This window comes from Piscinibacter gummiphilus, from assembly GCF_032681285.1.
Lineage (GTDB): Bacteria > Pseudomonadota > Gammaproteobacteria > Burkholderiales > Burkholderiaceae_C > Rhizobacter > Rhizobacter gummiphilus_A.
Map to the genome: position 1 here is coordinate 4,247,458 of NZ_CP136336.1, position 54,670 is coordinate 4,302,127.

The following is a 54,670-nucleotide window of genomic DNA, read 5'->3' on the forward strand; positions in this document are numbered from 1 at the left end:
CGACGACACCTGGCGCTCGCGGCTGAAGCTCGTGGCCGACAAGTTCCAGCTGCTCGGGCGCGTCGACTTGAAGGTCGTCACGAGCGGCGAGGCCAACGTCGCCATCGACGGCGAGTCGGTGAAGGGCGATGGCCGCTTCACCGTCGACGAAGGCCTCATCGACTTCACCCGCCTGAGTTCGCCCGGCCTCGGCGACGACGTGATCGTCACCGGCCGCGCCAACGATCCGCGCGAAGCCGCACCGACCACGCCCAACGTGCCCAGCGGCAACCGCATCTCGCTCGACCTGCTCGTGAACCTCGGCGACAACCTGCGCATGCGCGGCCTGGGCATCGACACCAAGCTGCGCGGCGAGCTGCGCGTGTCGCGCCCGGCCGGCAAGTGGGCACTGGTGGGCCGCGTGAGCGCCGTCGACGGCACCTTCGCCAACTACGGGCAGAAGCTCGAGATCGACCGCGGCGACATCGTCTTCAACGGCGCCCCGAGCGACATGCGGCTCGACATCGAGGCCACGCGCCCCAACCTCGACGTGCGCGTGGGCGTGCAGGTCACCGGCCCGCTGCAGAACCTGCGCGTGAAGCTCTTCTCCAGCCCCGACATGACCAACAACGAGAAACTCTCGTGGCTCATGCTCGGCCGCGCGAGCGACGGCCTCGGCAAGACCGACACCGCCCTCGTGCAACGCGCCGCCTTCGCCCTGCTGGCCGGTGAAGGCGACGGCGGCCCCGGCGCCATCACCAAGGCCTTCGGCATCGACGACGTGGGCCTGCGCCAGGCCGAAGGCGACACCCGCGAGACGGTGGTGTCGGTGGGCAAGCAGTTGTCGAAGCGCGTGTACGTGGCCTACGAGCAGAACCTCGCGACGAGCGCGGGCAGTTTCCAGGTCACCTACCGCATCGCACAACGGTTCGTGATGCGGCTGCAATCGGGGCTCGACCGATCCATCGACCTGATCGGCACCTGGCGTTGGGAATGATGCAGTCCCCGTGTCGCTGCGCGACATGGGGACTGCATAATTCGCCGCCTCTCTCGCCGTAGTTCAATGGATAGAACGGCCGCCTCCTAAGCGGCAAATATGGGTTCGATTCCCGTCGGCGGGACCAGCTCTGATTTCGCGCAAAGTGTGCTGCGTCCGCAGGACCTAAGGTGGTGGCACCGATCCATCCGAGGACTCCACCATGCGCACCTTCCCACTTCTCATCGGGCTCGCCAGCCTGATCGTTTCGTCGTCTGCCGCCATGGCGCAGCCAGGGCCCGGCGCCGGGCGCCCGTGCGTGGCCGCTTCTTCCGCCAGCGGCGCGGGCGTCGCCAACTGCACGGGCCCGCGCGAGGGCATGCGCGGCGGCATGGCCCCCCGCGCGCGCTGGGGCCGCGACTTCACGCCCGGCTGGGGAATGATGTCGCGCGAAGAGCAGCAGCAGCACCGCGACAAGATGCTGTCGTTCAGCGATTACGAGCAGTGCCGCACCTACATGGAGCAGCACCACGGGCAGATGGCCGACCGTGCGAAAGAGCGGGGCCGCACCATGCCCGACACGCCGCGGCGCGATGCCTGCGCGGGGCTGAAGACGCCCGCGCCGAAGGCGAAGTAACAGTCTGAAAAATCACCTCGCGGCAAGACCTTCCGCGAGGCTACGGTACTCGGGGCATTTGCTGGTGCTCACCTCCGGCTCTGGGTAGATTCGTCCACTTGCGCTCGCGCGCAATTCCTTTCATCCAAGCCGTACCGGAGGAATGCGAATGGCCCGCCACAAGGCCCCGCCCAAGACCAGGCGCCTGGTCTGGCGAATCTCTGACCACGCGCCGCTGGGCGAGTGGGTCGACCCGAACCTGCCGCCCCCACCCAAGCCCGAACACACCGACGGCATCGACGAGGTGCCCGGGGGCTGGCGCCGCTCGACCTACGACCTGCTCGCCGGCGTGGAGATCGACGACAACCCCAACACCGTGCCCGACGACCTGTTCGACGAGCTGTTCGGCCCGACCAAGAGCGAACCGAAAAGCCCGCGCAAGTAGGGCCGGGTCACTTCACTTCGCCACGCCCGCGCCCAGGTCGATCATCAGGCGCGAGGCCAGGTACAGGCGCGGCACGATCGAGTCGATCTCGATGTACTCGTCGCGCGCGTGGTAGCCGAAGCCCGCGAGGCCGAGGCTTTCCAGCACCACCGCTTTGCCCGAGCGCGCCGCGAAGGCGGCGTCGGTGCCACCGCCGGTCATCGGCACCAGCGAGAGCGCTCGACCGTCGAGCTCGGCGTAGATCTTCTGCGCATGCAGCGCCAGCGCGCGGCCCCGGTCACCTGCGTTGAACGCGGGGCGGTTCACCTGCATCTTGATGGTGGTGGTGGTCTCGGGCACGAGGCGGTTGCCGTCGACCTTCTCCTGCAGCGCGGCGCGCAGTTTCTCGGCGCCATCGCCCACCTGCAGGCGCACGTCGCCATGCGCGGTGGCCTTCTCGGGGATCTGGTTGCCCACCGAGCCGGCCGAGGCGAGCGTCCAGTTGAGCTGCGTGCCGGGGATGGTCTTGGCCACGTCCTTCGTCTGCACGATCTGGTGCGAGAGCTCCACCAGCGCGTTGCGGCCGGCATCGGGCGCGGCACCGGCGTGTGACGAGCGGCCCTGCACCTCCATCGTCGCAAAGGCGATGCCCGAGGTGCCGAGCAGCACGCCTTCGGTCTTGGCCACCGCCTTGGCGGCCGTTGGCTCGAAGGAGAGCACCGCATCGTGCTCGCTGCCGAGCGTGGCGATCAACTCGCTCGACCCGCCGGAGCCGCCTTCCTCGTCGGGGTTGAAGAGCACGGTGAGCTGCGCATAGTTCTTCCAGCCGGCGTCGTTGAGCAGCTTGAGCGAATGCAGGATGACGGCGATGCCACCCTTGTCGTCGGCGATGCCTGGGCCGTAGAGCCGGTTGCCGTCGCGCTTGTAGGGCTGGGTGGCGAGCGTGTTGGCGGGGTAGACGGTGTCCATGTGCGCGATCAGCAGGATGCGCTGCGTGCCGGTGCCGCTGAAGCTGCCCTTCACGATGCTGCCGTGGCCCTTGGTGGCCTTGATGCGCTCGGTCTTCGCGCCGAGCGCCTTCAGGCGACCCTCGCAGTACTCCGCGATCTTCGCGATGCCTTCCACGTTGGCGGTGCCCGACTCGATGTGCACCAGCTCGCGCAAGGTCTCGATCACCTCGGGCTCCGCCTTCTGGCTGGCGGCCAGCAGCCGCGCATCGGGGGCAGCCGTGGCGGCGAACGACGCGGCGAGGCTCGCGCACAAGGAGAGAAGGCGAAGGTGTCGAAGCATGAGAGGCATGAGAGGCATGGTGTGCGCCAGGAAATGAACGTGAAAAAAGTCTAGGCGCGCAGGCCGAAAATGCAGCGAGCCGATTCCGCCATTTGAGTTGCCGATTTCGCCATGCGCCTCTCCCACGTCGCCGCAGACACCACCGCCGAGCCCACCCGCCGCACCCCCTTGCACGTGCGCCTGCTGTGGCTGCCGCAGGCACTGCCCGGCACACTCTTCGCGGCGCTCGACGTGCTGCGCGTGGCCGCGCAGGTGGCGGCGCTGCAGCGGCCCGGGTCGCCGCGCGAGCTGAGCTGGAAGATCGTGTCGGCCAGTGGCCGCACGATGCCGTCGCCGTTTTCGCCGCCCCGCAGTACCAAGCCCGAGAGCCGCCGTGCGCCGCGGCGCCCACCCGCGCAGAGCCTGCTGCTCATCCCTGCACTCGCAGCCGACAACGCACCGCACCTGGGCGAGACGGTCGCGCGTGCCACCACGGCGCTGCGCCTCGTCGAGCGCCATGCGCAGGCCGGCGGTTGGGTGGCGGCCTGTGGTGGTGGCATCGCCGTGCCCGCCGAGCTGGGCCTGCTCGATGGTCACCGAGTCGCCGCCCCGTGGGTCTACCAGAGCTGGATGGGGCGCCGCTACCCACGCTGCGACTTCAGCGCCGACGACAGCATGGGCATGGCCGGGCGTGTCTTCACCTGCGTCGCACCCGCCTCGATGACCGAGTTCATGCTGCGCGTGCTCGGCCACCTGCACGACCCCGACCTTGCCCAGGCCTGCTCGCAGGTGCTGCTGCACCAGCCGCTGCGCCAGCAGCTCACCCCCACGCTGGTGGCGAGCCAGTGGATCACCAAGACCTCCGACAGCCCGGTCTACCGCGCGATGCAGTGGCTGCAAGCGAACGTCGACAAGCCGTATCGCCTGGCGCCGGTGGCCGCCGCCGCGGCCGCAAGCGAGCGCACCCTGCTGCGCCACTTCCGCCAGGTCACCGGCATGACGCCGCTCGACTACCTGCACCACCTGCGCATCGAGCGCGCCAAGATGCTGCTGGAGGTGACGCTCCACGGCGTGCACGGCATCGCCGAAGCCTGCGGCTACAGCGACACCGCGTCGTTTAGGCGGCTCTTCCAGCGCAAGACGGGCATGTCGCTGTCGGAGTACCGCAGCCGCTACACGCTGCGGGCGCGGCGGCCGCACTGGCGGGTGGAGCGGCAGGCGCCGCCGGCGTGACTCAGGCGGCGCGCCGCAAGGGCACCGCCGGGAAATCCACCGGCACCGCGAAGGCCACGTTCACGTAGTTGGTGAAGAGATTCAGCGCCACGTGGGCGAGGATCTCCACGATGTCGGGATCGTTGAAGCCGGCCGCGCGCACGGCCTGCACGTCGGCGTCGGCGATCTGTCCGCGCGCATCGATGAGCCTGAGCGCAAACCGCAGCGCCGCCGCCGTGCGCGGGTCGCTCGCCTCGCCCATCTGCGCCGCGGCCATCTCGTCGGCGCTCGCACCGGCCTTGCGGCCCAGCGCCATGTGTGCGGCGAGGCAGTATTCACAGGCGTTGCGCTGTGCCACGGCCACGGCGATCTTCTCGGTGAGCTTCTGTTCGAGCACGCCCTGGCCGAACGCGGCGAACGAGCCCCACATGCTCTTCAGCGCGGCCGGCGAGTGCGCCACGGCCTTGAACATGTTGGGCGTGGCGCCGAAGGCACCGTGGATCTGGCTGAGCAGCGCCTTGCTGTCGGGCGAAGCGGTGTGGGCATCGAGCAGGGGAACGCGGGGCATGTGGATTCCTTTCTTCATTGGCACTGGCAAGTTCCAGTGCGGCCAGTGTGTCGGGGCCAGCTGTACCATCGGTGTCGTTTGATCCACAAGACATACCAATTCGTCCACGCCATGAGCCAGAGTGTTGATCGGCTGTCGTCCCTGCTGGAGCGCTTTCGCGTGCGTGCCCACCTGTTCCACCACGGGCCCTTGTGCGGGGTGACGCACTACGCCGCCGAGCCGGGGCGCGGCTTCCTGCATGTGATGCGCAACGGCGAGATGACCCTGACGCACCGCGCGCGCAGCGGTGCGCCGAAGAAGCTGCGCATCACCGAACCCACCCTGCTCTTCTACCCACGCCCGCTCGCGCACGACTTCCACAATGCGCCGGCCGAAGGCTGCGATTTCACCTGCGCGGCGGTCGAGTTCGAAGGCGGCGACGAGCACCCGCTCGCGCGCGCCCTGCCCCCCGTCGTGGTGCTGCCGCTGGCGCAGCTGCCCACCCTCGAACACACCCTCACGCTGCTCTTTGCCGAGACGGAGCAGGTGCGCTGCGGCCACCGCCTGCTGGCCAACCGGCTCTTCGAGGTGCTGCTGTTGCAGCTGCTGCGCTGGCTGCTCGACCATCCCGAGGAAAGCGGCGTTCCCGCGGGGCTCTTGAACGGGCTCTCCCACCCGCAACTGGCCAAGGCGCTGGTCGCGCTGCACGAAGCGCCCGGGGATGGGTGGACGCTGCCGCGCATGGCCGAACGGGCAGGCATGTCGCGCAGCGCCTTCGCCGCGGCCTTCAAGTCGCACGTGGGCGAAGGCCCGGCCGAGTACCTGGCGCAGTGGCGGCTGTCGATCGCGCAGACGCGGCTGCGCCTGGGCGCACCGCTCAAGACCATCGCCGAAGAGCTGGGCTACAGCAGTGCTTCGGCGCTGTCGCGCGTGTTCGCGCAGAAGGTCGGTCGCTCGCCGCGCGACTGGCTTCGCCATGACACGCTCCTGCCATAACGCCCCAGCGGCACGAAGAGCAGCGAAGATCACGCCCCTCACTCCAGGAGCAACGCCCATGTACGGACTCATCGGCCAGTTCAGATCGCACCCCGGGCAGCGTGACGCGCTCGTCGCCATCCTGATGGAAAACGTCGAAGGCATGCCGGGCTGCATCAGCTACGTCGTCGCGCTCGACCCGAAGGACGCCGAGGCCATCTGGATCACCGAGGTGTGGAAAGACGAAGCGAGTCACAAGGCCTCGCTCTCCCTGCCCTCGGTGAAAGACGCGATCGCGCGCGCGATGCCACTGATCGCCGGCTTCGGCATGCACCAGTCCACGCTGCCGGTGGGCGGCACCGGGTTGCCCGGCCGTTGAGATTTTTTTGCAGGGCGCTGAATCCTTTTGGCCCAGGCGGCCCTCCTTGCCTTCGATGCCCACCATCCGGGCAGCACGAGGTGAAGAGATGTTCTATCGCAAGAACGTGGGTTCGAAGGAATGCGTCGCGCGGGTATTGGGTGGTCTGCTGATCGTGGCGTGTTCGCTGACGCAGATCGGCACCACGCCGCTCGGCCTGGTGCTCGCGGCGAGCGGCGTTGTCACGGCGTTGACCGGCCTCCTGGGCTACTGCCCCGCCTGCGCGCTATCCGGCCGCAGGCCGGTGGAGCCCCGTTCCTGATGCGGCTCGACGGTGCGCTCTTCGCCGCAGCCCAGGCCGGCAACCCCGCGGCGCTGGAGCGCATGCTGCGCGACCTGCAGCCCGACATCCGGCGTTACGCACGACGGCAATGCCACCGCAGCTCATCGGTCGAAGACGTGGTGCAGGAAGCGTTGATCGTGCTCTACCGTCGCGTGGGCGCGGTGCGCGATCCGCTCGCGCTCGCCGGCTGGGTGCTGCGGGTCGTGACGCGGCTTTGCATGCTGCCGGTGCTTGGACTCATGCGCGGCGCGGAGAGCCTGAGCGAGCGCGACGAAGCCGCGCACTTCGCCGCCATGCCAGCCGACGAGCTGCGGCACGACCTGGTGAGCGCACTCGAATCGTTGCCCGCGCCCTACCGCGAGATCGTGCTGCTGCGTGACATGGAACAGCTCACCATCGGCGAAGCCGCAGAACGCCTGGGCATCACCCGCGAGGCGACCAAGAGCCGGCTGCACCGCGCCCGGGCCCTGCTGCGCGAGTATCTGCAGGCCGATGGCGCGAAGGAGTTAAAGCGATGAGGCCGCTCTTCGCTCGCAGCCGCGATGGCCTCTTCGCCTCGACCACGCTCACCGGCCATCTGCTGCGCGGCGTCGTGGTGTTCGGTCTTCTCTGGATTGCCGTGTCGATGCAGCTCGATCGGCCGGTGGCGTCGGCGCTGGCGGGCATCGGCGCCTTGATCGTCATGCGAGGCTGCCCGATGTGCTGGACCATCGGGCTGGTCGAGACCGTGGCGCAGCGCCTCAGAAGCCGATCTTCAAGGTGAGCCGGACGGTGCGCGGCTCGGCCGGGTGCACGTGGCGGTCTTCCCGCGCGGGCAGGCCGGCCGGCTGCGACTCGTAGTAGTACTGGATGTCGTAGACGTCACGGTCGAAGAGGTTGAAGACGTCGAGCGTCAGCTCGGCGTCCTTCCACAGCTTGCGGCTCACGCGCAGGTTGGTCGTGGCCGAGGAGTACGAGCGCACGCTGTTGTTCTCGACCAGCGCGCCGCTGCCGAGGTAGCGCCATTGCAGGCTGGCCGACCAGCCGGCGAGGTCCTTCAGGCTCACGGCGACGGAGGCCACCTTGTCGACGGCGTTGGGGATGCGGTCAGCCATGCCCGCGTGACGGAAGCGCGCATGGCTCCACGCAAGGTCAGCGTCAAACAGCAGCCAGTTGTTAGGCGTCCACCGGTTGTTCCACTCCACACCACGGCGCTTGCTTGGCAAGAGCGAATCTTCGGTCGTGCCGGCGTCGCCGACATAGAGAAGCTCGGAGTCAAAGTCGAGCTTCCAAAGCGCGACGGAACTCTGCAGTCCCGGAATCCATTCGGTCCGGGCTCCGACTTCATAGCCTCGAGAGGCTGCCAAGCCTGGCGCCTGTCTCGCTGGATCGGTCGCGCCGCGGGCATCATTGCTGTGGAAACCCCGCCCCGCGTTGAAGAAGAACTCCGTCTTGGCCCACGGGCCGGCGATGAGCGAGAACTTGGGCGAGAGTTGCTGGTCGCCATCGGTCGCCGAGCCCGGCGTCACCTGGTTGTCGACGGTGAAGCGCACGCTGTCGGCGCGCAGGCCCACCACGCTGCGCAGCCACGGGTTCAGCTCCAGGCTCGTCTGGCCGTAGATGCCGAGCATCGTCTCGCGAACCTTGTCGTCACGCACCGCTGCGCCCAGCACGCGGGCCGACGATTCGAAAAGCCCGACGCGCGCGCGGTCGTGCCGCAGCTGCACGCCCACCTCGCTGCGCGCCGGCAGCGAGCCCAGCACGTGATCGATGCTGTGGTTTGCCGCAAAGCCGTAGACGGTGCGCTTGTCCTGCTGAGAGAACTGGTCGTCGGCGCTGTCGAGCGCGTAGGTGAAATTGGAGAAGAGCGAGAGCCGGTAGTCGATGGCGTAGGCGGAGAGGCGTGTGGCGCGGTCGTCGCCGATGTCGCGCCACTCGGTCGACAGGCTGGTGCGGCGCGTCTTGCCGCCGCTGGTGGGGTCGAGGGTGTCGAAGCGGCTGAAGGGCTGGCCGTTGTAGCCCTCGGTGATCAGCCGCTCGGGAATCTGGTCGGTGGCCGTCCAGCTCGCGTCGTAGGCCATGAGGCTTGTGCTCCAGCCCTTGTTCTTGCTGCCGCCGCCGAAGGTGAGCACGCCGTTGGCGCGCTTCAGGTCTTCGGGCACCGTCCACGGGCCGTCGTTGTGCTGCAGTTCCAGCGCTGCCAGCACGGTGTTGTCGCCGCCAAGCTTCCCCGAGCCGCCGACGAGGCCGCGCCGGTAGCCGCGCTGGCCCCAGCCCAGCGACGCGAAGGGCGCGTCGAACGTGGTGCGGTAGGCGATGTCGGCCGAGCCGGCGGAAGAGAAGTCGCCGCTCTTCGCGAAGTACGGGCCCTTGCGGTACTCGATGCGGTCGACGAGTTCGGGGATCAGGAAGTTGAGGTCGGTGTAGCCCTGGCCGTGGCCGTGCGAGGGCATGTTGACCGGGATGCCGTTGATGCTGGTGGCGAAGTCGGTGCCGTGGTCGAGGTTGAAGCCGCGCAGGAAATACTGGTTGGCCTTGCCGTCGCCCGAGTGCTGCGTGACGATGACACCGGGCACGAACTCGAGCACTTCCCCCGGGCGCAACGCGGGGCGGCTCTTCATCAACTCGGCGCGGATGACGCCTTGAGACGCGGCGTCGGAGGTGCCCACCGCGTTGTCGTAGTGGCGGCCGGTGATCTCGACGGGCTCCAGGTGCACGGCGGCCACCTGGGCGGGCGCCTCTTTCTCCTTGGGCGTGGTGTCGGTGGACTGGGCGAACGTGGGGCCGCACAGGGCCAGCACGCCCAGGGCGATGGGGTGGAATCGGGGTGTCATGGCAACGGTGTCCGATGGGCCAGCGCAGCGCTGCGACGGCCGGTGTGGTGAAAGCCTGCCAGGGCAGGCGGGTTCAGCAGGACAGCGTCAGGCCCGCGGGGGCCGCTCGGGCAACGGCGCGGCGTGCGTGATGCAGCTCCAGGCGAGCGAGGCGCGCATCACGTGACGGGTGTCGGCGGCGATGCGCACGCCGTGGGGCGCCGCATCGAGCGCCACCATCGCCGAGAGCACGAGGCTTGCGGCGGCCGCGAGGTCTTGCGCCTCGTCGCCAAGCGTGGGGTCGGCGGCGGGCTTGAAGTGCACGTGCCGTGCCCAGCCGCCGTGATCGTGATGCTCCGCATCGTGCGCCACGTCGGCGTGCACGAATGCGGCTGGCGACACGGCCTCGCTGCGCACGTGCACATGGCGCGGCCCCTGCACCTGGCCCCAGGCTGCCGCCATCGCCTGCGCGAAGACGATGACCGCCAACCAGCCGGCGAGCAGGCGGGCGAGATCACGGGCAAGGAGCGATGAGAGGAGAAGGCTCATGGGCAGGCGGCCGAGTATCGCGCCGCCCTTTGACTACGTTGTGAAAGCCGGGCCGGATGCAGCCGGCGCTCAGAACTTGACCAACACCCCGAACGACACCAGCAGCGGCAGCTGCGTGACCGGCTTGCGCTCGCTGTAGTCGGCGTTGTAGCTGTAGCCCGAGAGGTTCTTGCGGGCGTAGGCGTTGATCAGCTCGCCGTAGAAGCTGTAGCGTGGCGAGAGCTTCCAGTCGGCGCGCAGGTCGAGGCGGTGGTAGGCGGGCAGGCGCTCGCCGTTGAGTTCGCCGTAGGTCGGGCGTGTGCGGCCATCGGTGTCGACATAGCTGCCGGTGATGGGCGTGTAGGGCGAGCCGGTGTGGTAGCTCCATTTCGCGCCGTACATCCAGCGTTCGCTTTGCCGGTATTGCATCACCAGGTGGGCGATCACCGGCTGGTCGAAGTCGAACGGGAATTCGCGGCCGGTGATGTCGTTCTGCCGGCGTGCCTTCGAGAGGCTCAGCGCCAGCCAACCGGAGAGCTTGCCGCCGGAGTTCGGGTCTTTCTTGATCAGCAGCTCGGCGCCACGCGAACGGCCGCTGCCGCCGTTGACGTAGTTGACCGTCGGGTCGGCCACCACGAAGTCGCCGAACTTCTTCTGGTAGGCCTCGAGCTTCCACGACCAGCCGCGGTCGAGCTTCTGCGCCACGCCGAGCACGCTGTGCGTGGCCCGCAGGTGCCACAGGCCGGTGTTGCCGAAGCCCGGGATCACCTGTTCACCCGCGGGGAACTGGTTGTGCCGGCCCCACGCGGCAGTGAACGTGGTGCTGGGCGTCGACTTCCATTCGACACCGAGACGCGGCTCGGTATAGCGGCGGCCGAGGTAGCCGTCGCGGGTGTGGTGCGCGCCCAGGCTCAGGGCCCAGGCCTCGGTGGCCTGCCAGCGGTGGCTGAGGTAGGCATTGCCGAACTTCGCATGCAGGCTGTCGCGTGCTTGCACCTGCGGGGCGCTGCTGAAGTCGCAATCGGGTTCGAACTCGGTGCAACGTGCGTTGCGCGCGTCGATGTCGTAGTCGATCGTCATTGACTCGATCGATCCGCCCACCGAGGTGTCGTGCCCCGCCGCCGGCTTGAAGCGCAGCTGCTCGCGCAGGAACACGGTGTTGGCCCGCGAGGTGGCGCGCAGCGCGGTGCCCACGCTGCTGGTGTTGCGGTCGATCGTGCGGCCGAAGGCGAGCTTGTTGCTCACGCCGCGGCCGAAGTCGCCGTCCCACACCACGGCCTGCGTGGCGTAGCCGGTGTTGAGGGCGCTGTCACCCGCAAGCACGGGCTCCTGCGTCGCCAGCGTGGAGCCCGACGGCACGCGGAATTCGAGCTTGTCGGCCGCACCCGTGGCGTGAAAGCTCAGCTGGTGCTCGGCGTTGAGGTTCCAGAGGTACTTGCCCTGGTAATCCCAGTAGCGCGGCACGCTGATGATGACGCCGGAGTCTTCGTCTTCCACCGTGTCGAGCAGCAGGTCGATGTAGCTGCGCTTCACCGCGAAGTAGAACGACTGCTTCTCGTTGATGGGCCCTTCGATCAGCGCATCGGCGCCGAGCAGGCTCACGTTGAGCACGCCGCCCAGGCGGTCGGTGCGCGGGTTGCGCAGGGTCACGTCGAGCACCGCGCCGATGGCGTCTCCGTACTCGGGGCCGAAGGCGGCGCTGTAGAGCTCGAACTGGCGCACGAGGTCGCTGTGCACCGTGCTCACGAGCCCGCCCATGTGGAAGAGGTAGCCCACCGGCAGGAAGTCGACGTAGTAGAGGTTGTCGTCGGGCCGCGAGCCGCGCACGGCGGGGGCGGCGCTGCTGTCGTCGGCCACGGCCACGCCGGGCAGCGCCTGCAGGGCCTTCATCGTGTCACCGGCGGTGCCGGGCACGGTGCGCAGCTCGTCGCCGCTCATGACGCTGCGGCTGGTGGGCGCGCGCTCGCTGCGGGTGGTGATCTCCACACGGGGCAGCTCGATGGCGGCCGGCGCCGACGCCGCGGCGGGCGCGGCAGCGGCGGCCGGCTCGGTTTGCGCCTGGGCCGTGCAGGCGGCGGCGAGGGCAGCGGCGGCGATGAAAAGCTGGGCGGTCGGGTGTGCAGTGAGGTGGGCGGTCATGAAGGGCGTGTCGTGGCGTCTCAGGCGGTGCCGAATTTGGTGTCGAAACGGATGCCCACCTTGCGCAGCAGCTCGGTGGGCAACTGGCCGCCCGCGCAGACGATGACCGCCTCGTTGCGCAGGTTGCGTTCACGGCCCGCGTGTTCGATGCGGACGCTTCCGGCCTCGATCGATTTGACCACCGACCCGAGCAGCACCTGCAGGCGCCCTGCCGCTTGCTGCTGGTCGAGCAGCATGCGGTTCTTGGCCTTGATGCGCGAGAAGGCCTCGCCGCGATACGACAGCGTGACCTGCGTGCCCGTCTCCTGCGACAGGGCCACCGCCGCTTCGACCGCGCTGTCGCCGCCGCCCACCACCAGCACGGCCTGGCCGCGGTACTGCGCCGCGTCGATCAGGCGGTAGACCACCTTCGACGACTCCTCGCCCGGCACCTCGAGCTTGCGCGGCGTGCCGCGCCGCCCCATGGTGAGCAGCACCGTGCGCGTGGTGTAGCGCTCGCCGCTGCTCGTGTGCACCACGAAGCCGTTGTCGCGCGCGTCGATGCCCGCCAGCTGCTGGCGGAACGAGATCTTGAGCCCCGTCTGCTGCACGGTGCTGTTCCAGAACTCGAGCAGCTCTTCCTTCTGCACCTCGCCGAACTTCACCTTGCCCACCAGCGCCAGCTCCACCGGCGCCGTCATCGCGATCTTGTTGCGCGGGTAGTGGAAGACGGCGCCGCCGAGCGAGGTCTCCTGCTCCAGCAGCTTGTAGCGCAGGCCGTGCTGGATGGCGGCGAGCCCCGCCGACAGCCCGGCCGGGCCGCAGCCGACGATCACGACGTCGAAGTCGTGCTGGCCGCCGCGGCGCTGGCGGATGGCGCCGATGGCCTGCCGCCCCTGCTCGGCCGCCTTGCGGATGAGCCCCATGCCGCCCAGCTCGCCGGCGATGAAGATGCCCGGCACGTTGGTCTCGAAATCGGGGCTCACGTGCGGGATCTCCACCCCGCGCCGCTCGGTGCCGAAGACGAGCTCGATGCCCTCGACCGGGCAGGCGGCGAGGCACGCCCCGTGGCCGATGCAGGCCGAGGCGTTGGTCAACACGGCCTTGCCGTCGACGATGCCGATGGCCTGCTCGGGGCAGGCCTTGACGCAGGAGCCCGAGCCGATGCAGCGCGCCGGGTCGATCACCGGGTGCAGCGACGCGGGCTCCACCATGCCGGCCTCGACCGACTGCTGCAGCGCCGCCACATTCTCACGCTGGCGGCGCGACTGCCGGCGCAGGTAGGCGACGAGCACCACCGCGAAGACGGCGCCGTACAGCCACAGGTAGCCCATGCCGACCTCTCAGCCCGTGACGGCGGCTCAGCCCGCGTCGTGCTCGTCGCGCGGCAGCGCGGCGGCGCGGCGCGCGCCGCTGTGCCGCCGTGCGGCCAGCACCGGCTCGGCCAGCATCAGCACCAGGGTCACCGCATAGGCGCCCCACACATAGAGGCCGTAGCCCCCCATCGCGAAGAACTCCGATGCACTGCCCCAGTTCATGCGCGTTCTCCTTTCAGTTGCTTGGCCACCCACTCGGCGTCTCGCTCGCGCTCCAGCACGATGGCGCGCGTGCGCATGAAGACCACCGCGAAGGCGTAGGCCCAGAACGCGAAGGTCATGATGAGCATGGCGGTAAGCATGGTCTGCGCCATCTTCGGTGCGGCCGTCATGCTTACGGTGGCGCCCTGGTGCAGCGTGTTCCACCACTTCACCGAGAAATAGATGATGGGCACGTTGACGGCCCCGACGAGTGCGACCAGCGCCCCGGCGTTGTCGGCGCGGCGGGTGTCGTCAATCGCCTCGGTGAGCGCGATGTAGCCGAGGTATAGGAAGAGCAGGATCAGGTAGGAGGTGAGCCGCGCATCCCACACCCACCAGGTGCCCCAGGTCGGCTTGCCCCAGAAGGCGCCGGTCCACAGGGCGATGAAGGTGAAGAGCGCGCCGGTGGGCGCGATGGCGCGCGCCACCATCGACGACAGGCGCGTCTTGAAGGCCCAGCCGATGCCGGCCCAGAAGGCCATGGCGAGGTAGAGCACCATCGAGATCCACGCGGCCGGCACGTGGATGAAGATGATGCGGTACGACTCGCCTTGCGTCGCGTCGGTGGGCGCGACGAAGAAGCCGATGTACAGGCCGATGGCGGCGAGCACGATTGCCGCGGCCCAGAGCCACGGGATGGCCCAGCCCGCGAGCTGATAGAAGCGCGAGGGTGCGGCGAAGGTGTAGAAGCTCATGGTGTGGATCGTCGCGAAGGGTTCATTCGGTGGAGATGCGCAGGGCCGCCGCCGTGGCCCAGGGGGCGAGCAACAGGGTGACGATGAGCAGCGCGCCCAGAAGCGAATAGTGTCCCTGAGCCGAGACGCCCGACTCCACCGCCCCCACCGCGCCGGCGCCGAAGATGAGCGCCGGAATGCACAGCGGCAGGATCAGCAGGATCAGCAGCACGCCGCCGCTGCGCAGGCCGAGCGTGAGCGCCGCGCCCACACCGCCGAGCAGGCTCAGGATGGGGGTGCCCAGCACGAGACCGAAGGTGAGCGCGGCAATCGACTCACCGCGCATGTCGAACATCAGCCCGAAGAGCGGCGCGAAGACGATCAGCGGCAGCCCCGTCAACAGCCAGTGCGCGAGCGCCTTGGCCGTGGCGATCAGCACCGGCGATTCGCCGCACAGCAGCATCTGCTCCAGCGAGCCGTCGGCATGGTCGGTGGCGTAGAGCTGGGTGACCGAGAGCATGGCAGCGAGCAACGCGCACACCCACACCACGCCGGGCGCGATGATGCGCAGGGTCTGCGCCTCGGGGCCCACGCCGAAGGGAAAGAGGCTCACCGCCACGGTGAAGAAGGCGACCGGCAGCAGCGCTTCCACGCGACGCCGCGCCGCCAGCCTCAGATCACGCGCCAGGACCGCAGTGAATGCGCTCATCGGGCCACCTCGTCGAGCTGGATCTCGCGCGGCGCCGGCTCGCTGAGGGTCAGCGCCTGGTGGCTCGTGAGCACCACGCCGCCGCCGGCCTGGGCGTGGCGCGAGAGCAGGCCGTTGAGCGTGGCGATGCCGTCGACGTCGAGCGCATCGAAGGGCTCGTCGAGCACCCACACCGGCGCCGACGGCGCGAGCGCCAGCCGCGACAGCGCCACGCGCCGGCGCTGCCCTTGCGAGAGCGTGCGCACCGGCGCATCGCGGCGCGAGGCCATGCCGAAGAGGCGCAAGGCGTCGACCAGCGCGGCCTCGGTGGTGTCTCGCCCCTGCAGCCGCGCGAGGAAGCGCAGCGACTCAAGCACCGTGAGGTCTTCCTTGAGCGCGTTCGCGTGCGCCACGTAGAGCAGGCCGTCGCGCCGCTCGACCGTGCCCGCCTCGGGGGTGGACAGGCCGGCCAGCAGGCGCAGCAGGCTCGTCTTGCCGCGGCCGTTGGCGCCGCGCAGCCACAGCACCTGGCCGGGCAGGAGCTTCAGGTCGAGCCCCTTGAAGAGAACCCGGTCGCCACGCCGGCAGGCCAGTGCGTTTGCCGCCAGCAGCGGCGCCGAAGCATCAGAAGTCGTAGCGGGCGCCGAGGTAGTAATAGACACGGTTGGACGATTCGTTGCGTGCCGGTGACGTGGTCTTGCTGTATTCCGACGTCAGCTCCGATTCGGTCGTGAGCTGCTTGCCGAGCCGGTGGCTCAGGCGCAGGCCTGGCGTCCAGCGGGTGGTCTTGAGGCCCGCATTGTCGGTCTGGCGGTAGAACTTGATCGAAGGCTCGAGCGTCAGGGCTTCCCGGATCAACGACGAATGGTTGTAGTTCAGCAGCACGGCAGTGTAGGTGGAGTCCCGGAAGGTCGAATTGGCCGGGTCCACCGGGTCGGGCACGTCGACGAGCTGGGTCGCGCCGCGCAGCCAGGTGAGGCCGATCACGTGCGTGTCGCGCGCCGAGTAGAGGTTGCTGCCGATGAGCTGCGAGCCGAGGCTCAGCACGCGCGTGGGCTTCTGGCCGTAGGGCAGCAGGTTGGCCACCGGCGCGATCTCGCCGATCTGCGTGGAGCGGATGTCGCCGCCGATCTGCCAGCGGGCCGACAGCGGCGTGGTCAAGCCCAGCACCGACTGCGTGGTGAACGAGTTGAGCCCCTTCACCTGGGCGCGCAGGTCGCCCACCGTGGCGCCGCTGGCCAGCAGCTCGCGCACGCTCTGCGCCGGCGGGCTCGCGGTCTGGAAGAAGAGCGCATTGCCGAGAGAGAGCATCGGCGTGGCACGGCGGTCGACGAGCAGGTTGACCACGGTGTTGTCGGCGCGCTGCCAGGTGGCCTGCAGCATCGCGATGTTGACGCCCTTCAGTACCTGGTCGTAGTCGAGCAAGCCGAAGGCGGAGGTGGCGCCGCTGAAGTAGCGCAGCTCGCTGCCGAGCGCGCGGCGATCAATTTCGCCGTCGATGGTCTGCTGGATCGCGTAGACGCTGCCGCTCAGCTCGGGCGTCAAGGCCTCGGCGTCGAGCGAGCTGCCGTAGAACTGGCGCCGGCTGTCGAGCAGCTTGTCAGCCGGCCTGCCGGCCACCGCATTGACGCGCCACTTCGGCGCCACGAGCACCCCGCCCTGCACGCCGTCGAAGCGGCCGAGCACCCCGGCGCCCGTGCCGGATTGACGGCCTACGCGGACGTTGGTGCCGAGGCTCGTGGAGCGGTGGTCGAAGTACAGCGCCGAGAGGCGGTTCTTGCTGCGCCGGCTGTCGAGCAGGTCCGCGGAGTAGCTGTCACGGAAGACGAAGCGCATGTCGCGCTCGGCATCGCGGTGGCGCCAGTTCAGGTCGACGCTGCTCACCGACTGCTTCTGGTCGGTGCCGGAGAAGGTGTTGTCGGATTGCAGCTCGGGCAGGCCGCTGATCGGCGACTCCTGGAACTCCTGCGTGCGGACCTTGCTCTGGCCGCCGTAATAGAACTGCGAGACCGAGCCGACGAGCGTGGTCGTGGGGGTGATGGGCGCACGGATGCGCGGGCGCGGGGGTGACGGTGGCGCAGGCTCGGCGGAGGGCGCCGGAGCCGGAGCCGGAGCCGGAGCCGGAGCCGGAGCCGGGGCCGGGGCCGGCGGTGGCAGTGGCGGAGCGGGTTGCGGCGGTGGTGGCGCGGGTGGCTCCGGCACAGGGGCCGGCACGGCGGCGGCGACACGCGTGGGCGGTGCTTCGGGTTCGGGCTCGCGCGGCTTGTTGAGGTCGAGCACCATCGCCTGCGGAAAGCGCTCGGCGAGCAGCCCGCGCGCGCGTTCGGCCTGGGCGCGGGTGTCGAAGTAGCCGAGGTTGATCTCGTAGACGACACGGTTGCCCACCTGTCGCTTCTCGGTGAAGACGGTGTAGTCCTGCAGCGAGCGCGGCACGGGCGCATCGGCCTGCTCGCCCGGCGCGGTGACGGCCTTGAGCACGACCACGTAGCGCTCCGGCGGTGGCGCCGCCGAGACCGCCGACGCCGCAGGTGCGGGCACGGGCGCGGGGACGACGGCCACCGGCGGCGCAGCAGCGGGTAGCGGTGCAGACGCCGGTGCAGGCGCCGGTGCGGGCACTGGCGACGGAACAGGTGCAGGCACTGGCGCAGGGGCGCGAACGGCCATCGCCGTCAGCACGAACTCGATGCTGCGGTTGCCGCGCCCCGCGCGCACGCGGGCACGCTGCGGTTCGGCGAAACGCACCACCAGCTTGCGCTCGATGCCGGCCCGGTCGGTGGCCTCGTCGGTGATGGTCACGCGGGGCAGGCGGTCACCGCCGATCACGCGCCGCTGGCCCGAATCGAAGTTGAGCCCCTCGTAGGGCGGCAGCACCTCGTAGAAGGCCTGCACGAAATCGCCCGAGGGCATGAGCACCGCGCGCCGGTACTGCACGGGCGCGGTGAAACGCACCTGCACCACCGCATCGTTGCCTTCGGCGCGGATGCTCACGTCGTCGATCAGCTGGGCCTGCGCCCACGGGGCCAGCGCTGCCAGCAGCAGGGCCAGGCCGAGTCGGTAGAAGTTCTTCAAGCGCGCCGGGCCTCGTTCAGTTCCATTTCGAATACGCGGCCCCGACATTGCCCAGCGGCCGGTGGCAGCCAGACTGCGAGCAGTCGGTGGGCGCCGGCGTGCGATTGCGGTGGTTGAGCGGCATCTTGTCCATGTTCCCGAGGAACGAGGTGCCCGCGGCATGGCAGCCCTTGCACCAGCCCGCGCCGTTGCCCTGGCTCGCGTTGTGGTTCATGCGCATCGACGCCCAGCTCGTGGTGCTGGTGTGGCAGGCGTTGCAGTCCAGCGCGCCGCCGTTGAGCAGCTGCGTGGCCTCGGGGATGTGGTTGGCCGGCTTGGCGAGCGCGCCGGTCGCGCCCTCGGAAAGGTAGTTGCCGTTGTGGCAGGCCTTGCACTGGGTGGTGGTGACCACGCTGTGGTTCATCGTCACCGCCGTCGCGAAGCTCGACTGCGAGCGGTGGCACGAATCGCAGCGCGCCACGCCGGTCGTCACCGGCACGTGCGTGGGCGACTTGCCCTTAGCGACGGTGCCGTTGTGGCAGGTGTCGCAGGTGCCGGTGCCCACCGCGTTGGCCGGCGAGTGCGCGAAGCTCACCGTGAGCCAGCTGGCGGTGGAGCGGTGGCAACCTTCGCAGGCCGTCACACCCACGTGAGTGCTGGTGTTGGGCTTGCCCACCGCAGGCGCGAAGCTGCCGGTGTGGCAGGTGGCGCACTGGCTCGACACCGTCACGCTGCTGTGGAAGCGGGCTGGCGTCCACGCCGCGTAGCCGCTGCGGTGGCAGGTGTCGCAGTTGGTGATCGGCGTGCCGGTCACGAGCTGGTAGGGAATGTGGCTCGGCGAGCGGCCGTCGGCCGGCGGGTAGGCCCCGCTGTGGCAGGTGGCGCACTGGTTGGTGATCGGCACCTGCGTATGGTTCCAGCTCGATGGGCGCCAGCGCGTGGTGGCGTGGCAGGCATCGCACGACTGCGAGCCCACCGGCATGTGCATGGCCGGCTTGCCCACGGCGCGGCTGCCGTTGTGGCAGGTGGCGCAGGTGCCGGGCGTCACGCTCGCATGGTCGAAGCCGGTCGCCGGCACCCACGCGGCGGCGCGGTGGCAGCTGTCGCACGAAGCCTGCGTCTGCAGGTGGCCTGCCGGCTTGCCGGTGGCGAAGCTGCCGTTGTGGCAGCTCTGGCAGCTGCCGGGGAGCACGCCGCCGTGGGTGAAGCGGGCGCCGGTGAAGGTCTGCGTGTTGTGGCACGCGTCGCAGGCCTGGGTGGTGGGGAAGTGGCGCACGGGCTTCACGATGTTGGTACGCGAGAGCAGCGAGCCGGCGGCGTGGCAACTGGCGCAATCGCGCGGCGTGCCCTTGAAGACGCCATTCACATGGCAGCTTTCGCAGCGCTCCTTGGCGTGCGCGCCGGTGAGCGGGAAGCCGGTTTTCACGTGGTCGAAGTCGCGCACCGGCACCTGGGCGATGCCCCAGGCGGCGAGTGCGGCGAGCACCACGGCGATGAACAGTCGGATCAGGTTCTTGGTTGTCGTCTTGGTTGTCATTGGAGCCACCTCGGGCGTTGCAGGCTGCCGGTGCGCAGGTTGGTCACGCGCTTCCACGACTGCGGTACGTGGCACTGCTCGCAACGCGGGCCGAACTGGCCGTCGTGCGCGTCGTCGTTGCGGTGGCAGGCGCTGCAGTGGGTGCCGATCGGCGCGATGTCTTTCCCGCGCGGCGCTTCACGCGTGTGGCACGACTCGCAGGCCACCTTGGCGTGGGCGCCGTCCAGTCGATAGCGCGTGCGCTGGTCGTGGTCGAAGCGCCAGGTCTTCCAGTCGCGCGTGGTGTGGCAGGTGTCGCAGCGGGGGCCGAAGCGAAGCTGGTGCTTGTCGTCCTTGCGGTGGCACGAGTGGCACTCGGCCTTCGCATCCTTGAAGCGCGGCGTGAGGTGGCAGGCCTTGCAGTTGGCGATGAGGTGGCCGCCGGTGAGCGGGAAGCGTGTCTTCGCATGGTCGAAGGTCGGCACGCGCCAGTTCAGGTCGGTGTGGCACTGGCTGCACTGCGTGCCGAGCTGGCCTTCGTGGCGGTCGTCCTTGCGGTGGCAAGCCACGCACTCGGTCGAGGCAGTGCGGAAGACGATGCGCGGGCCGCCCATCTCGAGGTGGCAGGCCGCGCATGGAATCGAGGTGCGTGCGTGGGCGTTGCGCAGCGCGAAGCGGGTCTTGTCGTGGTCGAAGCGGCCAGCGGTCGTCTTCCAGTTCTTCTCGGCGTGGCAGCTCTCGCACTTCTCGCCGAGCGTGCCCTGGTGGCGGTCATCCTTGCGGTGGCAGCCGATGCAGTCCTTCGGGGCCTCCTTGAAGAGCGGACTCTTGTGGCAGGCCTTGCACTCGGTGTCGGCATGGCGGCCGAGCAGCGGGAAAGCGGTCTTGCCGTGGTCGAACTTCGCACGCTCCTTCCAGTCGCGCTCGGTGTGGCAGCTCGCGCACTCGCGGCCGAGCGAGCCCTGGTGCTTGTCGTCCTGGCGGTGGCAGGCGTAACACTCGCTTGCGGTTTTTTGCCGGTAGAGCGGCCCGGTGTGGCAATTCGTGCACGCCAGCAGGCGGTGTTTGCCGCGCAGGGGGTAGCGGGTCTCGGTGTCGTGGTTGAAGAGGCTGCCCTTCCACGACTTGGTGCCGTGGCAGCTCTCGCAGCGCTCGCCGAACTGGCCCTTATGCCCGCGCTGCTCGTCGGCGCGCTTGTGGCAGCCGACGCAGGCGCGCGGGGTCTCGCGGTATTGCGTGTCCTTGTGGCAGCTGGCGCAGGGCGTGTCGGCGTGCTTGCCGGTGAGCGCGAAGCGGGTCTTGTCGTGGTCGAGCTTCGCTTCCTTCCAGCTCGTCTCGGTGTGGCACTCGTGGCACTTCGGGCCGAGGCTGCCCTTGTGGGTGTCGTCCTTGCGGTGGCAGGCGAGGCAGTCTTGCGGCGCCTCGCGGTACTTGTGGGCCGGCAGGTGGCAGGCGCTGCACTCGGCCTTCAGGTGGCGGCCGCGCAGCACGTAGTCGGTCTGGGTGTGGTCGAAGCGCTGGCGGTCGAACTCGGCCAGGCGCATGGTGCGGCCCTTGTGCTCGGTGTGGCAGCTGCGGCAGGCCTGCGCTTGTTTCTGCCTGCCGTGGAAGCCGGCGCGCTCGAGCATGTCGTGGCCCACGTCCTTATGGCAGGTGGTGCAGAGCCGATCCTGCGCGTTGCGGTCAAAGCGCACGTGGCACTGCTTGCAGTCGTCGTCCCACTTGGCGTGGGCCTCGCTGAGCTTGCCTGGCGCGAGCACCGACTCGAGGCTCTGCGCCCGCAGCGGCAGCACCAGGGCCAGCAACGCGAGGAGGCAGGTCCACCGGGCCCATGCGCGCCAGCCCATCGCGGTCAGTACGCGTGCACCGCGAACACATGGAACGCGGCACTCAGGATCAGGAGGTAGACGAAGGGCACGTGCGCCACATGCCACAGCGCGAACACCCTTTCGTAGGCGGTGAACTGCGCCACCCGCACCACGTTGGCGAGGTAGCGGTCGACGAGCTTGCGGGCCTGGCGCTCGCGCCGGGCGCGCTCGGTGGCGTCCCACTGGCGCTTGTGGGCCACCCGGTCGATGGCGCGGTGCAGCTCCGACAGGCATTGCCGGTAGGCATGCCAGCGTTGCCAGCGCAGCACCAGCACCTGGCGCAGGTAGGTGCTCCAGCGCGGCGGCGCCTTGAGCTCGCGCTCTTCGAACGCCAGCAGGCGCGCTTCCACCGCAGGCGCGAAGTGCAGGCGCGAGCGTGTCTCGCTCTGGTCAAGACCAGCGCGCACCTGCAGCTCGCGCAGGGTGGTCTGCTCGCCGTGCAGGCCGCGGTTCACCCGCATGTAGATGAAGCGCCCGACCACACCGCTCAGCGCCACGATGACCATGCTCCACAGCGCCACGCCCGCATTGAGCGAGCCGATGTGGAAGGTGGAATGCACGAGGATCAGGAGCGGCCCGGCGATGCCCAGCACCATGTGGGCGACCAGCCACCACTTCACCTTGCCCAGCCGGTGCATGAAGCGGAAATGCTTGCGCAGCGGGTAGGTGAAGAGCGTGAGCATCATCAGCCCGCCCGCCACACCGAGCCAGTAGCCCACGTCGTCGCCGGCCTTGAAGTAGCCGCGGCGACTGATGGCCCAGGCCAGCAGCACCAGCAGGGCGAGCGCGGCGTACAGCAGCCCGTCGCCAAGGGCGGGGCTGGATCGGGGCGCGTTCGGGAGGGCCGCATCGCGGCGATCGGGAACGGCGCTCATGGGGACTCGTGGCTGGCAGACATCGGCTGGCTGGAGTGGAGAACGCAGGCTAGAGAGCTTTCCTTAAGGCCCGCTGAACTGTCGTCCCAAGCTGTAACCGCTCTTTTCCGAAGCCGGGTACGATGACCCACACTCCGGAAGCCCTCGATGAACAAAGACCTGCTGCAACCTTCGGCCACGATCACGGCGGCTTTGATCACCAACCCATCGCCCGGGGTGACGCGCTCCAAGCTGGCCGACGTGGGGGCGCTCTTCGCGTCGGTCTACCTCGAGCTGGAGAAGGCCCAGGCCATCGTCGACAAGGCACGCGAACAGCCGGTCAAGCCGCCGGCCTCGCTGCTGTAGCAGCACCCTCACCGGCGTGCATCTGGCGCCTTGAAGCAGTACGTCGTCGCCGTTCGCGCGCTGTGCGAGTTCACCGCCAAGGCGGGCGATCTCGACCTGCGCTTCACACCCGCGCCCACCGCGCTCGAAGGCCAGGCCGGCCACGCCACGGTGGCCGCGCGGCGGCAACGCGCGGGTTATGAATCCGAAGTCAGCGTGAGCGGCTCGTACCAGCTGCTCACCGTGCGGGGCCGCGCCGACGGCTATGACCACCACACCCGCACGCTGGAGGAAGTCAAGACCTTCCGCGGCGACCTCGCGCGACAGCCGGCCAACCACCGCGCGCTGCACCTGGCGCAGGCCAAGGTGTACGGGTGGCTGATGTGCCAGCAGGAGCAGCTCGACGAGATGAACGTCTCGCTCGTCTACTTCGACATCGTCACGCAGCGCGAGACCGTCTTCACCGAGACCTTCAGCGCCGACACGCTGCGTGTGCATTTCGAGCAGCAGTGCGAGCGCTTTCTCGCCTGGGCCGAACAGGAGCTGGCGCACCGCACGGCGCGCGACGCGGCGCTCGCCTCGCTCCCCTTCCCGCATGCGCAGTTCCGCACCGGGCAGCGTGAGCTGGCCGAGGCGGTGTACCGCGCCACGGTGCATGGGCGCGTGCTGCTCGCGCAGGCGCCCACCGGCATCGGCAAGACGTTGGGCACGCTCTACCCCATGCTCAAGGCGATGCCGGGGCAGCAGCTCGACCAGGTGTTCTTCCTCACCGCCAAGGGCTCGGGCCGGCAGCTCGCGCTCGAAGCGTCTGAGCGCGTGCAGGCGGGGAAACCGCTGCTGCGCACGCTGGAGCTGGTGGCCCGCGACAAGGCCTGCGAACACCCCGAACTCGCCTGCCATGGCGACTCCTGCCCACTCGCCAAAGGCTTCTACGACCGCCTCGCGGCTGCCCGCGCCGAGGCACTCACCCGGCCGATGCTCGACAAGGCCAGCGTGCGCGAGGTGGCTCTTGCCCACCAGGTCTGCCCCTACTACCTGAGCCAGGAACTCGCGCGCTGGGCCGACGTGATCGTGGGCGACTACAACTACTGGCTCGACCTCGGCGGCCTGCTGATGGGCCTCACGCTCGCGCGCGGCAGCCGCGTGGCAGTGCTCGTCGACGAGGCGCACAACCTGCTGGAGCGTGGCCGCATGATGTACAGCGCCGACCTCGACCAGGCCGCCTTGAAGGCCGTGCGCCGCAACGCGCCGGCCTCGCTCAAGGGCCCGCTCACCCGGCTCAACAAGGCCTGGAACGCGATCGCGAAGACACAAGCCGTACCCTACCAGGTGCACCCCGGCGTGCCCGAAGACTTCAGCCAGGCGCTGCAGAAGGCCACGGCCGCGATCACCGACCATTTCACCGAGCACCCGACCGCGGCCGTCGACGGCGAGCTGCAGCGCTTCTACTTCGACGCCCTGCACTTCTCGCGCGTGCACGAGCTGGCCGACGAGAACTGGCTCTTCGACGTCACGCTCAACGGGCCGCGCAAGCCGACCGCGCTGCTCACGCTGCGCAACGTGGTGCCCGCCCCGCAGCTCGGGCCCCGGCTCGCGGTGGCCCACGCGGTCGCACTCTTCTCGGCCACGCTCACGCCGCACGCGTTCCACGCCGACCTGCTGGGCCTGCCCGACGACACCGTCTGGCTCGACGTGCCCACGCCCTTCTCGGCCGAGCAGCTGGAGGTGCGCGTGGCGCGCCACATCTCCACCCGCTACCAGCACCGCAGCGCCTCGGTCGACCCGATCGCCGGGTTGATCGCCCGCCAATACGCCGCGCGCCCGGGCAACTACCTGGCCTTCTTCAGCAGCTTCGACTATCTGCGCCAAGTGCTGGCGGCCTTCCGCATGCTCGCGCCCGAGGTGCCGGTGTGGGAGCAGTCGCGCGGCATGAGCGAGCCCGAGCGCGAGGCCTTCCTCGCCCGCTTCACGCCCGAGGGCCAGGGCATCGGCTTCGCGGTGCTGGGCGGCTCGTTCGGCGAAGGCATCGACCTGCCCGGCCGGCTGCTCATCGGCGCCTTCATCGCCACCCTCGGCCTGCCGCAACTCAACCCGGTCAACGAAGAGATGAAGAAGCGCCTCGACCAGCGCTTCGGCGCCGAACGCGGCTACGACTACGCCTACCTCTACCCCGGCCTGCAGAAGGTGGTGCAGGCGGCCGGCCGCGTGATCCGCACGCCGCAGGACGAAGGGGTGATCCACCTCATCGACGACCGTTTCGCCGGCCCCCGAGTGCGCCGGCTGCTCCCGGATTGGTGGACGATCCAGCGAAGTGAGCCCCAAATTCCCGGCTGATCCGCGCCGTAACAAAATGCGCTTCGGCTAAGGTGACCGATCATCGGGGCACGTTCGTTCTCGCATCTCCGCATCACTCAACAGGTCCTCGCAAGGAGACTCCCGTGGTATCGCTCTTCGCCTTCATGGTGACCGCGTACGGCATGAACCCGTACCTGGTCGCGACGTTCAACTCGAACCTCGCCTGCGAGACGGCCCGCTCGGCCCTGCTGTCCACCGCGCTCGAGCAGAACGTGGCCGGCACCAGCACCTACGCGATGGCCCCCCGGAGCCTCAGGTGCATCAACACGCCGGGCATCGTGCCCGGCAGCTCGGGCCGGCCGCCCGAGGCCAGCCCGCCCGCGCGACGACCCGCGAAGAAGTGATACCGCATCAGTTGCCCACCGCGGCCAAGCCCTACTCCCGGCTGATCGCCTGGGGGCCGTTCGTCGCGGTCGCCCTGCTGCTGGCCATCCTGTGGGGGCTGGTGCTCGGCTTCGCGGTCGCGCAGGAGCGGCGCATGATGGCCAACGCGCAGAAGCAGCTGCGCCTCATCAACAACGCCGCCGCCCAGCAGACGCGCGACCTGCTGCGCGTCACCGAAGGCCGGCTCGCGGTGGTGCAGCAATGGCTGCAACGCTCGCCCGAACTCGATGACGGCCTGGCCGGCCTGTTGCAGACCTTCGCCCGCCAGTCCGAAGACCTGGTGCAGGTGAGCCTGGTCGACGCGGCCGGCAAGGGCATCGCCGTGCCCGGCGCGCCGGCCTGGGCCGAGACGATGCCACCCGTTGAACTCGCAGCCGGCACCGAGGGCATGCACGTCGGCAGCCCCCTGCGCGGCAGCACCACCGACCCGTGGCGCTGGCCGATGACACGCCGCCTCGCCGCGCCCGTCGGCAACGCAGCGGGCGTGGTGGCCTGGATCGACCTGCCCCGCCTCAGCGCCATCCACGAGCGCCTGCGCGAAAAGCCGGCCGGCGGCATCTCGCTGGCCACGTCGAGTGGCATCGCGGTCGTGCGCGCGCCCTATTCCGACAGCCTGATCGGCCAGAACGTGCTGGCCAACCGGGCGCGGCCGGCGCCGGCCGGCGTGGTGCAAGGCACGTTCCAGCACGACGGCAGCCTGACGGGCGGCCAGCCGCGCGTGGCCACCTTCGAGCGCCTGGTCGACTTCCCGGTCACGGTGCTCGTGTCGCAGGAGCGCGACGAGCTGCTCGCCGCCTTCTACGCGCGGCGCAACCTCGGCATCGGTGTGCTGGTGCTGCTCACGCTCGGCGGCGCGGTGTTCTCGTGGATGCTCTCGCGCAGCCAGCGTGCCACGCGGCACAGCCAGGCGCAGTTCGACGCGGTGAGCAACGCCTTCCCGCTCGGCCTCTTCATGACCAACACGCAGGGCGAGACCACCTACGCCAACGACGCCTACTTCCAGAAGTTCGGCCTGCCACGCGAGCGCATGGCCTGGGGATGGAGCGATCTCGTCGCGCCCACGCAGCGCCACGAGCTCATGACCGTCTGGCGCCAGGCCACGGCCAGCCACGACCCCGTGCGCAACACCCTCTACGTGACCAAGCCCGACGGCGCGCCGGCGATGCTCTCGGTGCGCACCGCGCCGCTCACGGTCGACGGCCGGCTCATCGGCCACGTGGGCTCCATCGAAGACGTGACCGAGCGCGCCCAGCAGCAGCGCGCCCAGCGCATGCTCACCGCCATCTTCGAGCGCAGCACTGACATCGTGGCCCAGGTCAGCGCCCAGGGCCAGATGCTCTACCTCAACCCGGCCGGCCGCGCGATGCTCGAACTCAAGCCGGACGACCCGATCGAGCACCTGCGCTTCGACGACTTCCTGCCCGCGCACCGCGAGCCGCAGGTGCGCGACGTCATCATGCCCGCCGCGCTGGCCACGGGCCTGTGGCTGGGCGAGACCTCGGTGCTGCGCGGCGATGGCCGCGAGATCGACGTCAGCGAGATGCTCATCGTGCACCGCGACGAGCGGCAGGAGGTCGAGACCTACTCCATCGTCATGCGCGACATCTCCCACGAGATCAGGAGCCGCACCGAGCTGCAGCGCAGCGAGTCGATCCTCAAGGTGGTGGCCGCCACGCTGCCGGTGCTGGTGGCCGTGGCCGACAGGCACCAGCGCTACCTCTTCACGAACGACGCCTTCGACCACTGGGTGGGCCGCCCGCGCGGGCGCATCGCCGGCCAGCACGCACGCGAGGTGCTGGGCGAGACGGAGTACGAGCGCCGCCGCCCCTTCATCGAAGCGGCCCTCTCCGGGCAGCGGGTGAGTTTCGAGTCGGGCACCGAGGGGCACCAGTACTTCGAGACCACCTATATCCCCTTCCGCGACGCCGATGGCCAGGTGGCCGGGCTCGTGGCGCTGTCGCAAGACATCACCAGCCACAAGCGCCAGCACCAGATCCTGCTCGACGCCTCGCAGACCGACCCGCTCACCGGCGCGCTCAACCGCGCCGGCTTCGACCTTCGGGTGGGCGAAGCCCTGCTGCGCGCCCATGAAGACCACCACCCCCTCGCCTTGCTGATGGTCGACCTCGACCGCTTCAAGCCGGTGAACGACGAACACGGCCACGCGACCGGCGATGCACTGCTCGTGGCCGTGGCCCAGCGCCTGCAGAAGGTGCTGCGGCCGACCGACCTGCTGGCGCGCCTGGGCGGCGACGAATTCGCCGTGGTGCTGCCCGACGTGAAGGACGCCGCCGCCGCCGCGACCGTCGCCCGCAAGATCGTGGGCGCGCTCGGCGAGCCCTTCGCCATCGACGGCAAGCAGTTGTCGATCGGGGCGAGCGTGGGCCTGGCCGTGGCGCGCAATGGCGAAGACTCTGTGCAGTCGCTGGCGCAGCGCGCCGACGTGGCGCTCTACCAGGCCAAGCGCGCCGGGCGGGGCCGTTTCGAAATGGCCGCGGCCGAGGGTTGAGCGCCCGCCGGATGCCCCGGTGCCGCGATGCCCATTTGGACACTGCGTGTTTGTTTGCACACCCTCCGCCACCGCGTGCGCCAGCTCGGGAAAAAGCCGTGAAACTTAGTGCTACCACGGCTCTCCAAGCGGGGTCGCAGTTTTATACTGAATTCGCGTGAAATCTCCGTTTTTTGCAGGAAGCAGGTCATATATGGGCGCCAAACTCAAGGTCGCTGGCTGGGTTGTCGTAGGGGCCTTGGCCGGTGGTTTGACCACCATGCAACTGCAGGCCACGGCCCGCAGCAACCCCGTCAACCAGCTTCCCCTTGAAGAGCTGCAGCAACTCGCTGAAGTCTTCAATGTGGTCAAGACCTCCTACGTCGACCCGGTCGACGAGAAGAAGCTGATCCGCGACGCGATCGGCGGCATGGTCTCCGGGCTCGACCCGCATTCCCAATACCTCGAAGGCAAGAACTTCACCGAGTTCCGCGAAAGCGTCTCGGGCAAGTTCGTCGGCGTGGGCATCGAAATCGGCATGGAAGACGGCCTGGTGAAGGTCGTCTCGCCCATCGAAGGCTCGCCCGCCTTCAAGGCCGGCATCAAGTCGGGCGACCTCATCACCAAGATCGACGACACCGCGGTGCGCGGCCTCACGATGGACCAGGCCGTCAAGCGCATGCGTGGCGACCGTGACACCAAGGTCATCCTCACCATCTTCCGCAAGTCCGAGACCCGCACCTTCCCGGTGACCATCACCCGCTCCGAGATCAACGTGCAGAGCGTGAGCGCCAAGATGATCGAGCCGGGCTACGGCTGGGTGCGCGTGCGCCAGTTCCAGGAGCCGACCGTCATCGACTTCGTGCGCAAGGTCAACGACCTGTACGCACAAGACCCGAACCTCAAGGGCCTGGTGCTCGACCTGCGCAACGACCCGGGCGGCCTGCTCGACGCGGCCGTCGCCATCTCGGCCGCCTTCCTGCCGCAAGGCGTGACGGTGGTGTCGATGAACGGGCAGATCCCGCAGTCGCGCGCCGAGTTCAAGGCGGTGCAGCGCGACTACAGCCGCCGCTCCGGCTTCGACCCGCTCAAGGGCCTGCCCGACGCGGTGAAGACGGTGCCGGTGGTGGTGCTCGTGAACGAAGGCTCGGCCTCGGCCAGCGAGATCGTGGCCGGCGCCCTGCAAGACCACAAGCGCGCCACCATCATGGGTGCACAGACCTTCGGCAAGGGCTCGGTGCAAACCGAGATCCGCCAGTTGCCGGTGGCCAACACCTCAGTGAAGATCACCACCGCCCGCTACTACACGCCGAGCGGCAAGTCGATCCAGGCCCGCGGCATCGTGCCCGACGTCATGCTCGACGAGACCGCCGAAGGCAACGTCTTCGCCGCGCTGCGCATGCGCGAGGCCGACCTCGACAAGCACCTCAACAGCGGCCAGGGCCCCGAGGTGAAAGACGCAGCACGCGAGAAGGCGCGCGAAGAGCAGCGCAAGAAGCTGGAAGAAGAAGCCGCCAAGAGCGCAGCCAGCCCGAAGCCGCTGCCCGAGTTCGGCAGCGCCGAAGACTTCCAGCTGGCCCAGGCGCTCAACCGCCTGAAGGGCAAGCCGGTGCTGGTGTCCAAGAGCGCCGTCGAGCGCAAGCCGGAAGCGTCGACGACCAACTGACGTAGCACCCGCCTCACGACGACGCCCGCAGCCTGCGGGCGTTTGTCATTTGGGGCGATCATTGCGGCATGAACGACGACCAGCTCCTTCGCTACTCGCGCCACATCCTGCTCGACGAGCTGGGCATCGAAGGCCAGCGCAAGCTGCTTGAATCGCATGCATTGGTGATCGGCGCCGGAGGGCTGGGCTCGCCGGTGGCGCTGTACCTCGGCACAGCGGGCGTGGGCCGCATCACCATCGTCGACCACGACACCGTCGACCTCACCAACCTGCAGCGGCAGATCGCGCACGACATGAGTCGCGTGGGCCGGCCCAAGGCCGAGTCGGCCGCGCAGTCGATCGGCGAGATCAACCCGGAAGTGCAGGTCGTGGCGCTCAGCGAGCGGGCCGGCCCCGAGCGGCTCGATGAACTCGTGGCCGGTGCCGACGTGGTGATCGACTGCACCGACAACTTCACCACCCGCCACGCGGTGAATGCCGCCTGCGTGAAGCACCGCAAGCCGCTGGTCTCGGGCGCAGCCATCGGCTTCGATGCGCAGATCTCCGTGTACGACACCCGCCAGCCCGACGCGCCCTGCTACGCCTGCCTGTTCCCGCCCGACGCCGCCTTCGAAGAGGTGCGCTGCGCCACGATGGGCGTCTTCGCGCCGCTGGTGGGCATCGTCGGCAGCATGCAGGCGGCCGAGGCGCTGAAGCTGCTGGCCGGCACGGGCGAGTCGCTCGCCGGGCGCTTGCAGATGCTCGACGCCCGCAGCATGGAGTGGACGGAAATCAAGACCGCGCGCAGCCCTGACTGCAGCGTGTGCAAGGCACGCTAGTTGCCACGTTCAAGGGGTAAGCTGCACCCCATGGACAAGCGCACAGAACTCACCGCCCGCAACATCCTCCCGGCCAAGAAGGAAGCCGAGCTGCAAGGCCCGCCGCCTTCGCTCTACGACGGCCCGGAGAGCTCATACCGCCTCGCCTTCACCGACGAGAAATTCCTGCTGCGCGACGAGCTGCGCCCGGTGCGCATGCAGCTCGAGCTGCTCAAGCCCGAGATGGTGCAGAAGGAGCAGGCCATCGAGTCGACCATCGTCATCTTCGGCAGCGCCCGCATCGTCCCGCCCGACGTGGCGCAGCGCCTGCTGACCGACGCGACCTCGGCCAACAACGAGACCGCCATCCGCATCGCCGAGAACCACGTGCGCATGTCGCGCTTCTACGACGAGGCCCGCCGCTTCGGCGCGCTCGTCACCGAGAAGTCACGGCAGCTCGCCGCGCCGATCTACGTCGTCACAGGCGGCGGCCCCGGCATCATGGAGGCGGGCAACCGCGGCGCGCACGAAGTGGGCGGCAAGAGCATCGGCCTCAACATCGTGCTGCCGCACGAGCAGGCGCCCAACCCCTACATCACGCCGGAGCTGTGCTTCCAGTTCCACTACTTCGGCCTGCGCAAGATGCACTTCCTGATGCGCTCGATCGGGCTGGTGTGCTTCCCTGGTGGCTTCGGCACGCTCGACGAGATGTTCGAGGTGCTCACGCTGATCCAGACGGGCAAATGCCGCCGCCGTCCCATCCTGCTCTTCGGGCGCGAGTTCTGGACCAAGCTCGTCAACTTCGATCACCTGGTCGAGACCGGCATGATCAGCGAGGTCGACCTGCAGCTCTTCAAGTTCGTCGAGTCGGCGGAAGAAGCCTGGGAGGCGCTGGAAGCCGAATACGGCTTCGACCTGCCCGCCACCGAAATCGGCGACCTTGGAAGCTTCGACATGGAAGACTGACCGCATGAACGCGCAGCCCGCCATCAGCATCATCGGCGCCCCCACCGACATTGGCGCTGGCGACCGCGGCGCGAGCATGGGCCCTGAGGCCCTGCGCGTGGCGAACATCGTGACCACCCTCGAAGGCCAGGGCCTCGAGGTCATCGACCGGGGCAACCTCTCAGGCCCCGCCAACCCCTGGCAACCGCCGGTCGACGGCTACCGGCACCTCACCGAAGTGGTCACCTGGAACCGGCTGGTGCACGAGGCGGTGCACGCCGAGCTGGTGCAAGGCCGCTTCCCCATCCTGCTCGGCGGCGACCACTGCCTGGGTCTCGGCAGCATCAGCGCGGTGGCGCGCCACTGCCGTGAGGCGAAGAAGAAGCTGCGCATCCTCTGGCTCGATGCGCACGCCGACTTCAACACCAACATCCTCACGCCGAGCGGCAACCTGCACGGCATGCCGGTGGCCTGCCTGTGCGGCAAGGGGCCGAAGGAGCTGGTCGAGATCGGCGGCCACGTGCCGGCGATCAGCCCGAAGTGGATCCGCCAGATCGGCATCCGCAGCGTCGACGCCGGCGAGAAACGCTTCGTGCACGAGATGGACCTCGAGGTCTTCGACATGCGCTACATCGACGAGATGGGCATGCGCCACGCGATGGAGCTGGCGCTGGCCACGCTCGACGTCAACACCCACCTGCACGTGAGCTTCGACGTCGACTTCCTCGACCCCGACTACGCGCCCGGCGTGGGCACCACCGTGATGGGCGGGCCCACCTACCGCGAAGCGCAGCTGTGCATGGAGATGATCGCCGACACCGGCCGCATGGGCTCGCTCGACGTGATGGAGCTCAACCCCGCCCTCGACGTGCGCAACCGCACGGCCGAGGTGGCGGTCGACCTGATCGGCAGCCTCTTCGGCAAGAGCACCTTGATGCGGAAGTGAGCTAGAAGCGGTAGCCCACCGCCAGCACCGCGCCGACCGGGTTGCGCTCACGGACGATCACGCTGTCGCGCGCATCGCCCTGCAGCGACGTGCCGCTCACGATGAGCGATGCCGCCCAGTCGTGGCTGATGAAGTAGGTGAGCGAGGTGCTCAGCTTCACGTCGCGCACACCCGCCCCGACCGTCGACACCGCATAGCCGCTGCGGGCGCTCTGCTCGGGCGTGATGCCGAAGTACGACTGCATCCACGCGCGGTTGACCCAGGTCGCGCCGAGGCCCACACCGAGGCGCCAGCGCGGCGCGATCTGCGTGCCGGTGTTGACGCCGACGTCGAGCACCATGCCGTCACGGTCTTCGCCCGAGCCGTAGCGCAGCGAGCTGTGGAAGGAGAGCGCGCGTGCGGCATGCCAGTTGAGGAACACCCCCGCCTGCGGCCGCCGCGGGATGTCGCCCAGGCCTCGCAGCACCTCGGAGCGGCTTTCCTTGCGCCCGAAGTCGGCGGCGAGGCGCACGCCGTACTGCCACTGCGGGCTCGCACTCTTGAAGCGGTAGCCCACGCCGTTGCCCACACCGGCAAACCAGCCGTTGGCCCAGCGGTAGTCGACCGTGGGCAGGAGCATGTAGCGCTCCTCGTCGGAGCCCAGGTAGCGGTGGCCGGCAATGGCCGCCAGGCCGACGCGGCCCTGCCCTTCGCCCTCGGGCCCGTCGAGCCGCACCGAATCGAAGGCCTGCGCCCCCGCCACGCCCGCGCCCAGCGCCAGCCCGCACGCCACCATTGCTCTTGTCATCAGCTTCATCGACACATCCATGCAGTCAGGAAAAATCAAACCATCGAAAGAGGATCACTGGCAGGGCCCATGCGCCTTGCGGAACTGCCGCGGCTCGATGGCCGCGGGCGCTGCAAAGAGCCCCCGCAGCAAACGCCGTGCCTCGGCCTCCTCGGCCGCATATGGGCCGAGGCTCCTGCGGTAACGCTGGCTCCAGGCGTAGCCTTCACGCACCATCCAGGCGGCCACGTCGTGCTCGTCGAGCGACACCGTCCCGATGGTGCGGTGGTAGGCGTCCTTCGCCCGCGTGCGCACCTGCACCTGCCGGTGCAGCACACGCGCCGCCAGTGCCTCGCGCGCCTGCGCACCCCAGGCCTGGCAACGCTCGGGCGCATCAATGCCCTGCAGGCGCACCTTGACCGGCGCGCCGCCTTCGGGCCGCACCCAGAGCGTGTCGCCATCGGTCACGTGCGTCACCACGCCGCTCAGCGCATGCGCCGACGCACACGCCAGCAGTGCGAGGAAGGCGAGGAGCCGCCTCATGTGCCGAAGAGGCTCACCAGCCACCACACGAAAAGGCCCATCAGCACCAGCCACACGAGCACGATCAAGGCCGCGCCCCACCACAGCTTCGGCAGCTTGTCGCGCGAGGCCTCGGCTTCTTTCAGCAGCGATTCCCACAGCGGCTTGGGCGTGAGGCGCACGACGAGCGCGATGCCCAGCGGCACGAGCACCACATCGTCGAGCAGGCCCAGCACCGGAATGAAATCGGGGATGAGGTCGATCGGGCTCAGCACATACGCCAGCACCGCGATGGCGGCGATCTTCGCGGCACGCGGCGTCTGCGGGTGCTTGAAGAGCTTCCACAGCGCAATCAGGTACGTGGCCAGCCGCGCCTTGTTGGCGGCCCGCACCAGCTTGCCCACTTTGAACACCATCATCCGCTCCTCTTCATCGGGCCGATTCTCGCCAGCCCTCAGCGAGGCCGGCGCGCCCGGCGGTACAGCCGCATCACCGGCGTGGCGGTGGAGCCGTGAAGCAACACCGACATCACGATGGTGACCAGCACCGCGTCGATGATGAACGCCGTCTGCTCGCCTGCCGCGCCTTTGGCCACCGCGTACGCCAGGTAGTACATCGACCCCACCCCGCGCACGCCAAACCAGGCGGCGAGCCGCCGCTGCGTGGCGGTGAGCGGCAGCGACATCGTGCTCGCATACACCGCGATGGGCCGCACCACGAACATGAGGCCGAACGCCACCGCCAGCGTGGCCGGCGTGAAAGCCGCACGCGTGATGAGGCTGCCCACGAGCAGCATCACCGTCAGCTCGGCGAGCTTCTCCAGGTCAAGCGTGAAATCGAGGACGGCCTTGGCCATGTAGGCCGACGCCTGCGCGGGCGGCGCGTCGGGCGGCACATCGAGCGGCCGGGCACGCGGGTTGTCCCGCCGCTCCACCTGGCGCATCGCCAGCCCGGCGAAGAAGACCGCCAGGAAGCCGTAGGCCTGCACCGCGATCGCCGCACCATAGGCCAGGGCGATGAGCCCGAGCGTGAGGAAGCTTTCCATGCCTAGCGCCTGTTCGCGCTCGCGCCGCAGGTACACGACCGCATGGCTGAAGGCGAACCCGAGCGCCCAGCCAATCGCCACGCCGCCGCTCACGGCCCAGACCACGTCGACGCTCCACCAGCGCCACGCGCCGTCGCCCAGCTCGTGCAGGCCGAGCAAGCCGAGCGCCAGCATCACGAACGGAAACGCGGTGCCATCGTTGAGCCCGCCTTCGCCGGTGAGGCTGAAGCGCAGGCGGTCGCGGTCGGCTGCATGCTCGACCTGCACCTCCGAGGCGAGCACCGGGTCGGTCGGCGCCAGCACCGCCGCCAGCAGCAGTGCGCTGCCGAGCGACAGGCCGAGCGTCAGGCCCAGCCCCGTCATCAGCCCGACCGTGAGCACCATCGCCACCGTGGCGAGCACGAGAGGTGTGTGCCAGAGCGGATCGCGCAGACGCGCACGCAGCCGCAGGCCGACGGCGAAGAGCGAGATCAACACCGCGCCTTCGGCGAGCCGCTCGAGCAGCACCGGGTTCGTGTCCAGCCGCAGGTTCAGGAGGCCCGACACCTCCGGCCCGAGCAGGTAGCCGGCGAGCAGGTAGATGGCCGACGCGCAGACGGGCAGCTCCTGCCGCCAGGTGTCGGTCAGGCCGATGGTGATCAGCAGCAGGCCGACGATCAGGCACCAGATGACGAAGGGGTCCATCGTGCGTGCAGGTGTGTCGGGCGGGGCATGGCGGACGACCATAGCAGAGCCGCTTGGCCGAGGCCGGTGTGGGGCTCCTGCGCCGCGAGCCCCTAACGTTGGGGACGCAGGCCATCGCCACGGCGCCTATAACGCAGCATGGAATGCCGCCTGCTGCACCTTGGCGCCCACATCGCTGCCGCCACGCTGCTCGCGATGGCCGGCGGCTGCGCCACGTTCAGCCACACCAACCAGCCGCTGCGTGCGCAAGGCGAGCCGCCAGCCCCCACGCGGGCGAGCTTCCAGCTCGACGGCGCACGCGGCAACCCGAAGGTGCTGATGTTCCTCGCGCTCTCGGGCGGCGGCTCACGGGCGGCCTACCTCTCGGCGGCGACCATGCTCAAGCTGCAGACGCTCTACCCCGAGGTCGACCTGCTCGACGAGGTGGACGTGCTCTCGTCGGTCTCGGGCGGATCGATCACCGCCGCGCTCTACGCGGCCTCGCGCGACGCGTCGCTCACCTCGCCACCGCTCGCCGCCGTCTTGCCGCCGCTGATCGCCGGCACACCCCTCGGCCAGCAGATCAGGCTCGACACCGCCCGCCACACCCTGCACTGCAACGCCCCGCTCAGCGCCAGAGACCTCGCCCTGCTGCAGGCGAAGCTGCCCACGCACGCGAAGGCGCTGCGGCGCCTCGACACCCTGTGCCGCCAGGCCCCACTCAAGCAGCTGCGTGACTGGGAAGCCGACAGCGTGCTCGGCCTCACCCAACGCAACTACCTGCTGCGCTGGTTCGGCAACTGGCTGTGGCCGCAGAACATCGCCCGCTGCTGGTTCACCGCCTACGACCGCGGCGACATCATGGCGCAGACGCTCGGCGACAACCTCTACGGCACACGCCTCCTCGGTGGCGACCTGCGCTTCGACGAGCTCAACCCCACGCGGCCCTTCCTGCTCGTCAACGCCACCACCGCCACCGACCAGAGCGGCCCCGGCCTCGCCGTCGACGAATACGCCTTCGGCAGCGTCTTCACCTTCACCGACGAGGACTTCCGCGACCGCCTGAATTCAGACCTCGGCCGCTACTCGCTGGCACGCGCGGTGATGGCCTCGTCGTCGTTCCCACTCGTCTTCCCGAACCACACGCTGCAGGACTACCGGCCCGGCGCCCTCGACACGTATTGCGAGAAGAACCGCGACGACGAACTCAAATGCACCGACCGGCAGTACCTGCACGTCTTCGACGGCGGCAACTCCGACAACCTCGGGCTCAAGTCGGTCAAGCGCGCGCTCTTCCAGTTGGAGGCGCAGGGCCGCCTCGACGACTACGACCGCATCGTCGTCGTGCTGGTCGACGCCTTCACCCGCCCGCGCGGCGCGAGCCGGCTCAACCCCGATCCGCGCGGCACGCTCGGCCTGCTGCTCGACGCTAACGTGAGCGATGCCGTCGATGCACTGCTGCAGAACAACCGGGGCCGCCTGATCGGCGAGTTCAATGGCGCACGCCTGCGCTGGAACGACGGCAGCTGCGAACCGGAGACGCGCGAGTTGCCGAGCGCACTGTGCCGCGCCCTGAATGACCGCGGCCGCCCGACGCTCGACCTGAGCCAGCGGCTGGTCTTCTATCACTTCGGCTTCGACGACCTGGAAGCCGTCGACCGCGCGCACGCGGGCCTCAAGCGCAAGCTCGACACCATCCCCACGTCGTTCAAGCTCGCCGACGGCGACGCACGGCTGCTCGACGAAGCAGTCGACATCGTCATCTCACCCGCGAACCCCTGCCTGCAGCAGATCCGCAGCCTGGTGCTCGCGGACAGCGCGACGCCCGAGGCCGTCGCCCACGCACGCCAGGTGTGCCGCCGGATCGAAGGGCCCGAGGTGCTGGGGCGCTGACGACCGTGCCAGATCCGTCGAGGGTTTCATGCCTGGCGCGCTTGCAAGGCGTGGGCAAAACGGCGCACGGTGGGCCTGATCAGCGGCCGGTACAAGCACCTCAGCAGCCAGCCCGGCACCCACTGGCCACGCTCTTCGGAGGCCACGCGGGCGCGGTCATGCGCCATGAAGCGCGGGCCGACCGGGCGATAGCCCGCACTGCTGCGGCGGAACTCGATGCGGTCGAGGTGCTTCACGTTCTTGTAGCCGTAGTGGGCCGGCGCCACCAGGCGCAGCGGCGCGCCGTGGGCGATGGGCAGGGGCGCGCCATCGAGCGTGTCGGCCAGCAGCACGTCGTCGGCGAGCAGGTCCTGCAGCGGGAGGCTGGAGCGGTACCCGTCCTGTGCGCGCATCACCACGAAAGTGGCATCGGCCGGGGCGCCCGCAAGCGGCAGCACCACCTGCCGGTAGACGTCGGCGAAGCGCACACCGCCCCACCTGAGGCCGCGGTGCGACCAGGTCGTCACGCAGTGGAAATCGGCACACACCTCGGTGCGCGGCAACTCGGCCCAGGCGTGCTCCAGCGTGAGGGGCGTGCGCACGTCGCCCCCGATGTGCAGGCGCACGCGATCGGCTTGCGCCGGGAAGCGCTCGGCGTAGGGGGTGGCGCCGAAGCGCGGGAAGTCGTCGCGCGCCCGCTGCCCCGGCGGCAGTGGGGTCAGGGGCGTGCTCATGTGGCCCTCATGCGCGCGGGTGCGGCGGCGCGTGCGGCCACGGGCGCGGGCTGGGCTGCGGGTGCGGCCAGCCAGAGCAGCGTGAGCAACGCGAGCACCGGCAGGTTCTTCACCAGCGGGCCGCAGTGGTCGAGCGTGAGCTCGGGCATGTTGAGCGCGGCGGTCGTGGTGTAGCCGATCACGGCGATCACCTGCAGCGCCATCGCCCACGGCACCGGCCGGCGCAGCGCCAGCACGCCCAGCACCGTGTTGAGGCTGCACGAGAACACCAGCGCAGCAATGCCCCAATCGCCTTCGAAGCCGCAGCGCGCCATCAGTGCGAGCACGCCCGACTCCTGCGGCAGCCAGGCGCTGATGAGCGAGGTGTAGAGCCACATGAAGGCGAGCGACCCGCGGGCGAGCCACTGTGCAGCGGGGCTCAGTTGCACGCGCAGGTCGACGAGCGGCTGCGGCGCCGTCACCGCGAGGCCTTGCGCCATCGTGGTCGGGCGGCGGCCGAGCAGTGCCGGCAGCGCGTTGTGCTCGGTGGTGTTGCCGCGCTCCAGCAGGCGCAGCGTGTCGCGGCAGTACACCTGCTGCGGCAAGGCTTCGGCAGCCAGCGCCAGCAGCTTCATCAGCGGCATGGGCACCGGCAGCCACAGCGCCTCGCCCAGGCCCTGCGCACGACGGTACTCCGCGAGCATGTCTCGGTAGGTGATGGGTGCGGGGCCGGCGAGTTCATGCACCGCGCGCAGCTCGCCGGGCTGCTCGACCAGGCGCGCCATCGCTTCGGCCAGCTCGTACACATGCAGCGGCTGCACCTGCTGCCAGCCGTGCCTGGGCAGCGAGATCACGGGCAGGCTCGCCAGCGTGGCGAACAAGGCCGCGCTCTGGCTGCGCGGGCCGTACACCAGCGAAGGCCGCAGCACGGCCCAGTCGAGCGGCAAGGAGGCGAGTGCGTCGTCGGCCATCAGCTTGCTGCGCAGGTAGGGCGTGGCGAGCGCCTCGGCATCGTCGCCCACGCCGAGCGCCGAGACCTGCAGCACGCGGTCGACCCCGGCCAGCGCGGCGCCGCGAAAGAGCTCGATCGGCCCCTCGGTGTGCACCCGCTCGAAGCTCTGCCCCCGCGCCGGCATCAGGATGCCCACGCAGTTGACGACCACCTCGATGCGCTCGCGCCGAAGCGCCTGGCTCCAGGCCTCGGCGCTGCGCGGCTGCATGTAGTCGACGTGCATCGTGTGCCGCCCGTCGGCCGCGCCGCGCGACCCCTCCACCACCGCATGGCCGCGCGCGCGCAGCGCATGCACCACGGCTGCGCCCACGCAGCCCGTTGCACCCGTGACCAGAACTCTCATCGTGTCCTCCCTTCGTCGTGGTTCATCGTGCAGGCGCCGTCGCCGCACCGCTGCATGCGCCGCGCCATCTGCCAGGCCCGCAGCGCACGCACACCGTCGATGAGCGGCGCGGCCACGCGCGAGATCGTGCGGCGGTGGCGGGCGAAGCTGCGGTAGGCCAGATCGGCCGGCCCCCGAAGCGGGCCCCACGCAGCCGGGCGCATCACCCAGCCCAGCCCGACGGCTTCATACGCCAGGCGCAGCACCTGCACGCCCTTCATCAGCTGGCCGTCGGCGCGCAGGGCGTGGATCTCGGCGTCCATCTGCGCGAGCGTCGCGCCGTAGGGCGTGGGATCGAAGGCGGGGTCGCTGATGTCGACGAACACCAGGCGGCCGGCATCGTTGCGGGCGCGCAGGTGGTCCATCTCCAGAGAACACACCGGGCAGCTCGCGTCGTACAGCAAGGTCAGCGGGTAGACGGCACTCATGATCCCTCCAGTAATTTCAGTCAAAACAGAAACGGCGGGCCAAAAAAATTTGATCAAGGTCCGAGCAAGTGGGCCGGGGTCACGGCGGGCGCTTCGGCGGGCGGGGTCTCGTCGCCACGCCCGAGCAGCTTCTTCACGCGGGCGCCGAGCTTGAGCACCTTGCTCAGGGTGTCGGTGTCGAGGCGCAGCATCTCGTCGCTCCAGGCGGTGAGGGTCTGCAGGAAGTCGAGCGTCTCGCGGATGCGCAGCTTCGCCTCGGCCGGGTCGCGGCTGATGGCGGGGTCGTTCAGCAACTCGGTGAGCACCGCAATGGTCGGCGCGATCTCGCGGCGCTGGCGTTCGCGGATGATGGTGCGCGCCAACTCCCACACCGAGATCGACGTCTCGAAGTGGTCGCGCCGGTCACCGGCAATGTGGACCAGCCGCACCAGGTTCCAGCTCTGCAACTCGCGGATGCTGTTGCTCACGTTGGAGCGGGCCACGCCCAGCGTCTCGGTGATCTCTTCGGCGTGCATGGGGCGGCCGGTGATGTAGAGCAGCGCATGGATCTGGGCCACCGTGCGGTTCACGCCCCAGCGGGCGCCCATCTCGCCCCAATGCAGGACGAAGCGTTCGAGGGTGGGCGACAGGTTCATGAGGCCACTCTAGGTATGCCATTGATTTCTGTCAACACAGAAATTCAGGCGACCGGATCGATCCGATCGCTTGGGCGACACGAAACCCACCTCAAGCGTCGAGTGCATCACGGACGAGGCCGCTTTGCGGTTCAAGAAGCACGCCCGCGCAACCGATAGACCGGGGAGACCGTGCGGGCCGGCGTTGCGCCCGCATGGAACAAGCCGTGGTTTGCACTGTTGTTCGAAAGAGCGCCAGCGCCCGAGCCGCGGACGATCGAAGGAATGTACGGACCGAGCAGCTCCATGAAGGGCATCACGCTGATCGAACTGAGTGTCGCGTTGAGCATCCTGGCCATCCTGGCCGCGGTGATGCTGCCGCGCATCGCCCAGTTGCAGCGCAGCGCCCGCATCGGCGAGCTGCGCTACTTGCACGGCATCGTGAGCACCCGCGTGACGCTCGTGAACATCGCCGCGCGCCTGCGCCAGGGCGCACCCGACCCCGCGCCCTGCCTCGGCGGCGCGAAGGCGGACAACCAGATTCGCGGCGCCGGCACGGTGTGCACCGAGCAAGGCCTCATCGCCACGCAGCACGGCTACCCCGCAGCCACCCCCGCGCAGACCTTCGGCCTCACCGCCGCGGAGATGCCGGCCGAGCGCTACCGCGTGCGCAGCGAAGGCGGCAAGACCGTCTTCATGCGCGCCGACGCCAAAGACCCCGAAGCCTGCAGCTTCACCTATTCCCAAGCCCTGGACGCCACGACGGCGGCGGCCATTTCCGTTCCCGTGACATCCGGATGCTGAGCCGTTGCATCCCTCGCTCTTTCTCTAGGAGATCTTCATGAACAAGCAACGTGGTTTCACCCTCATCGAACTCGTGGTGGTCATCATCATCCTGGGCGTGCTGGCCGCTGTGGCCGTGCCCAAGTTCACCGACATGTCGACCGACGCCCGCAACGCCGCCACCAAGGGCGTCGCCGCGGCCATCTCGTCGGGCTCGTCGCTCAACTACGCCGCCAAGGCCGCCGGGAATACCAGCGCCGTGACGGTCAATGCAGCCGATGTCTGCACCGTGGCCCTGCTGGGCAACTTCGTCGTGACCGGCACTGGTGGGATCAACCTGGTGGCCGCAGCCCCGGCGACGCCCACGGACAACGACTTCATCGTCGCCACCACCGCCACCAACGCCTGCAACGGTTCGCAGACTACGGCGACCTGCAGCATCACGGCCGCCAAGGGTTCGGGCAACACTGCCGCCACGGCCACCGTTTTCTGCGCACGCTGACGAGCCGAAGCCTGGCCTTCGGGCCGGATCGTCTGGCACCCATGCGCTCGCAAGCCGGCTTCACGCTGGCCGAGCTGGTCATCGTGATGGTCGTGACGGGCATCCTGGCGGTGGTCGCCGTGCCCCGCATGTTCGACATGGACCAGTTCTCGGCCCGCGGCACCCGCGATTTCGTGGGGGCCGCGCTGCGCTATGCGCAGAAGTCGGCGATCGCGATGCGGCGCAACGTGTGCGTGACGGTGGGTGCCACGCAGCTCACCGTGACTTATGCCAGCGCCGCAGGTGCAGACCAGGCGTGCGCCGCGGGCAACGCCGTGCTCAACCCCGGCAACAACCTCGCCTACAGCCACGCCGACAACGCCTTGCCGAGCAAGGCGCCGGTGTCCACGCCCACGAGCGTGATCTTCGACGCGCTGGGCCGGCCGCTGTCGGCTCCGTCGACACCCCGCACCACCGCCCTCACGATCTCGGTGACCGGAAATGCCACGCCCCTCACCATCGAGCCCGAAACCGGCATCGTGCGCTGAGCGCCCCCATCCACACGCTCGCCAGCGCGGCCTGTCGCTGATCGAGCTGGTGGTCGCCATCATGATCATCAGCGTGTCGGTCGCGGGTGTGCTGATGGTCTACAACAACAGCGTGCGCAACAGCGCCGACCCGATGGTGCGCAAACAGGCGGTCGCCATCGCCGAGTCGATGCTCAACGAGGTGCTCGCGCAGCCCTTCACCTACTGCGACCCGCAGGACGCCGCCAACGAAGCCGCCACACCGCCGGGCAGCACCGCCGGCTGCACCGGCGGCGCGAGCGGCTCGCAAGACAAGGGCGGCGGCACGCTCGGCCCGCAACCGGCCACCGAAGGCCGCTTCAACGCGACCAACCCGTTCGACAACGTGGCCGACTACCACGGCTACGGCACGAGCGGCGTCATCTACGGCATGGACGACGGCAGCAACCGCATCGTCGCGCTCGACGGCTACTCGGTGTCGGTGAGCGTCACGCGCGCCGGTGCGGGCTTCGGCCTCGCGGCCGATGCGGCCTTGCGGGTCGACGTGCAGGTCACCGGCAAGGGCGAGACGATCACGCTCACCGGCTACCGCTTCCGCTACGCGCCCAACAGCATCGGCTGATCATGCGGCGCACCACACCACTCCACCACGCAAGAGGCTTCACGCTGCTCGAAGCGGTGCTGGTCATCATGCTGACGGGCATCGTCGGCGTGATGGTGTCGACCTTCGTGCGCCAGCCGATCGATGCATACGTCGACCTCGGCCGCCGCGCCGAGCTCACCGATGCGGCCGACCTCGCCCTGCGCCGCATGGCCCGCGAGCTGCGCACTGCTCTGCCCAACAGCGTGCGCGTGGATGCGAGCGGCACCTACATCGAATTCCTGCCGGTGCGCTCGGCCGGGCGCTACCGCGCGGCGCTGAGCGCCACCAACACCGGCAACACCCTCGACTTCGGCTCCACCAGCGACAACAGCTTCGACGTGCTGGGGCCCACCGTCACCGCCGTGGCCGGCGACCAGCTGGTGGTGCACAACCTCGGCCTGCCCGGCGCCGATGCCTACGAAGGCAGCAGCCGGCGCGCGCTCACGACCTTCGGCACCGCCTTGGCCAGCCTCGGCTACACGGTGGGCGGCACGCAGTTCCCCTACGCCTCGCCCAACCAGCGCTTCCACATCGTCGGCACGCCGGTGAGTTACGGCTGCGCGCCGGTGCCAGGCGGCGCGGGAAGCCTGCGCCGCTATGCGGGCTACGCGATCCAGAACGTGCAACCCACCTCGGCGCTCGCAAGCCAGAGCGGCGCCAACAACGCACTGCTCACCGGCTGGGTGGCCGCCTGCTCGTTCACCTACACCGCGAGCGCCACCACGCGCAACGCGGTGGTGACGCTGCGGCTCACGCTCACGAGCGGCGGCGAAAGCATCAACCTGCTGCAGCAGGTCCAGGTGGAGGGCTCGCCATGACGCCGCGTCATCGCCACGGCGGCTTCGCGATGGTGTCCGCCATCTTCCTCATGGTGGTGCTGGCGCTGCTCGGCGGGCTGATGGTCTCGATGTCGAACTCGCAGCAGATCAGCGCCGTGCGCGACACCCTCGGCGCACGCGCCTACTACGCGGCACGCGCCGGCATGGAATGGGGCGCCTACCAGGCCCTCATCAACGGCAGCTGCTCGGGCTCGGCCGCTTTGCCCGGGGCCGTGGCCGCCACCGGCTTCTCGGTGCAGGTGGCTTGCAGTGCGAGCACCGGCCTCAATGAAGGCGGCGCCGACTACACCGTCTACCAGATCACTTCCACCGCCACCGCCGGCACGCTGGGCCAGCACGACCACGCCGAGCGGCAGTTGCAGGCCGTGGTGAGCAACCGATGACACGCCGAGTTACGCCATGCCGCTGATCCGTCACACCCTCGTGCTGCTGCTCCTGCTGAGCAGCCTGCCGGCGCTGGCCGTGAACTACACGTTCCCCGGCAACATGCCCACCGGCTGCACCGGCAGCAATGGCACCTACACCTGCCCGGGCGGCAGCCTCGCCTTCAACGACACCGTCACCATCAACGGCGTGGTGCCCGCCACCATCACCGTCAACGGCAACCTCAACACCAGCAACGCCCGCATCAACCAGAGCGGCTCGGCCAGCAACCTCACGATCCGCGTCAACGGCACGCTCACGACCGACTACCAGGCCGTGATCAACGCCAACGTGCAGGCCACGGTGGTCAACAGCAACGACACCCAGGTCACCTTCGGCGGCAGCATCAGCACCACCACCGGCGCCATCAACCTCGGCTTTGCCAACACCGTGGGCGGCAACATCACCAGCACGAGCGGCGCCATCAGCATCGGCGGCACCACGCAGGTGGCCGGCAACGTGAGCTGCAACTGCGCGCTGGAGCTCGAGTACGACGCCCGCATCTCCGGCAACGTCAGCGCCGCCACCCTGGTGACCAACGGCCGTGCGTTCCTGCAGGGCGGCAGCATCACCACCACGGGCAACGTCGACATCGGCTACGGCTCCACGCTGAGCGCCTCGGTCACCGCCGGCGGCAGCATCCGCCTGCGCGGCAACATCCAGGCCTCGCAATGCCTGCGCACCACCGGCTCGTCGAACCTGCGCCTCGACTGGGCCGACCGCGCCAACGGCGGCGTGTGCTGCGGCGCCCTCGGCTCGTGCACCACGAGCTGCGTGACCAACGGCAGCGGCGCGGCCATGCCTGCACTGTGCAGCGGCACGCCACCCTCCACCCCACCAGCGCGTTTCAATGCCTTCGAGACGAGCACCGCCGCCGGCGCCACCAGCGGCGTCATCCGCACCAAGGTCTCGGGCACCACATTCAGCGTGGCGGTGGTCGCGGTCAACACGGCCGGCACCGGCGTGGAGACCACTTTCACCGGCAACGTGCGCGTGGAGGTGCTCGACGCGAGCAGCACCACCGGCACGGTCAACGCCAGCACCGGCTGCAACCCGAACTGGACGGTGGCAAGCGGCACCACGGCGGTGACGCTCAACTTCGCCGCGTCCGACGCCGGCCGCAAGAACGTGAGCCTCACGGTCGCCGAGGCGTTCCCCAACGCGCGCATCCGCGTGAGCTACCCCGACACCGGCACGGCCACCGTCACCGGCTGCAGCACCGACAACTTCGCGATCCGGCCGGCGAGCTTCACGAGCTTCGCCGTCACCGATGCGACGAGCAGCACCGCGGGCACCGCCCGATCGCTCACGAGCACCGTCTCGCCGCGCAGCACCGACCTCACTGGCAACTTCGTGCACAAGGCGGGCCAGCCGTTCACCGTGCGCGCCACCGCGGTCAACGGCACCGGCACCACCACCGCGCTCTACAGCGGCACGGCCGTCGGCACAGCAACCGCCTGCAGCACCCCGAGTTCCGCTTGCGGCGGGGTGCTCGGCACGCCGAACGTCAGCGCCAGCACGCTCACGCCGAGCACCGGCGTCGTCATCACCCACTCGGCCACGTACTCGGAAGCCGGTGCCTTCAACCTGCAACTGGTCGACAGCAGCTTCGCCAACGTCGATGCGACCGACGGCTCGACTGCCGCGGAACGCAACATCACCTCGGGCACGCTGACGGTCGGCCGCTTTGTGCCCGATCACTTCGACGTGGTGGCGCTGGTCACGCCGGTGCTGCGCACCTTCGACAGCAGCAGCTGCACCACGCGCAGCTTCACCTACCTCGGCCAGCCCTTCGGCTACGCCACCACGCCGCAGGCGAGCGTGCTCGCACGCAACGCCGCCGGCTCGACCACCGTCAACTACCCCAACGCCAAGCTGGCCGCGCTGAGCGTGAGCCAGGGCTACACCCCCACGGTGTCGGCCACGCCGGGCCTCGACAGCAGCGCGGCCACCCTGCCCTCGCTCACGGCCAGTGGCAGCGGCATTGGCCTGCTGGCGGCGCAGTCGTCGGACCGGCTGACCATGGTGCGCTCGGCCACCACGCCGGTCGCGCCGTTTGCCGCCAGCATCGCGCTCACCTGGAGCGTGAGCGATGGCAGCGAAGCGGCCGTGACCGGCAACGGCAGCATCACGACCACCACGCCACTGGTGTACTCGAGCATCTCCTTCGACGCCGGCAATGAGTTCCGCTATGGGCAGCTGCGGCTCGGGAGCGCCTATGGCAACGAGCTTCTGTCGCTGGCCGTGCCGGTCGAGACGCAGCACTGGAACGGCACGAGCTTCGTCACCAATGCGGCTGACCAGTGCACCGCACTGCCCACGAGCAGCCTGTCGCTCGCCAACTTCCGCGGCAGCCTCGCCGCCTGCGAAACGGCGCCGACGGCCAGCAGCGCGAGCTTCAGCAGCGGCCGCGCGGTGATGCGGCTCGCCGCACCCGGCAACGGCAACAAGGGCAGCGTCGACGGCACCATCCAGCTCGGCGCCACCATCACGGCCGGCGCGGTGCGTTGCAGCGCGGTCGGTGCCGCCACCTCCGCCGCCGTGCCGGCCAACCTGCCCTGGCTGCAGAGCAAGGCCCCCGGCGGCACCACCTACGACCAGAACCCGAGCGCCCGCTTCAGCTTCGGCCAGTACAAGTCACCGCTGATCCAGCTGCGCGAGATGTACTGACGCCGAGCGCCGCTCAGTGCGGCCGCAACTCCACGCACAAGGGCGAGGGGATGGGGTCGATGAAGATCTCGTCGCCGTTGAAAGCACGCTGCGGCGCAAACCCATAGTGCACCTTCCACATCTTCGAGAAATGCGCCAGGTCGGCAAAGCCGGCCATCGCCGCCACCTCGGTGAGGCTCACGCCGCGCTTCAGGTACGCGGCGGCGAGCTGCAGGCGCAACGTGCGCTCGTACTGGCGAAGGGTGATGCCCACCTCTCGGTGGAAGAGGTGGACGAGCCACGACTCCGACAGCCCCACCGCTGCCGCCAGCTCCGCGGTCGGCAAGCCGAGGTCTTGCCGCAGCAGCCGCATCACCTCGCGCACGCGCTCATCGGTCGGCCTGACCGCCGGGGTGCGGTCGATCGCGAGCTCGGCCAGCCAGGTGTAGAGCTCGTCGGCCTGCGCGTGCGACAAGCTGCCCTCGCCAAACGCCCTGAGCGCCCGCAGGGCCACCTTGAAGTGCCCAGCCGGCCAGGCCTGTGCGCTGAAGCCAGCCCGCGCGAGCCGGCTGAAATGGCGGTGGGTGGCTCCGATGTCGATGCAGGCCACGGGCCCCATACCGCCGACGACCCGGTTGCGCACGCCCGGGCGCAGCACGGCCGCCCGCGCGGCCAGCCTCGCATGGGGCAGGTGGATCTCGAAGTCTTCGTCGGTCAGCGCGAGGTAGAGCACCACCGACTGCCGCTGGGTCGTCACCTCGTCGATGGTGCCGGCGTAGAGGAAGCCGTCGCGCACCACATGCAGGCGGCGGCCGTGCAAGCACGCAGCAGACAGGGCGGCGGGCTGGGCAGAACTCATCAATTGAGGGTTCATCGTCGGAGGGATCCGTTCGCAACAGACACCGATCATTCGAGGGCTCGGGCCGAGCCGCTTGTATGAAATCGCTGCTCAGTCCCCGGGAATTACCCTCGCGCCCCAGGGCCTGTCGACACGGCGGTGACGACCCAGCCCTCCAGCGGGTCAGCATCGGCCGGCATGCCGTGGCCGGGCTGCGTGCTCGCCCACGCGGCCTGCATGAGGCACAGCACCGCGTCGAGCGCGTCGCCCGAGGCATCGGCCACCAGCGCGTCGCGCTGCGCGTGCGACAGGCGCAAGCGCACACCGAGCCGGCTGCGGCCTTGCTCCAGCGCTTCGACCAGGTCCTTGCGGGCGATGAGCCGATCGGGGGTCTGCTTGGCCTTGTCGTCGCTCTTGTACGAGCGCCGCGCGATCAGCTCGCGGGCGAGCAAGCCCGGGTAGCCCTCGACGGCCACCCGAAGCGGGTCGCCCGCATGCAGGCCCGGCAGGTGAACCCCGGCGTCGAGCAGCAGCGGCACCCCCGCATGCATCATGTAGGCGACGGGCGGGTTGACCCACTTCATCGACGGCGACGATCCGGCCGGCACGTCGCAAGCGCGATGCGCGAACTTGGCGCCGGCCGGCCTGGCATCGCAGAAGGCGGCGAAGGTGTCGCGGATCTCCTCGCGCGACAGCGAGGTGTAGTGCTGCATCAGGGGCCGCCACTCGGCCGGCCAGCCGAGCGCCTGCACCAGCTCGCGTGGCAGGCCGAAGGGGAAGTCGCACGCGGCCAGCCACGGCCCGGGCGTGTGCAGCCACTGCGAGAGCGCCTCGAAGCGCTCGTGCAGGTCGAGGCGGGTGAGTCTCACCACACCGTGTTGCAGTTCGCCGAGCGCCACCGTGACGGGCTTGCGCTTCGTCGGGCGGCTGGTGAAGTCGATGCCGGCGAGTTGCATGGTGGTCATCCCAGGGCGAGGCCGGCCACACCCAGGCCGATGCACAGCGCCCCGGCGATGCGCAGGCCGCGGTCGCTTTCGCCGAGCAGCTTGCCGCCGAGCAGCGCCGCGAACAGCATCGACATCTCGCGTGCCGGCGCCACGTGCGACACCGGCGCCATCTGCACCGCATACAGCACGAGCAGGTAGGCGAGCGGTGCCATCACCGCGATCAGCAGCGCATGCCGCCATTGCGCGCGGGCCGCCTCGACGAACGCCGCCCGGTCGTGCAGCGCCGCGGGCATGTGCATCGGCAGCCGCACCACGTTGCAGAGAAAGATGAACAGCACCGGCTGGATCGCCAGCACCTTGATCGCGTAGCCGTCGACGAGGGTGTAGGCGGCGATGCACAGCCCGGTGGCCGCGCCCCAGCCCACGCCGGCGAAGACGCGGCGGCGTTGCGCGGCATCGTGCGCCTTCGTCCACACCGACGTGCCACCCGCCACGAGGAAGATGCCGCCGATCACCAACAGCAGGCCGACGGCGCCGAGCCAGCCCATCGATTCGTCGAGCAGCACGAGCGCGCCGAGCGACGCGAGCAACGGGCCGGTGCCGCGCGCCACCGGGTAGACGACCGTGAGGTCGCTGCGCGCATACCCGCGCAGCAGAGTGTGGAAGTAGACGAGGTTTGCCACCGCACTGGCCACGACCGCGGCCCACTCGGCCACGCCCCAGTGCGGCACGGCCTCCCAGCCCACCCACAGCCCGAGCGGCGACCACAGCAGCACCTGGAACGCGGTGAGCAGCAGCGAGAAGCGTGCATCGCCGCCCGCCTTCTTCGCCACCACGTTCCACAGCGCATGCAGCAGCGCCGCGGCGATCACCAGGGCAAGGGCCGTCAACGACATCGCAGCTCAGCCCAGCGCCAGCCCGGCCACGCCGAGCCCGATGCACACGGCCCCGACGATGCGCAGACCCCGGTCGCCCTCGCCGAGCAGCCGCCCGCCCAGGAGCGCGGCGAAGAGCATCGACACCTCGCGCGCCGGCGCCACGTGCGACAGCGGTGCCAGCGTCACCGCATAGAGCACCAGCACATAGGCCAGCGGGCTGATGGTGGCCACCACGAGCGCGTGTTTCCATTGCGCGCGCCACGCCTCCTTCACCGCCGCGGGGTTGCGCAGCGCCATCGGCAGCATGAAGGGAATGCGCGCGAAGTTGCCGAAGTAGTCGATGAGGATGGGCGAGATCAGCCACACCTTCACCGCGTAACCGTCGATCAGCGTGTAGCCCGAGATCAGCAGGCCGGTGGCACCGCCCCAGCGCAGGCCCGCCAGCACCCGCGCGCGCTGCGCCGGGTCGTGCGCCTTGGCCCAGAGGCCGGGCCCACCGGCGATGAGGAAGACGCCGCCGGTCACGGCGAGCACGCCGACCACGCCGAGCGCACTCAGCGATTCACCGAGCAGCAGCACCGCCCCGAGCGAGGCCACGAGCGGTGCGGTGCCGCGCGCCACCGGATAGACCACGGTGAGATCGCTGGCCGCATAACCCCGCAGCAGCACATGGAAGTAGACAAGGTGCGTGACCCCACTGGCCACGATGAGCGCCCACTCGGGGAAGCCCCAGCGCGGCACGGCGTCCCAGCCGGCCCACAGCCCGACCGGCGCCCACACCACCACGATGAAGCAGGCGACGATGAGGGCGAAGCGGCCGTCGCCTCCGGCCTTCTTGGCCACCACGTTCCACAGTGCGTGCAGCAGCGCGGCAACAAGGACGAGGGCAAGCGCGGAGGCGGACATGAAGCACGGGATTGTGCCCGTGCCCCGCCCTCACGCGCAGTGAGGGTGCGCAGCCGATGAGGCACTGGAACGCGACGGTCGGCCTGCGCGCCACCACCGCAACGGCACACGGACCGCCCGCACGACGGCGCGACGCAGGCCGAGCCAGGCGGCGTCGAGCGTCTCGTCGCGCAGGGCATGGGCGCGGTTCACGGCGGCGAGCTGAAGAAGGTGGCGGTCGAAGCGGCGATCGAGGGTCGGCATGGCAGGTCTCCCAGATGTGAAACGACTCTAGGCAGACGGCCGCTTCGGCGACAGGCCACGCGGCGGAAATCCGTCTTGCAGCGGCTGCAACACCAGCGCCCCTACCATCGCCGCATGGACGGCCTGACCTTCGACGACCTGAAGCTCTTCGCCCGCGTGGCCTCGCTCGGCACGCTCTCGGCCGTGGCACGCGAGCGCGACGTGCCGGTGAGCCAGGTCTCGCGCACCGTGGCGCGCATCGAGAAGACGACCGGCGTGAAGCTGATGCACCGCTCGACGCATGCGCTCGCGCTCACGCCCGAAGGCGAGACCTTTCTCGACTACTGCCACCGCATCACCGGCTCGCTCGACGAACTCGAAGGTGAGTTCAGCGCCAAGTCGCGCGAAGCGAGCGGCCTGGTGCGTGTGGCGGCGAGCACGGTGATGGCGCAATACCGCGTGCTGCCGAGCCTGCCGGGCCTGCATGCGCGCCACCCGCGGGTGCAGGTGGAACTGGAGGTGAGCGACCGGCTCGCCGACATCACGCGCGACGGCATCGACATCGCCCTGCGCACCACCAGCGGCACGCTGCCCGAGACGGTGGTCGCACGCCAGCTCGGCAGCCACGGCCGCGCGCTCTACGCCACGCCGGCCTACCTCGCCGAGGCCGGCATGCCGCAGCACCCCGACGAGCTGGCGCAGCACAAGCTCATCACCAACTCCGCCGCCACCAACCTCAACCTCTGGCCCTTCATCGTCGACGGCCAGGCGATGAACCTGCCGGCACGCGGCTTCTGGCGCGCCAACGACACGGCGGTGGCCGCCAACCTGGTGCTGATGGGCCTCGGCATCGGCCGGCTCTCGACCATCGCGGCCGAGCCGCTGGTGAAGGAGGGCCGCCTCGTGCCGGTGATGCCGGAGCTCGTGGACCGGCAGCCCAGCCCCGTCTATGCCGTGACCGCCGGCACGCGGCACCGGCTGCCCAAAATCAAGGCCTGCATCGATTACTGGGTGGAGTGGTTCGCGAGCTGAGCCGCTCGTCTAACGGGGGGCCTTCTTGTCGGCCTTCTGCTCGGCCTTCTGCTCGGCCTTCTTGTGCTTCTTGGCCCCCGGCACCAGCTGCCACGGCTTGGGCTTGGGCACGGTCAGCGAGCGGGTGTGGCAGGCATTGCAGTAGAAGCTCTTGGCGCCCTTCTCGCGCGCCGAGAGCGTGCGGCGCGAGTGGGTGAACTGGCCCGCGCAGCCCGCACAGGTGTAGCGCAGGTTGGCCGGAGTGGGCGCGTCGCGCCGGCCCTTGTGGGCGACGTTGCGTGTCTTCGGGCCGCGCTTGCGCGCCCACAACAGGCCGCCGAGAAACGCGGCGCCTGCGATGGCGGTGGCAAAGATCAGCTCCGGCGACATGCCCGGATTGTGTCTCCGATCAGGGCTTCTCGGCCTCGACCACGCGCAACACCTCGCGCATGGTGACGAACTCTTCCGCACCCGTCGGGTGAATGCCGAGCGTGCGGTCGAACACCGCCTTGGTGAGGCCGCCCTGCATCGCCACCGCGAAGCCCTGCACCACTTCGCCCGCATCGTGGCCGACCATGTGCAGGCCCACGACCCTGTCGCTCGCGTCGTCGACCAGCAGCTTCATCAGCGTGCGCTCGGTGCTCTCGGAAAGGGTGTGCTGCAGCGCCTTGAACTCGGCGCGGTACACGCGCAGCTTCGGGTAGGCGCGGCGCGCGGCCTCTTCGCTCAGGCCGACGGTGCCCACGTTAGGGTGGGTGAAGACGGCGGTGGGCACGAGGTCGTAGTCGATGGGCTGACGCACGAGCTTGCCGGCCACCGGCCCGAAGAGGCGGTCCACGAGGTACATCGCCTCGGCCAGCGCCACCGGCGTGAGCGCCTTGCGGCCCACCAGGTCGCCGAGCGCATGGATCGACGGCACACGGGTCTGCAAGCGGTCGTCGACGGGCACGGTGCCGTCCTTGTTGAGCGCGATGCCCAGCGCCTCCAGCCCCAGGCCCTCGGTGCGGGCACGGCGGCCGGTGGCGTGCAGCACCGCGTCGGCCTCCAGGGTCTGCCCGTTGCTCAGGCGCAGGCGCTGAATACCGCCTTGCCGTTCGGCTTCGGTGACGGTCGTCTCCAGGCACACCTTCACACCCTTCTTGCGCATCTCGCCGGTGAGGAAGACCGCCATCTCCTGGTCGAAGCCGCGCAGCAGGTGCGTGCCGCGGTGCACGAGCGTCACCTCGGCGCCCAGGCCGCGGAAGATCGAGGCGAACTCGCAGGCGATGTAGCCGCCGCCCACCACCACCAGGCGTTTCGGGAAGGGGTCGAGGTCGAACATGTCGTCGGAACTCTTGGCCCACGCATCACCGGGCAGGCCACTCTTCTCCGGCGCGCCGCCGGTGGCCAGCAGGATGTGCTGCGCGGTGAGGCGCTGCTCGCCGCCCGCGCAATCGACGGCCACGGTGTGCTCGTCGACCACCCGCGCCCAGCCGCGCAAGAGTTGCACGCCGGCGCCGTGCAACAGCCCTTCGTAGACACCGTTGAGCCGCTTGATCTCGGCCGCGCGCCGCTGCTTGAGCACGGCCCAGTCGAAGCGTGGGGCCTCGCCCACCCAGCCGAAGCCGTGCGATTGTTCGGCCCACTCGCCGAAGTACGCGGCGTAGCTGTAGAGCTTCTTCGGGATGCAGCCCACGTTGACGCAGGTGCCGCCCAGTGCACCGGCCTCGGCCACCACCACGCGCGCGCCGCGCTGCGCGGCCATGCGGCCGGCACGCACACCGCCGCTGCCGGCGCCGATCACAAACAGGTCACAGTCGAAATTGCTCATGGCGCAGGCCCCGGTTGATACGGGGGCGAGGGTACCGAATCCGACGGTTCGGCGTCGAACCCGGCCCATTCGGGTGCACCATGCCAAGGTTGTCGATGGCATCAACACGCGTGGCGCCCAGCCACCACACACCATGACCGACCGACCTGCTCCCGATCTCGCGTACCACATGCGCCTGCTGGTGGACCATGTGCCTTCCATGTTGGCCTACTGGGACCGCAACCTCCTGTGCCGATTCGCCAACCGGGCCTACACGACCTGGTTCGGGGCCGATCCCGACAAGCTGATCGGCACCTCCATCCGCGACCTGCTCGGCCCCGAGCTCTACGCCTTGAACGAAGTCCACATCCTCGGCGCACTGCGAGGCGAAGAGCAGCTCTTCGAGCGGATCGTGCCGGGGCCTGACGGCGTGAAGCGCCACAGCCTGGCGAACTACATCCCCGACATCCAGGACGGCATCGTTCGGGGCTTCATGGTCCAGGTCACCGAGGTGACCCAGCTCAAGGAAGTGCAGGCTGCGCTGCGCCAGGAGCAGGCACTGCGCGCGCAGGCCGAAGAGCACTCACGCGAACTCAAGGCCCTGCTCACCGAGCGCAGCGAGATGCTGGACGTGCTCGCACACGAAGTGCGGCAACCGCTGAACAATGCATCTGCCGCCATCCAGAGCGCCGCAGCCGCGCTGCGGGCTGCAGGCGAGACGCTCGGCACCACCAGCCTCACGCGCGCACAGGCCGTGATGAGCCAGGTGCTGGCGAACATCGACAACACGCTGGCCGTGGCCTCCCTGCTCGCGCGCCAGGAGCCTGCCGACCGGCTCGACACCGACATCGACACCCTGGTGTCGGTCGTCATCGCCGACATGCCTGCGAGCGAGCGCGACCGGATTCACGTGGAGCGACTCACTGCCACGCGAACCGCCTCGATGGACATGGGCCTCATGCGCCTGGCGCTGAGAAACCTGCTCTCGAACGCACTGAAGTTCAGCCCGCCGCATGCGCCCGTGCAGGTAAGGTTGCTCGATTCCGACGAACCGCTCGCGCTCGTCATCGAGGTGAGCGACGTGGGAGGTGGGCTGGAGCCCCAGGTCGCGCAGCGTGTGTTCCAGCGTGGCGTCAAGGGCAGCAGCGGGTCCTCAGGGCACGGACTGGGTCTTTACATCGTGCGCCGGGTGATGGAGCTGCACGGCGGCAGCGTCGAACTGGCCAGGACCGACGCCACGGGCACCACCATGCGCCTCGTTCTCGCGCAGTCCACCCAAGACTGATACGGGGTCACACCGCGACAAGCGGAGCGCGAAAGACGTAGCCCACCCGGGCCTTGGTTTGCAGTGGCACCACGGCTGGCGTGGCCCGCTCCACGCGCCTGCGCAAGCGAAAGATCACCGCGTTGAGGCCGTCGCCGCCCGATT

At 69.5% G+C, this 54,670-nt stretch carries 57 protein-coding genes and 1 tRNA gene (2 of these 58 running past the window's edge); 28 read left to right on the forward strand and 30 right to left on the reverse strand.

The window, feature by feature from the left end; translation table 11 throughout:
- From RXV79_RS20015 to RXV79_RS20030, 4 genes are all read left to right on the forward strand, one after another.
- Positions 1–976: the end of a translocation/assembly module TamB domain-containing protein gene (locus RXV79_RS20015; RefSeq protein WP_316699864.1), read on the forward strand. Its footprint begins 3,269 nt before the window's first position; only the last 976 of its 4,245 coding nucleotides appear in the window; its start codon lies off the left edge, out of view; it ends in the stop codon at positions 974–976.
- A 52-nt stretch (positions 977–1,028) separates the two neighbouring features.
- Positions 1,029–1,103 (forward strand) — tRNA-Arg (locus RXV79_RS20020).
- A gap of 75 nt (positions 1,104–1,178) precedes the next feature.
- Positions 1,179–1,592 carry a hypothetical protein gene (locus tag RXV79_RS20025; protein ID WP_316699865.1) on the forward strand — a complete coding sequence of 138 codons (414 nt, stop codon included), beginning with the start codon at positions 1,179–1,181 and terminating at the stop codon, positions 1,590–1,592.
- A gap of 148 nt (positions 1,593–1,740) precedes the next feature.
- Positions 1,741–2,016 carry a hypothetical protein gene (locus RXV79_RS20030; RefSeq protein WP_316699866.1) on the forward strand — a complete coding sequence of 92 codons (276 nt, stop codon included), beginning with the start codon at positions 1,741–1,743 and terminating at the stop codon, positions 2,014–2,016.
- A 12-nt stretch (positions 2,017–2,028) separates the two neighbouring features.
- Here RXV79_RS20030 and RXV79_RS20035 read toward each other — a convergent pair whose 3' ends face one another.
- Positions 2,029–3,294 carry a glutamate carboxypeptidase gene (locus RXV79_RS20035; protein ID WP_316699867.1) on the reverse strand — a complete coding sequence of 422 codons (1,266 nt, stop codon included), beginning with the start codon at positions 3,292–3,294 and terminating at the stop codon, positions 2,029–2,031.
- 102 nt (positions 3,295–3,396) lie between these two features.
- Between RXV79_RS20035 and RXV79_RS20040 the strand changes: the two genes are divergently transcribed.
- A complete protein-coding gene (locus RXV79_RS20040) occupies positions 3,397–4,497 on the forward strand; it encodes a GlxA family transcriptional regulator (protein WP_316699868.1) in 1,101 nt (366 codons plus the stop codon).
- A gap of 1 nt (position 4,498) precedes the next feature.
- Here RXV79_RS20040 and RXV79_RS20045 read toward each other — a convergent pair whose 3' ends face one another.
- A complete protein-coding gene (locus RXV79_RS20045) occupies positions 4,499–5,044 on the reverse strand; it encodes a carboxymuconolactone decarboxylase family protein (RefSeq protein WP_316699869.1) in 546 nt (181 codons plus the stop codon).
- A gap of 111 nt (positions 5,045–5,155) precedes the next feature.
- Between RXV79_RS20045 and RXV79_RS20050 the strand changes: the two genes are divergently transcribed.
- The 5 genes from RXV79_RS20050 to RXV79_RS20070 all read left to right on the forward strand — a co-directional run bounded on the left by RXV79_RS20050 (position 5,156) and on the right by RXV79_RS20070 (position 7,462).
- Positions 5,156–6,019, forward strand: a complete 864-nt coding sequence (locus RXV79_RS20050; RefSeq protein ID WP_316699870.1) for an AraC family transcriptional regulator — start codon at positions 5,156–5,158, stop codon at positions 6,017–6,019.
- Between the two features lie 58 nt (positions 6,020–6,077).
- Complete coding sequence (locus tag RXV79_RS20055) at positions 6,078–6,377, forward strand: putative quinol monooxygenase (protein WP_316699871.1); 300 nt, start codon at positions 6,078–6,080, stop codon at positions 6,375–6,377.
- An 88-nt stretch (positions 6,378–6,465) separates the two neighbouring features.
- A complete protein-coding gene (locus RXV79_RS20060) occupies positions 6,466–6,678 on the forward strand; it encodes a YgaP family membrane protein (protein ID WP_316699872.1) in 213 nt (70 codons plus the stop codon).
- A complete protein-coding gene (locus RXV79_RS20065) occupies positions 6,678–7,217 on the forward strand; it encodes an RNA polymerase sigma factor (RefSeq protein WP_316699873.1) in 540 nt (179 codons plus the stop codon). The genes RXV79_RS20060 and RXV79_RS20065 overlap by 1 nt, the downstream gene beginning before the upstream one ends.
- Positions 7,214–7,462 carry a hypothetical protein gene (locus RXV79_RS20070; RefSeq protein WP_316699874.1) on the forward strand — a complete coding sequence of 83 codons (249 nt, stop codon included), beginning with the start codon at positions 7,214–7,216 and terminating at the stop codon, positions 7,460–7,462. Before RXV79_RS20065 ends, RXV79_RS20070 begins: the two co-directional genes overlap by 4 nt.
- On the opposite strand, the gene RXV79_RS20075 is transcribed toward RXV79_RS20070, so the two are convergent.
- From RXV79_RS20075 to RXV79_RS20130, 12 genes are all read right to left on the reverse strand, one after another.
- Positions 7,440–9,512 (reverse strand): TonB-dependent receptor, encoded by a 2,073-nt coding sequence (locus RXV79_RS20075; RefSeq protein WP_316699875.1) that lies wholly within the window; start codon positions 9,510–9,512, stop codon positions 7,440–7,442. The genes RXV79_RS20070 and RXV79_RS20075 overlap by 23 nt on opposite strands.
- Positions 9,513–9,599: 87 nt before the next feature.
- Positions 9,600–10,040 (reverse strand): hypothetical protein, encoded by a 441-nt coding sequence (locus RXV79_RS20080; RefSeq protein ID WP_316699876.1) that lies wholly within the window; start codon positions 10,038–10,040, stop codon positions 9,600–9,602.
- 69 nt (positions 10,041–10,109) lie between these two features.
- Positions 10,110–12,158 (reverse strand): TonB-dependent receptor plug domain-containing protein, encoded by a 2,049-nt coding sequence (locus RXV79_RS20085; RefSeq protein WP_316699877.1) that lies wholly within the window; start codon positions 12,156–12,158, stop codon positions 10,110–10,112.
- 20 nt (positions 12,159–12,178) lie between these two features.
- A complete protein-coding gene (locus RXV79_RS20090; RefSeq protein ID WP_316699878.1) occupies positions 12,179–13,471 on the reverse strand; it encodes an NAD(P)-binding domain-containing protein in 1,293 nt (430 codons plus the stop codon).
- 27 nt (positions 13,472–13,498) lie between these two features.
- A complete protein-coding gene (gene ccmD, locus RXV79_RS20095; RefSeq protein ID WP_316699879.1) occupies positions 13,499–13,675 on the reverse strand; it encodes a heme exporter protein CcmD in 177 nt (58 codons plus the stop codon).
- Positions 13,672–14,409, reverse strand: coding sequence for a heme ABC transporter permease CcmC (gene ccmC / locus RXV79_RS20100; RefSeq protein ID WP_316699880.1), 738 nt, complete (start codon positions 14,407–14,409; stop codon positions 13,672–13,674). Before ccmC ends, ccmD begins: the two co-directional genes overlap by 4 nt.
- A gap of 22 nt (positions 14,410–14,431) precedes the next feature.
- Positions 14,432–15,097, reverse strand: a complete 666-nt coding sequence (gene ccmB, locus RXV79_RS20105; RefSeq protein ID WP_316699881.1) for a heme exporter protein CcmB — start codon at positions 15,095–15,097, stop codon at positions 14,432–14,434.
- The gene (gene ccmA, locus RXV79_RS20110; RefSeq protein ID WP_316699882.1) at positions 15,094–15,738 is read right to left on the reverse strand and encodes a cytochrome c biogenesis heme-transporting ATPase CcmA; all 645 of its coding nucleotides are present in this window, start codon (positions 15,736–15,738) and stop codon (positions 15,094–15,096) included. Before ccmA ends, ccmB begins: the two co-directional genes overlap by 4 nt.
- Positions 15,701–18,145 (reverse strand): hypothetical protein, encoded by a 2,445-nt coding sequence (locus tag RXV79_RS20115; RefSeq protein ID WP_316699883.1) that lies wholly within the window; start codon positions 18,143–18,145, stop codon positions 15,701–15,703. The genes ccmA and RXV79_RS20115 overlap by 38 nt, the downstream gene beginning before the upstream one ends.
- Before the next feature lie 16 nt (positions 18,146–18,161).
- A complete protein-coding gene (locus tag RXV79_RS20120) occupies positions 18,162–19,661 on the reverse strand; it encodes a cytochrome c3 family protein (RefSeq protein WP_316699884.1) in 1,500 nt (499 codons plus the stop codon).
- Complete coding sequence (locus RXV79_RS20125) at positions 19,658–21,487, reverse strand: cytochrome C (protein ID WP_316699885.1); 1,830 nt, start codon at positions 21,485–21,487, stop codon at positions 19,658–19,660. The genes RXV79_RS20120 and RXV79_RS20125 overlap by 4 nt, the downstream gene beginning before the upstream one ends.
- Before the next feature lie 5 nt (positions 21,488–21,492).
- Positions 21,493–22,383: a hypothetical protein gene (locus RXV79_RS20130; protein ID WP_316699886.1), complete on the reverse strand. Its 891-nt coding sequence runs from the start codon at positions 22,381–22,383 to the stop codon at positions 21,493–21,495.
- 147 nt (positions 22,384–22,530) lie between these two features.
- Here RXV79_RS20130 and RXV79_RS20135 point away from each other — a divergent pair, with 147 nt between their 5' ends.
- From RXV79_RS20135 to rocF, 8 genes are all read left to right on the forward strand, one after another.
- Positions 22,531–22,728, forward strand: a complete 198-nt coding sequence (locus RXV79_RS20135; protein WP_316699887.1) for a hypothetical protein — start codon at positions 22,531–22,533, stop codon at positions 22,726–22,728.
- Positions 22,729–22,758: 30 nt separating this feature from the next.
- Positions 22,759–25,041, forward strand: a complete 2,283-nt coding sequence (locus tag RXV79_RS20140) for an ATP-dependent DNA helicase (RefSeq protein WP_316699888.1) — start codon at positions 22,759–22,761, stop codon at positions 25,039–25,041.
- Positions 25,042–25,145: 104 nt separating this feature from the next.
- The gene (locus RXV79_RS20145) at positions 25,146–25,406 is read left to right on the forward strand and encodes a hypothetical protein (RefSeq protein ID WP_316699889.1); all 261 of its coding nucleotides are present in this window, start codon (positions 25,146–25,148) and stop codon (positions 25,404–25,406) included.
- An 11-nt stretch (positions 25,407–25,417) separates the two neighbouring features.
- The gene (locus RXV79_RS20150; protein ID WP_316699890.1) at positions 25,418–27,955 is read left to right on the forward strand and encodes a diguanylate cyclase domain-containing protein; all 2,538 of its coding nucleotides are present in this window, start codon (positions 25,418–25,420) and stop codon (positions 27,953–27,955) included.
- Positions 27,956–28,148: 193 nt separating this feature from the next.
- Positions 28,149–29,600, forward strand: a complete 1,452-nt coding sequence (locus RXV79_RS20155; RefSeq protein WP_316699891.1) for a S41 family peptidase — start codon at positions 28,149–28,151, stop codon at positions 29,598–29,600.
- Positions 29,601–29,668: 68 nt separating this feature from the next.
- Positions 29,669–30,418: a HesA/MoeB/ThiF family protein gene (locus RXV79_RS20160; protein ID WP_316699892.1), complete on the forward strand. Its 750-nt coding sequence runs from the start codon at positions 29,669–29,671 to the stop codon at positions 30,416–30,418.
- A gap of 30 nt (positions 30,419–30,448) precedes the next feature.
- Positions 30,449–31,363 (forward strand): LOG family protein, encoded by a 915-nt coding sequence (locus tag RXV79_RS20165; protein ID WP_316699893.1) that lies wholly within the window; start codon positions 30,449–30,451, stop codon positions 31,361–31,363.
- Positions 31,364–31,367: 4 nt separating this feature from the next.
- Positions 31,368–32,288: an arginase gene (rocF, locus tag RXV79_RS20170; RefSeq protein WP_316699894.1), complete on the forward strand. Its 921-nt coding sequence runs from the start codon at positions 31,368–31,370 to the stop codon at positions 32,286–32,288.
- 1 nt (position 32,289) lies between these two features.
- Here rocF and RXV79_RS20175 read toward each other — a convergent pair whose 3' ends face one another.
- Genes RXV79_RS20175 through RXV79_RS20190 form a run of 4 tightly spaced genes read right to left on the reverse strand, consistent with a single transcriptional unit; the run spans position 32,290 to position 35,305 of the window.
- Positions 32,290–33,084: a MipA/OmpV family protein gene (locus RXV79_RS20175; protein WP_316699895.1), complete on the reverse strand. Its 795-nt coding sequence runs from the start codon at positions 33,082–33,084 to the stop codon at positions 32,290–32,292.
- Positions 33,085–33,129: 45 nt separating this feature from the next.
- Positions 33,130–33,597 carry a thermonuclease family protein gene (locus tag RXV79_RS20180; RefSeq protein WP_316699896.1) on the reverse strand — a complete coding sequence of 156 codons (468 nt, stop codon included), beginning with the start codon at positions 33,595–33,597 and terminating at the stop codon, positions 33,130–33,132.
- Positions 33,594–33,995: a YkvA family protein gene (locus tag RXV79_RS20185; RefSeq protein ID WP_316699897.1), complete on the reverse strand. Its 402-nt coding sequence runs from the start codon at positions 33,993–33,995 to the stop codon at positions 33,594–33,596. The genes RXV79_RS20180 and RXV79_RS20185 overlap by 4 nt, the downstream gene beginning before the upstream one ends.
- A 35-nt stretch (positions 33,996–34,030) precedes the next feature.
- Positions 34,031–35,305: a cation:proton antiporter gene (locus RXV79_RS20190; RefSeq protein WP_316699898.1), complete on the reverse strand. Its 1,275-nt coding sequence runs from the start codon at positions 35,303–35,305 to the stop codon at positions 34,031–34,033.
- 138 nt (positions 35,306–35,443) lie between these two features.
- On the opposite strand from RXV79_RS20190, the gene RXV79_RS20195 reads away from it, so the two are divergent.
- On the forward strand, positions 35,444–37,177 hold the full coding sequence (locus RXV79_RS20195) for a patatin-like phospholipase family protein (protein WP_316699899.1): 1,734 nt from the start codon (positions 35,444–35,446) through the stop codon (positions 37,175–37,177).
- A 26-nt stretch (positions 37,178–37,203) separates the two neighbouring features.
- Here the strand turns inward: RXV79_RS20195 and RXV79_RS20200 are convergent, their stop codons facing one another.
- From RXV79_RS20200 to RXV79_RS20215, 4 genes are read right to left on the reverse strand one after another with little or no spacing between them, the layout of a single operon-like run.
- Complete coding sequence (locus tag RXV79_RS20200) at positions 37,204–37,890, reverse strand: molybdopterin-dependent oxidoreductase (RefSeq protein ID WP_316699900.1); 687 nt, start codon at positions 37,888–37,890, stop codon at positions 37,204–37,206.
- Positions 37,887–39,224, reverse strand: a complete 1,338-nt coding sequence (locus tag RXV79_RS20205; RefSeq protein ID WP_316699901.1) for an SDR family oxidoreductase — start codon at positions 39,222–39,224, stop codon at positions 37,887–37,889. The genes RXV79_RS20200 and RXV79_RS20205 overlap by 4 nt, the downstream gene beginning before the upstream one ends.
- On the reverse strand, positions 39,221–39,691 hold the full coding sequence (locus RXV79_RS20210) for a thiol-disulfide oxidoreductase DCC family protein (protein ID WP_316699902.1): 471 nt from the start codon (positions 39,689–39,691) through the stop codon (positions 39,221–39,223). The genes RXV79_RS20205 and RXV79_RS20210 overlap by 4 nt, the downstream gene beginning before the upstream one ends.
- Before the next feature lie 53 nt (positions 39,692–39,744).
- The gene (locus tag RXV79_RS20215) at positions 39,745–40,326 is read right to left on the reverse strand and encodes a GbsR/MarR family transcriptional regulator (protein WP_316699903.1); all 582 of its coding nucleotides are present in this window, start codon (positions 40,324–40,326) and stop codon (positions 39,745–39,747) included.
- Positions 40,327–40,590: 264 nt separating this feature from the next.
- Between RXV79_RS20215 and RXV79_RS20220 the strand changes: the two genes are divergently transcribed.
- From RXV79_RS20220 to RXV79_RS20250, 7 genes are read left to right on the forward strand one after another with little or no spacing between them, the layout of a single operon-like run.
- Positions 40,591–41,109 carry a type II secretion system protein gene (locus tag RXV79_RS20220; protein WP_316699904.1) on the forward strand — a complete coding sequence of 173 codons (519 nt, stop codon included), beginning with the start codon at positions 40,591–40,593 and terminating at the stop codon, positions 41,107–41,109.
- A gap of 37 nt (positions 41,110–41,146) precedes the next feature.
- Positions 41,147–41,590 (forward strand): type II secretion system protein, encoded by a 444-nt coding sequence (locus RXV79_RS20225; RefSeq protein ID WP_316699905.1) that lies wholly within the window; start codon positions 41,147–41,149, stop codon positions 41,588–41,590.
- 41 nt (positions 41,591–41,631) lie between these two features.
- Complete coding sequence (locus tag RXV79_RS20230; protein ID WP_316699906.1) at positions 41,632–42,117, forward strand: pilus assembly FimT family protein; 486 nt, start codon at positions 41,632–41,634, stop codon at positions 42,115–42,117.
- A complete protein-coding gene (locus RXV79_RS20235; protein ID WP_316699907.1) occupies positions 42,071–42,718 on the forward strand; it encodes a type IV pilus modification PilV family protein in 648 nt (215 codons plus the stop codon). The genes RXV79_RS20230 and RXV79_RS20235 overlap by 47 nt, the downstream gene beginning before the upstream one ends.
- A gap of 2 nt (positions 42,719–42,720) precedes the next feature.
- On the forward strand, positions 42,721–43,557 hold the full coding sequence (locus tag RXV79_RS20240) for a type II secretion system protein (RefSeq protein ID WP_316699908.1): 837 nt from the start codon (positions 42,721–42,723) through the stop codon (positions 43,555–43,557).
- Positions 43,554–43,961: a hypothetical protein gene (locus RXV79_RS20245; RefSeq protein WP_316699909.1), complete on the forward strand. Its 408-nt coding sequence runs from the start codon at positions 43,554–43,556 to the stop codon at positions 43,959–43,961. The genes RXV79_RS20240 and RXV79_RS20245 overlap by 4 nt, the downstream gene beginning before the upstream one ends.
- 16 nt (positions 43,962–43,977) lie before the next feature.
- Positions 43,978–46,671: a DUF6701 domain-containing protein gene (locus RXV79_RS20250; protein WP_316699910.1), complete on the forward strand. Its 2,694-nt coding sequence runs from the start codon at positions 43,978–43,980 to the stop codon at positions 46,669–46,671.
- A gap of 13 nt (positions 46,672–46,684) precedes the next feature.
- Here the strand turns inward: RXV79_RS20250 and RXV79_RS20255 are convergent, their stop codons facing one another.
- The 5 genes from RXV79_RS20255 to RXV79_RS20275 form a co-directional block, all read right to left on the reverse strand.
- Positions 46,685–47,509, reverse strand: a complete 825-nt coding sequence (locus RXV79_RS20255) for a helix-turn-helix transcriptional regulator (protein ID WP_316699911.1) — start codon at positions 47,507–47,509, stop codon at positions 46,685–46,687.
- Positions 47,510–47,613: 104 nt separating this feature from the next.
- Positions 47,614–48,453, reverse strand: coding sequence for a DUF429 domain-containing protein (locus RXV79_RS20260; RefSeq protein ID WP_316699912.1), 840 nt, complete (start codon positions 48,451–48,453; stop codon positions 47,614–47,616).
- Entirely contained in the window at positions 48,450–49,331 is an 882-nt protein-coding gene (locus RXV79_RS20265; RefSeq protein WP_316699913.1) for an EamA family transporter, read from the reverse strand. The genes RXV79_RS20260 and RXV79_RS20265 overlap by 4 nt, the downstream gene beginning before the upstream one ends.
- A gap of 6 nt (positions 49,332–49,337) precedes the next feature.
- Positions 49,338–50,219 (reverse strand): EamA family transporter, encoded by an 882-nt coding sequence (locus RXV79_RS20270; RefSeq protein ID WP_316699914.1) that lies wholly within the window; start codon positions 50,217–50,219, stop codon positions 49,338–49,340.
- Positions 50,220–50,249: 30 nt separating this feature from the next.
- Complete coding sequence (locus RXV79_RS20275) at positions 50,250–50,462, reverse strand: hypothetical protein (RefSeq protein ID WP_316699915.1); 213 nt, start codon at positions 50,460–50,462, stop codon at positions 50,250–50,252.
- A gap of 114 nt (positions 50,463–50,576) precedes the next feature.
- Between RXV79_RS20275 and RXV79_RS20280 the strand changes: the two genes are divergently transcribed.
- The gene (locus RXV79_RS20280) at positions 50,577–51,473 is read left to right on the forward strand and encodes a LysR family transcriptional regulator (protein ID WP_316699916.1); all 897 of its coding nucleotides are present in this window, start codon (positions 50,577–50,579) and stop codon (positions 51,471–51,473) included.
- Between the two features lie 9 nt (positions 51,474–51,482).
- Here RXV79_RS20280 and RXV79_RS20285 read toward each other — a convergent pair whose 3' ends face one another.
- Both RXV79_RS20285 and gorA read right to left on the reverse strand, forming a co-directional pair.
- Complete coding sequence (locus tag RXV79_RS20285; RefSeq protein ID WP_316699917.1) at positions 51,483–51,842, reverse strand: hypothetical protein; 360 nt, start codon at positions 51,840–51,842, stop codon at positions 51,483–51,485.
- Positions 51,843–51,861: 19 nt separating this feature from the next.
- Positions 51,862–53,262: a glutathione-disulfide reductase gene (gorA, locus tag RXV79_RS20290; RefSeq protein ID WP_316699918.1), complete on the reverse strand. Its 1,401-nt coding sequence runs from the start codon at positions 53,260–53,262 to the stop codon at positions 51,862–51,864.
- A gap of 133 nt (positions 53,263–53,395) precedes the next feature.
- Here gorA and RXV79_RS20295 point away from each other — a divergent pair, with 133 nt between their 5' ends.
- Positions 53,396–54,526, forward strand: coding sequence for a sensor histidine kinase (locus tag RXV79_RS20295; RefSeq protein ID WP_316699919.1), 1,131 nt, complete (start codon positions 53,396–53,398; stop codon positions 54,524–54,526).
- A gap of 7 nt (positions 54,527–54,533) precedes the next feature.
- Here the strand turns inward: RXV79_RS20295 and RXV79_RS20300 are convergent, their stop codons facing one another.
- A protein-coding gene (locus tag RXV79_RS20300) for a response regulator transcription factor (RefSeq protein WP_316699920.1) crosses the window boundary here: on the reverse strand, positions 54,534–54,670 show its 3' portion. 556 nt of this gene lie beyond the right edge of the window; the window shows 137 of its 693 coding nt (coding positions 557–693); its start codon lies beyond the right edge, outside the window; it ends in the stop codon at positions 54,534–54,536.

Coding starts and splice junctions, on each gene's coding strand:
- RXV79_RS20025 (WP_316699865.1), top strand. CDS start 1,179: ATGCGCACCTTCCCACTTCTCATCGGGCTCGCCAGCCTGATCGTTTCG.
- RXV79_RS20030 (WP_316699866.1), top strand. CDS start 1,741: ATGGCCCGCCACAAGGCCCCGCCCAAGACCAGGCGCCTGGTCTGGCGA.
- RXV79_RS20035 (WP_316699867.1), bottom strand. CDS start 3,294: ATGCCTCTCATGCTTCGACACCTTCGCCTTCTCTCCTTGTGCGCGAGC.
- RXV79_RS20040 (WP_316699868.1), top strand. CDS start 3,397: ATGCGCCTCTCCCACGTCGCCGCAGACACCACCGCCGAGCCCACCCGC.
- RXV79_RS20045 (WP_316699869.1), bottom strand. CDS start 5,044: ATGCCCCGCGTTCCCCTGCTCGATGCCCACACCGCTTCGCCCGACAGC.
- RXV79_RS20050 (WP_316699870.1), top strand. CDS start 5,156: ATGAGCCAGAGTGTTGATCGGCTGTCGTCCCTGCTGGAGCGCTTTCGC.
- RXV79_RS20055 (WP_316699871.1), top strand. CDS start 6,078: ATGTACGGACTCATCGGCCAGTTCAGATCGCACCCCGGGCAGCGTGAC.
- RXV79_RS20060 (WP_316699872.1), top strand. CDS start 6,466: ATGTTCTATCGCAAGAACGTGGGTTCGAAGGAATGCGTCGCGCGGGTA.
- RXV79_RS20065 (WP_316699873.1), top strand. CDS start 6,678: ATGCGGCTCGACGGTGCGCTCTTCGCCGCAGCCCAGGCCGGCAACCCC.
- RXV79_RS20070 (WP_316699874.1), top strand. CDS start 7,214: ATGAGGCCGCTCTTCGCTCGCAGCCGCGATGGCCTCTTCGCCTCGACC.
- RXV79_RS20075 (WP_316699875.1), bottom strand. CDS start 9,512: ATGACACCCCGATTCCACCCCATCGCCCTGGGCGTGCTGGCCCTGTGC.
- RXV79_RS20080 (WP_316699876.1), bottom strand. CDS start 10,040: ATGAGCCTTCTCCTCTCATCGCTCCTTGCCCGTGATCTCGCCCGCCTG.
- RXV79_RS20085 (WP_316699877.1), bottom strand. CDS start 12,158: ATGACCGCCCACCTCACTGCACACCCGACCGCCCAGCTTTTCATCGCC.
- RXV79_RS20090 (WP_316699878.1), bottom strand. CDS start 13,471: ATGGGCTACCTGTGGCTGTACGGCGCCGTCTTCGCGGTGGTGCTCGTC.
- ccmD (WP_316699879.1), bottom strand. CDS start 13,675: ATGAACTGGGGCAGTGCATCGGAGTTCTTCGCGATGGGGGGCTACGGC.
- ccmC (WP_316699880.1), bottom strand. CDS start 14,409: ATGAGCTTCTACACCTTCGCCGCACCCTCGCGCTTCTATCAGCTCGCG.
- ccmB (WP_316699881.1), bottom strand. CDS start 15,097: ATGAGCGCATTCACTGCGGTCCTGGCGCGTGATCTGAGGCTGGCGGCG.
- RXV79_RS20120 (WP_316699884.1), bottom strand. CDS start 19,661: ATGACAACCAAGACGACAACCAAGAACCTGATCCGACTGTTCATCGCC.
- RXV79_RS20125 (WP_316699885.1), bottom strand. CDS start 21,487: ATGGGCTGGCGCGCATGGGCCCGGTGGACCTGCCTCCTCGCGTTGCTG.
- RXV79_RS20130 (WP_316699886.1), bottom strand. CDS start 22,383: ATGAGCGCCGTTCCCGATCGCCGCGATGCGGCCCTCCCGAACGCGCCC.
- RXV79_RS20135 (WP_316699887.1), top strand. CDS start 22,531: ATGAACAAAGACCTGCTGCAACCTTCGGCCACGATCACGGCGGCTTTG.
- RXV79_RS20155 (WP_316699891.1), top strand. CDS start 28,149: ATGGGCGCCAAACTCAAGGTCGCTGGCTGGGTTGTCGTAGGGGCCTTG.
- RXV79_RS20160 (WP_316699892.1), top strand. CDS start 29,669: ATGAACGACGACCAGCTCCTTCGCTACTCGCGCCACATCCTGCTCGAC.
- RXV79_RS20165 (WP_316699893.1), top strand. CDS start 30,449: ATGGACAAGCGCACAGAACTCACCGCCCGCAACATCCTCCCGGCCAAG.
- rocF (WP_316699894.1), top strand. CDS start 31,368: ATGAACGCGCAGCCCGCCATCAGCATCATCGGCGCCCCCACCGACATT.
- RXV79_RS20175 (WP_316699895.1), bottom strand. CDS start 33,084: ATGAAGCTGATGACAAGAGCAATGGTGGCGTGCGGGCTGGCGCTGGGC.
- RXV79_RS20180 (WP_316699896.1), bottom strand. CDS start 33,597: ATGAGGCGGCTCCTCGCCTTCCTCGCACTGCTGGCGTGTGCGTCGGCG.
- RXV79_RS20185 (WP_316699897.1), bottom strand. CDS start 33,995: ATGATGGTGTTCAAAGTGGGCAAGCTGGTGCGGGCCGCCAACAAGGCG.
- RXV79_RS20190 (WP_316699898.1), bottom strand. CDS start 35,305: ATGGACCCCTTCGTCATCTGGTGCCTGATCGTCGGCCTGCTGCTGATC.
- RXV79_RS20195 (WP_316699899.1), top strand. CDS start 35,444: ATGGAATGCCGCCTGCTGCACCTTGGCGCCCACATCGCTGCCGCCACG.
- RXV79_RS20200 (WP_316699900.1), bottom strand. CDS start 37,890: ATGAGCACGCCCCTGACCCCACTGCCGCCGGGGCAGCGGGCGCGCGAC.
- RXV79_RS20205 (WP_316699901.1), bottom strand. CDS start 39,224: ATGAGAGTTCTGGTCACGGGTGCAACGGGCTGCGTGGGCGCAGCCGTG.
- RXV79_RS20210 (WP_316699902.1), bottom strand. CDS start 39,691: ATGAGTGCCGTCTACCCGCTGACCTTGCTGTACGACGCGAGCTGCCCG.
- RXV79_RS20215 (WP_316699903.1), bottom strand. CDS start 40,326: ATGAACCTGTCGCCCACCCTCGAACGCTTCGTCCTGCATTGGGGCGAG.
- RXV79_RS20220 (WP_316699904.1), top strand. CDS start 40,591: ATGTACGGACCGAGCAGCTCCATGAAGGGCATCACGCTGATCGAACTG.
- RXV79_RS20225 (WP_316699905.1), top strand. CDS start 41,147: ATGAACAAGCAACGTGGTTTCACCCTCATCGAACTCGTGGTGGTCATC.
- RXV79_RS20230 (WP_316699906.1), top strand. CDS start 41,632: ATGCGCTCGCAAGCCGGCTTCACGCTGGCCGAGCTGGTCATCGTGATG.
- RXV79_RS20235 (WP_316699907.1), top strand. CDS start 42,071: ATGCCACGCCCCTCACCATCGAGCCCGAAACCGGCATCGTGCGCTGAG.
- RXV79_RS20240 (WP_316699908.1), top strand. CDS start 42,721: ATGCGGCGCACCACACCACTCCACCACGCAAGAGGCTTCACGCTGCTC.
- RXV79_RS20245 (WP_316699909.1), top strand. CDS start 43,554: ATGACGCCGCGTCATCGCCACGGCGGCTTCGCGATGGTGTCCGCCATC.
- RXV79_RS20250 (WP_316699910.1), top strand. CDS start 43,978: ATGCCGCTGATCCGTCACACCCTCGTGCTGCTGCTCCTGCTGAGCAGC.
- RXV79_RS20255 (WP_316699911.1), bottom strand. CDS start 47,509: ATGAGTTCTGCCCAGCCCGCCGCCCTGTCTGCTGCGTGCTTGCACGGC.
- RXV79_RS20260 (WP_316699912.1), bottom strand. CDS start 48,453: ATGACCACCATGCAACTCGCCGGCATCGACTTCACCAGCCGCCCGACG.
- RXV79_RS20265 (WP_316699913.1), bottom strand. CDS start 49,331: ATGTCGTTGACGGCCCTTGCCCTGGTGATCGCCGCGGCGCTGCTGCAT.
- RXV79_RS20270 (WP_316699914.1), bottom strand. CDS start 50,219: ATGTCCGCCTCCGCGCTTGCCCTCGTCCTTGTTGCCGCGCTGCTGCAC.
- RXV79_RS20275 (WP_316699915.1), bottom strand. CDS start 50,462: ATGCCGACCCTCGATCGCCGCTTCGACCGCCACCTTCTTCAGCTCGCC.
- RXV79_RS20280 (WP_316699916.1), top strand. CDS start 50,577: ATGGACGGCCTGACCTTCGACGACCTGAAGCTCTTCGCCCGCGTGGCC.
- RXV79_RS20285 (WP_316699917.1), bottom strand. CDS start 51,842: ATGTCGCCGGAGCTGATCTTTGCCACCGCCATCGCAGGCGCCGCGTTT.
- gorA (WP_316699918.1), bottom strand. CDS start 53,262: ATGAGCAATTTCGACTGTGACCTGTTTGTGATCGGCGCCGGCAGCGGC.
- RXV79_RS20295 (WP_316699919.1), top strand. CDS start 53,396: ATGACCGACCGACCTGCTCCCGATCTCGCGTACCACATGCGCCTGCTG.